Below are 57,671 nucleotides of genomic sequence, written 5' to 3'. Positions count from 1 at the left end.
GACGGATTACGGCACGTCCATTATCAAGGCGGAACCGATGCCGTAGCTCTCTACCTGCGCTCGAATCCGGCAAGCAAGTTCTTTTCGGGCAAAGGACTGATACTGGGAGGAAGCCACAGCCCGAATTACAATGTAAAGGACAGCCTGGTAGGCGACCTTTCTGCCATCCTGATACAAAACATCAACCCGCTGGTGAACCTTATCCGCGTGCCCAGCAAGGAAATTGCCCTGCTAAGCGAATTTGAAGAAAAGGTGGAACGCATTGCCGAAACTACCATCCATGAAAACGTGACGAACCTTTCGGGAGTACCCTCGTGGATGCTTGCCGTCATCAAGCGCATTCTGGAGAAAACCGGTGCCAAACATCTCAACGAAGTCTGGCCCAACCTGGAAGTATTCTTCCACGGAGGAGTATGCTTCACACCTTACCGTGAACAATATAAACAGCTCATCCCGTCCGACAAGATGCACTACATGGAGACCTACAACGCCAGCGAAGGTTTCTTTGGCTTGCAAAACGACCTGTCCGACCCTGCAATGCTTCTGATGATAGACTACGATGTATTTTACGAATTCATCCCACTGGAAGAAATAGACAATCCGCATCCCACCATCGTACCCTTGACTGGCATAGAAACGGGACGTAACTATGCCATCGTCATCAGTACTTCGTGCGGCTTATGGCGGTATATCTTGGGTGACACGGTAAAGTTTACCCAAAAAGACCCGTATAAATTCATCATTTCCGGACGTACCAAGCATTTCATCAATGCTTTCGGCGAGGAACTGATGGTGGACAATGCCGAAAAAGGACTCGCCAAGGCATGTGACGCTACAGGTGCACAAGTCCTGGAGTACTCGGCAGCTCCGGTCTTTATGGACGCCAATGCCCAATGCCGCCACCAATGGCTGATTGAGTTCAGCGTGATGCCCGACTCGCTGGATAAGTTCCGTCACGTTCTCGACCGCTCTTTGCAGGAAATCAATTCCGACTATGAAGCCAAACGGCATAAAGACATCACTTTACAGGAACTGGAAATCATCGTGGCACGCCCCAACTTGTTCCACGACTGGTTAAAGCAAAAAGGAAAGCTGGGAGGACAACACAAGGTGCCCCGCCTGAGCAACAACCGCGACTATATAGAAGAAATGTTGAAACTTAATTCGTAAACTTATTGCATGAAGCCCATACCCAAATACCTTGCCCTGTTACTGATTATCATCGGATTTTACGCCTGTGCCAGCACGGGGTCGCCCGATGGAGGTCCTTACGATGAAGAGCCTCCCAAGTTTGTACGTGCCACACCGGCTCCGAATGCCATCAATAACACCCGTAAGAATGTATCCATCGAATTCGATGAATTCATCAATTTGGAAAATGCTTCGGAAAAAGTCATCATCTCTCCCCCACAGCGCGAACAACCCGAAGTAAAAACCAGCGGGAAACGGGTCGTGGTGAAGTTTATCGACTCACTGGTGGCAAATACTACGTATACCATCGACTTCGGAGATGCCATTGTAGACAATAATGAAGGCAATCCGTTGGGACTATTCTCGTATGCCTTTTCTACCGGTCCCGAAATAGATACCATGGCGGTATCGGGCACCGTGCTCAATGCCGAAAACCTGGAACCTATAAAAGGTATACAGGTCGGATTACATAAGAATTTGAACGACACCGCTTTCACCAAGCTCCCGTTCGACCGCATATCGCGCACCGACAGCCGCGGACAATTCACCATCCGGGGAATCGCACCGGGCAAATACCGCATTTATGCCTTGCAGGACGGAAACCAGAACTATATGTACGACTCAAAGACCGAAACCGTGGCATGGTCCGACTCACTCATTATCCCAAGTATGGCACCAGCTTTACGTCACGACACAGTATGGAACGAAATCGATACTACACACATCGATACCATATACGAAGTACATTATACCCGCTTTATGCCCGATGACATCATGATGCGTGCCTTTAAGCAGGAAAGTTCATTACAATACCTTGCCAAGAGCGAACGTCCAGACACCAAGAAATTCGCTCTTTATTTCAGTGCGAAAGCCGACACCCTGCCCACATTGAGAGGACTGGACTTCGACGAGAAACAGCTCATCGTGGAAGCAAACCAACGGAACGACAGCATCACCTATTGGGTGAAAGACACTACATTATGCGAGCGCGACACCCTGACCATCGAACTGAAGTATCTGGAAACTGATACATTAGGAAAACTGGTACCCACTACCGACACCCTGCGTATGATAAATAAGATTCCGCGTGAACGCCGTCTGGCAATGAAAAAAGAAGCTGACGAAAAAGCAGAAAAAGAACGCAAGAAGAAAGAAAAGAAAGGTGATACCATCGTAGTGGAAACTCCATTCCTCACCATGAACGTAGACGCGCCTTCTGAACTGGATATCAACCGTAACATCGTCTTGAGTTTTGAAGAGCCGGTGGAAAACATCGACACAGCAGCCATCCACATGCAGACGATGGTAGACTCGGTATGGCAAGACACACCTTTCATTTTTATGGCCGACACCATCGCTCCGAGGCGTTATGAAATACTTGCCAATTGGCAACCCGGACAAGAATACCAGCTTACCATAGATTCACTTGGCTTCAAAGGTATCTACGGACTTTATACCAACAAAGTGGAAAATAAGCTGAAAGTAAAGACCACCGATGCATACGGCACGCTCTACCTCAATATTGTGGGAGCCGGACCGCATGCCATCGTACAACTATTAAACAACAGCGATGCAGTAATACGCCAGCAACCTGTTTCCGAAAAAAACACGTGCGACTTTTACTTCCTGCAACCCGGAACGAAATATTACATCCGCTTGTTTAATGATACAAACAACAATGGCAAATGGGATACAGGAAACTACGACGAGAAACTGCAACCTGAAGAGGTATTCTATTTCCCGAAAACCTGGGAAATGAAAGCAAATTTCGAGTTTGAAGAAACCTGGAACATTCACGCTATTCCGCTAGACAAACAAAAACCAAACGAAATAAAGAAGCAAAAACCCGACGAAGCAAAAAAAATTAAAGACCGAAACAAAGAAAGAGCCAAAAACCTAGGACGAACATGATAAAGAAAATCTTACTCTGCCTGTGCTTGCTGACAGGAAGCCTGGCGATAAAAGCCCAATGCGGTGCCGTAAACAATGCCATCCAGCCGGGTGAAACATTGCATTATGAACTGAAGTTCAACTGGAAATTCATCTGGTTCAACGTGGGCTGGGCAAAAATGAGCGTCAACGAAGCCACCTACAACGGACGATCCTGCTTGCGTACCGACTTAAACTCTTATACGAATAAAAGATTCGACCGGTGGTTCAAGATGCGTGATACGCTGACCTGTATCACCAGCCAACAGTTGGAACCGCTCTATTTCCGTAAAGGAGCCGAAGAAGGAAAGCGATACACCGTAGACGAAGTGAAATTCAGTTATAAGAATGGAAAGTGCATCGTTGACCAACAACGCACCCTACGAGGCGTCACTACCCCCAAGCACGATGAAATGGATGTCTGTGTCTACGACATGTTGAGCATCCTGCTGCAGGCACGTTCGTACGACCCTACCGACTACAAAGTAGGCATGAAAATCCTCTTCTCAATGGCTACCGGAAAAGCAGTGGAAAAGCAGACCCTTATTTACCGGGGCAAGGAAAACTTCACATCAGAAAACGGCACGACTTACCGTTGCCTGGTATTCTCATTGGTAGAATATGTCGACAATAAGGAAAAAGAAGTCATTACTTTCTTCGTCACCGATGACCTGAATCACCTGCCCGTACGGCTTGACATGTACCTCAACTTCGGTTCAGCTAAGGCATTCCTTACCAATATCAAAGGCAACCGTCATCCGTTGACTTCGATTGTCAAGAAATAAAGCATTCAGTTTCGCATGTTGCGAAACACTTTAATAAGACACATTTTCGTATAACCGGTATCAGACCGTTCTTTAATCAAAAGAGGGAATAGAATTCCTTTCGTTTGATAAAAGACGGTCTTTTTTGTGTCTTATATGTTGACGGCATTCCATTTATATAAAGTTTTTTATCAAAAAATCCGGAAATGATTTCAAAAAGTCCTACTTGACCGTTTAACTTCTTTATATATAACCAATTAGACTATTGTTCATTTTCTCCTTTAAAATGTTCCGTTATGTGATATTTTTTCATACTTTTGCACCGCGTTAAATTTTATTTAAAGAAATATGGCAAACAGAGGTTTAAAAATTAACACGCTTCGAGGATTGTTCGTACTATCCTTATTAGGCATTACCGCATGTGTCGACGATGCTTACGATTTGAGTAAAGACGTAGACATGACCATTACGGTAGGTGGAGAGAACTTAAGCATTCCGGGTAGCAACACTGATTCTATTACCTTGGCCAAGATTTTTGATCTTGACCCGGAAAGCGATGTAAAAGCTGATGCGAATGGCGATTACGCATTGACTATGAATGGAGAAGGTTCACAATCAACGGTTAACGTAGAGAGTGTAATTATCGAAGGTGACCAGATTAACACGGAAGCTTCTACTACGGAATTGAATTTTCAATATGTACCCAATCAGAATGCAGACGCAACTGTAGATGACTACACATCTTTTAATATTAATAAGACAGATGTGACCACAGATGTTGTTGAGCTTTATCATTCAGACGTAACATCTACAGCATCTTTGGATTTGACATTTAGCGGAAGCGTACGTCAGCTGAATCTGGCACAGGGATTCAAGGTAACATTCCCTTCTTATATGACCATTCATTGCAGTGATTCCCATTTCCAGATTGTAGATAACACGTTGACTTTTGCCGACGATGTGGCTATCCCCAATAACGGCCGGTTATCAATTCCTCTTTCTGTTTCTGCAATCGATTTCGAAACGATGGGTAAAGGAGAAGGTCTGGTAGAGCGCGGACATCTGGTCATCAACGGAGAAATTCCGGTAGAAGGACGTGCCTATCTGCGTTCCGAAGACTTCCTTTCTCATCAGGATGTACAATTGAACTTGTATACGGAATTGAATATTGATGACATTGAACTGACGGAAGTGACCGCAATGGTCGACCCGCAGATTGATATAACCATCAATCCGGTACAGGTAAACAATCTGCCGGAATTCTTGCAGGACGACGAGGTACACATTGACATGACTGATCCGAAGATTTATCTGTATGTTACCAACGAATCTCCGGTGGCTGTCAATTTCACGGCTGACATGAAACCTTATAAAGACGGACAGCAGCTGAACACTGTCTTGTTGGGTGACAAAGAAGGAGGGACAGAGCCTATTGTCATTCCGGCAAATCAGACAGATTATGTCATCTGCCTGCACCGTTTATCGGATAATAGCGGAATAGACGCAGACGAAATCATTACCGTCCCCAATCTGAATGACTTGATTGAAACGATTCCCGACGAAATACGGGTAGAAAATATCAATGCCAAAGCCGAACAGGAACGTGTCACCATGCAATTGGGCAGAGATTATGCCGTCGAAACGAATTATGATGTCGTAGCTTCCTTGCAGTTTAACAACGGAACCGAAATCGTATATAGCGATCAGATGGATGGATGGAACAGCGATATGCAAGATCTGGACGCACGTCATGCAGAAATCTCATTGGATGCAACCAATACGATTCCTCTGAATATGGAAATGACAGCGAATGCCATCGACCGCAATGGCAATGTCATGGATGAGATTACAGCTACGGTAGAAGGTACCATCAATGCCGGCACATCGGCTGCTCCTTCTGTCAGCACGTTGACGATTCGTCTGGAGTCGAATGCAGACGGAGCCTTGAAAGAAATGGATGGAATCGCTTACCGTGTAAAGGCAACCGTTCCCACCGAAATGGCAGGAACTGTACTCAACGAAAAGCAGACTTTGCTGCTCGACAATGTAGTTGTTACCGTCAAAGGCGGAGTTACCGTAGACTTAAATTAAACCAAACAGGCATTTATATTCATAAGATTGAGCATTATGAGAAAACTATATAAACTTTTCACCGTAGCAGTACTCGCCGGTTCGTGTCTGACTGCTTCGGCACAGGCTTTGCGCTCCGGATACTTCCTCGAAGGATACAGTTTCCGTCACCAGCTTAACCCGGCATTTTCCGGAGAACGTAATTACATCAGCATCCCTGCTTTAGGTAATATCAATATCGGGACACAGGGAAATATCGGTGTAGGCACATTCTTATTCCCACAAAACGACCAACTGACTACGTTCATGCATTCTAGCATCAGTGGAGAGGAATTTCTAAGTGGGCTGAAAGACAATAACCGCATCAATGCCAACATCAACCTGACACTGTTGTCGGCCGGATTCCATGCATGGGGAGGATTCAATACGGTCGATATTAACCTGCGTTCGAATACCAGCATGAATCTTCCGTATGATTTGTTTGCCTTCATGAAAATGGGTATGACCGGAAACGAAACACACTACCACATGGAAAATTTAGGCATTGAATCAAACAATTATGTCGAACTGGCATTTGGCCACTCTCGCAAAATTAACGATAAATTGAATGTGGGCGGTAAATTAAAATTCCTGTTAGGCGGAGCAAACCTCAGCATGAAAATGACCGAGATGGATGTCACAATGGCACAAGACAAATGGATGGTAAGAGCCAACGGTGAAATGAACGCCTCACTGAAAGGACTGATGATGCCTACCAAAGAAGAAAGCGGCAGAAAGCTAGACAATCCGAGCCAACGTGACCTGATTGACTGGGATAACATCGATGTGGACAGCCCGGGATTAGGTGGATTCGGTATGGCTATCGATTTAGGTGCCACTTATAAGATTATGGATGACCTGACACTTTCGGCAGCCTTGCTGGATTTCGGCTTCATTTCATGGAATAATACAATCAAAGCTGCTACAAGCAACAGTGCATGGGAGTTTGACGGATTCAAAAACATTGCGGTCGATTCCGAACTGGGAGACGATGACCCCAATTCTTTGAACAGCCAATTGGATGCCATTGGCAAAGACCTGGAAGATTATGCCAGCTTCCACCGCACAGAAAATGGCGTGAAACGTACAGCCATGCTGGGAGCTACATTAAATATTGGTGCAGAATATGCATTTCCGCTTTACAATAAGCTGCATTTCGGCTTCTTGTCTTCTACCCGTATCAAAGGCAAATACAGTTGGTCGGAAGGCCGCATTTCTGCCAACGTTGCTCCTATCAAATGGTTTGATGCCGGTGTCAACTATGCGATTTCTTCATTCGGCTCTTCATTCGGATGGTTGCTGAACTTTCATCCACGTGGATTCAACTTCTTCATTGGTATGGACCACCTGATGGGTAAAGTCACCCCGCAGTTCATCCCTGTCAAGAGCGGAAATATGAACGTCAGCTTAGGCTTTAACGTAACTTTTGGAAATCGGAAATGACCTGAAAGGAAATGAACAAATTCTGATTAATGAATACCTGCAATTTACAGGAATAAAAAAGAGGGGGTGCATGGACATTCCCTCTTTTTCGTTATATGGTTTCTTTATTTAAACAGCATCAAAATGTGCATTTTGTTGATGCTATCATAGAGAACCCAGACCACACAAGAATACACAGAGAAACACAGAAGAATAGGTCAATAAACAATATGCTAATGTGAAAATAGGTTCATCCGCTGTAAGATTATTAATCTTCAGGCTGCAAGATTATTAATCTTACAAGCGGAAGATTAATAATCTTACACCAGACGAAGTTATCTGCGCTAATCTGCGTTTCAGCCAATCAAATTGCTTTAATCTGTGGTGGAAACCTTACTTGTTCAACCTCCAGGTAAACCCGTCTTTTGTATCTTTTACCTCGAAACCTAATGCAGCAAGGCTATCGCGAATCTTATCACTTGTTGCCCAGTCTTTGTTGGCTTTGGCTTTCATGCGTTCTTCCAGCAACATGTCTACCACCTTGCTGAAGGCTTCCTCGCGGGCGGCATTGTTCTCACCTTCTGCCTTCAATCCCAGAATATCGAACGCGAACAGGTGGAATACGCTCTTCAGTTCCTCCAAGTCGGCGGCACTGATGGTCGCTTTCTTATCAAGTACGGTGTTGATCATGCGGATGCCGTCGAAGAGGTGCGAGATGACAATCGGTGTGTTCAGGTCATCGTTCATCGCTTCGTAGCATTTCTCACGCAAGCCGGCAGGCTCGATGCCTGAAGTAGAAGCGGACGGCGTGATGCGCTCGAGGTTCTTGATGCCTTCCAGCAGGCGTTCCAAGCCCTTCTCAGCTGCTTGCAGGGCTTCGTTGCTGAAGTCCACCGTGCTGCGGTAATGCGCTTGCAGGATGAAGAAACGGATGGTCATCGGCGAATACGCTTGGGCAAGGAGCTTGTTCGAGCCGGTAAAGAACTCTTCGAGCGTAATGAAATTACCCAACGATTTGCCCATCTTCTGCCCGTTGATGGTAATCATGTTGTTGTGCATCCAATAGCGTACCATGGGATGTCCTTCGGAAGCCACGGCTTGCGCGATTTCGCATTCGTGGTGCGGGAAGATAAGGTCCATGCCTCCTCCGTGTATATCGAATGTCTCGCCCAGATACTTGCGTCCCATCGCGGTACATTCGCAGTGCCAGCCGGGGAAACCGTCGCTCCATGGCGAAGGCCAGCGCATGATGTGTTCGGGCTGGGCACATTTCCACAGGGCGAAATCGGCCGGGTTATGCTTTTCCTGCTGCCCGTCCAGTTCGCGGGTGGTATTGATGACATCATCCAGGTTGCGTCCCGAAAGCACGCCATAATGGTGGTCTTTGTTGTATTTTGCCACATCGAAGTACACCGAACCTTGGCTTTCGTAGGCATATCCGTTTTTCAGGATTTCCTCTACCAGCTTGATTTGCTCGATGATGTGTCCCGAAGCGTGCGGCTCGATGCTGGGTGGAAGCACATTGAGGGCTTCCATCGCCTTGTGGTAGCGGAGCAGGTAATACTGCACCACCTCCATCGGCTCCAGCTGTTCCAGCCGTGCTTTCTTGGCAATTTTGTCTTCTCCTTCATCGGCATCGTGCTCCAGATGGCCCACATCGGTAATGTTGCGCACATAACGCACTTTATAGCCCAGATGTTGCAGGTAACGGAACAGGATATCAAAGGTAATGGCAGGACGTGCGTGTCCCAAATGAGGGTCTCCATAAACAGTAGGACCGCATACATACATTCCCACATGAGGAGCGTGTAAAGGAACAAACGATTCCTTCCGGCGGTTCAACGTATTGTAAATAACCAGTTTATTTTCCATATTTCTAGCTTTATTAAGGCCACAAAAATAACGAAAAAGAAAATAGATACCAAAGAAAAAAACAGGATTCGTTCAAAGACATTTTTTACACATGCTGCCGCACCAGCTTCTCAATCACCTCCGGATAATAGCGGTACTCCAACTGATGCACACGTGCAGCCAAACGTTCGGGCGTATCATCAGGCAACACTTCGCATCGTGCCTGAAAGATATAATCCCCCTCGTCATAACGTTCGTTGACATATTGTATCGTTATGCCGCTTTCCTTTTCTCCTGCCGCCAACACTGCTTCATGTACATGCATGCCATACATGCCTTTCCCACCGAACTTAGGCAACAACGATGGATGGATGTTTACAATACGGCAGGGCCAAACCCGCAAAATATCTTCTGGAATACGCAACAAAAAGCCGGCAAGTACAATAAAATCAACTTCATACCCGCGTAGCACTTCCAGCGCCTCTCCCGAAGCAAATCCGGCAGAAGTCACCACCCGGCACGGCACTCCCAACCGTTCGGCACGTTTGATAACTCCAGCAGTAGTACGTGATGCAATGACAATTTCTACGCTTACTTCCTCTTTCTCTTCAAAATAACGGATGATCCGCTCGGCATTCGTTCCTTCACCCGATGCCAAAATTGCTATTTTCTTCATATTTTTACCTGTTTTCGTGCACAGAATATATAAAAATGTGCAAAGAGAATGCATTTATTTGCCCGAATATTTGTATAGAACGAGAAATATTTATTCCTTTGCACCGAAAATTAAACAAAATTATTCTATTTATAAACTTAAAACAAGAAAATTATGTCTGAAATCGCATCAAAAGTACAGAAAATCATCGTTGATAAACTGGGTGTAGAAGAATCAGAAGTTACTCCGACCGCTAGCTTTACTAACGATTTGGGTGCAGACTCTTTGGATACTGTAGAACTGATCATGGAATTCGAAAAAGAATTCGGTATTTCTATTCCTGACGACCAGGCAGAAAAAATCCAGACTGTAGGAGACGCTATCTCTTATATCGAAGCTAACGCAAAATAAGTAATTCTGTTTATGGAATTAAAAAGAGTAGTAGTAACAGGTCTTGGTGCAATTACTCCGGTAGGAAATACGGTTCCAGACTTTTGGAACAACCTGCTGAACGGAGTAAGCGGAGCAGGACCTATTACTCATTTTGATGCATCCAAATTCAAGACTCAGTTCGCTTGTGAGGTAAAAAACTTCAATGCCACTGATTTCATCGACCGCAAAGAAGCCCGTAAAATGGACTTATATACCCAGTATGCGGTAGTAGCAGCCAAAGAAGCAGTGACCGATGCGGGTCTTGATGTGGAAAAAGAAGACTTGAACAAAATCGGAGTCATCCTGGGCGTAGGTATCGGAGGTATACATACGTTCGAAGAAGAAGTAGCCGGATACGAAAAGACCAAAGATACCATCGGTCCTAAATTCAATCCGTTCTTTATTCCTAAAATGATTGCCGACATCGCTTCCGGACAGATTTCCATCATGTACGGATTCCACGGACCGAACTTTACCACGACTTCTGCATGCGCTTCTTCTTCGAATGCCATCGCAGATGCGTTCAATTATATCCGCTTGGGCAAAGCCAACATCATCGTGACCGGTGGTGCCGAAGCTGCTATCTTCCCTGCTGGTGTAGGAGGTTTCAATGCCATGCATGCCCTTTCTACCCGCAACGATGACCCGCAACGTGCCTCACGTCCGTTCAGCGGAAGCCGTGACGGTTTTGTCATGGGTGAAGGTGCAGGATGCCTGATTCTGGAAGAGCTGGAACATGCCAAAGCACGCGGAGCCAAGATTTATGCGGAACTTGCCGGCGTAGGCGCTTCGGCAGATGCTTATCACCTGACAGCTTCCCATCCTGAAGGATTAGGAGCCAAACTGGTGATGATGAACGCATTGGAAGATGCCGGTATGAAACCGGAAGATATCGACTATATCAATGTACACGGGACTTCTACCCCTGTAGGCGATGTTTCTGAAGTGAAAGCCATCAAAGACGTGTTCGGAGAACATGCCTACAAACTGAACATCAGTTCTACCAAATCCATGACCGGACACCTGCTGGGCGCAACCGGAGGAGTAGAAGCCATCGCCTGCGTACTGTCTGTTAAGAATGACATTGTACCCCCGACCATCAACCACGAAGAAGGAGATAACGATGAAAACATCGACTATACCCTGAACTTTACTTTCAACAAGGCACAGGAACGTACTGTCCGTGCAGCCTTGAGCAATACATTTGGTTTCGGTGGACACAATGCATGTGTAATCATTAAAAAATACACTGAATAAACTGTGTTTGGCAATATAACAGATAAGATAAGACTCCTCTTCCGCAAGGACAAGGAGCCTTATCTTTGTTTTTACCGAATGACCGGATTCTATCCGCGGAACATTGACATCTACAAACAAGCATTGCTGCATAAATCGTCTTCCATCAAAAACGAGAAAGGACGTGTGCTGAACAACGAACGACTGGAGTTCTTGGGTGATGCCATTCTGGATGCCGTGGTAGCTGATATTGTATACAAAAAGTTTGAAGGTAAGCGCGAAGGATTTCTGACCAATACACGTTCGAAAATCGTACAACGGGAAACACTCAACCATGTGGCGGTACAAATCGGACTGGATAAACTGGTAAAGTTCACCACCCGCCAATCTTCTCACAACAGTTATATGTGTGGCAATGCTTTCGAAGCTCTGATTGGTGCACTATATCTGGACCGGGGCTATCGCGCCTGTAAGAAGTTTATGGAAGAACGCATCATCAACCAATATTTGAATCTGGACAAAATTTCACGCAAAGAAGTCAATTTCAAGTCTAAGCTTATTGAGTGGAGCCAGAAAAACAAGTTCGAAGTAACCTTCAAACTGGTCAATCAGTCGGTAGACGAAGAACAAAACCCCGTGTTCAACACACAAATATTGGTAGAAGGTATTCCTGCCGGAAACGGGAAAGGATATTCCAAAAAAGAATCACAGCAAGAAGCTGCCCACGAGACCCTGCAGAAAATAAAGAATGACCCTCAATTCATAGATGCGATTTTTGCATCAAAAGCCGAAAGAGAGAAAGACACAGAACCGGTATATACAGAAGATTCTCCCAGCGTAATGGAGACCAACGAGGATCAAACCATTGATGTCCGGGAAGAACTCATAACAGAACGCTATGATGATACGGAACGCATCATAGCAGAAGCGGAAGAAGCCGCATTCAAAGAAGAAATTCAAGAAAAGACATCAGCCGATTCCGAAGAGGAACGCATATAGATTCATCGGCCTACGGATATATCATCATCACTTCATGAAGATATATCCGTAAGCCGATGAAAGCTATATCAATCCAACCTCTACAACGGCTTATACTCTACAAAAGCCTCCATCGCCTCGTAGCAGGCAAGCCCCAATTTATCGTAAAGCGAAGCGGTGCCACGGTTGCGGTCCTCGCTGCGTTGCCAGAAGAGGCGCTCGTCATTGCCCAAGAACGGTGCACTCTCCATCTGAGACTGGTGCTTCAGGATGGAATTCCGTTTCGCACGCAACTCTTCGGGACTGAACGGCACAGCCATCTCGATGTTCTCGATTTCCCATTCCGCCCATGCCCCGCGGTACATCCAGATGCGGCAATCCTTCAACCATGCGGCACCGGCATTCTTTTCCTCGTCAATAGCTGCCAGTACGGCATCGGTGCAGACACGGTGCGTGCCATGGGGGTCGGCAAGGTCGCCGGCTACATAAATCTGGTGAGGCTGCACCTCCTGCAACAGCTTCTGGACGATTTGCACATCCGTCTCGCTAATGGGGTTCTTCTCGATGCGCCCCGTCTCGTAGAAAGGAAGGTCGAGGAAATGCACATGGTCCAGCGGGATGCGGTTATACGTGCATGCCGTGCGTGCCTCTCCCCTACGTATCAACCCCTTTATGGTCAGGATGTCACGCGTGTCGATGTCGCCTTCCTTCTTCTGAAGCAGGAACTGCTTGATGTCGGCATACATCTTGCGGATGGTCTCGTTCTGATTCTCATCAAAAAGCTGGTTGAAACCGTTGATGAAGTGCATGAAGCGTACCACCTCCTCATCGCCTACGGCAATATTGCCCGAAGTCTCGTATGCCACATGCACGTCGTGACCCTGCTGCACCAGACGGCGGATGGTACCGCCCATGGATATCACATCGTCATCGGGATGCGGAGAGAAGACGACCACACGCTTGGGGAACGGCTTGGCACGCTCCGGACGGTAGGTGTCATCCGCATTGGGCTTGCCGCCGGGCCAGCCGGTGATGGTATGCTGAAGGTCGTTGAATATCTTGATGTTCACATTGTAGGCTGAGCCGTAAAGCACCAGCAGCTCGCTCAAGCCGTTCTCGTTGTAATCCTTGTTGGTCAGCTTCAGAATCGGTTTTCCGGTCAAAAGGCAAAGCCACACGATGGCACTCCGGATCAGCTTGTCCGTCCATTCGCAGCTGGTCACCAGCCACGGGCGCTGGATACGGGTCAGGTGGGAAGCAGCGGGCAAGTCGATGCAGACGGTCGCATTCTGGTGCATCTGGAGGTAAGAAGCGGGAAGCGTATCCGAAATCTTATCCTCTACCGCCTGCTTGATAATATCGGTCTTGTCATCACCCCAGGCAAGCAGATACACACGGCGGGCTTCCATAATCGTATTGATGCCCATCGTAATGGAACAAGGAGGCAGGTTGTCCACGCCCAGATTATGCGCCGCTTCCGAACGGGAAGTACTGTCCACAAATATCAGGCGCGTAATGGAAGCCGCCGTAGAGCCGGGCTCGTTCATGGCGACATTCCCTTCCCTGCCGATGCCCATCAGGACGATGTCCAGTCCGCCGTAGGTCTTGATGCGCTGTTCATACAGCAGGCAATGGTCTATGACCGCATCCTGCGGAATCGTGCCGTCCGGAGTAAACACGTTCTGCCGGTCGATGTCCACCTGGTTCAGGAAAAGCTCATTCAGCTGGCCGATGCTGCTGCTCCCCTGCTCTGATAAAGGATAGTATTCATACAGATTAAATATCACCGCATTACGGAAGCTGACGCCTTCTTCCTTATGGCGGCGCACCAGTTCGGCGTAAAGCGGACGGAGCGAAGCCCCCGTGCCCAAAGCCAATGTACAGAACTTGCCGTCATGCTGGCGTTCCTGTATCTTGCGGATAACCTCATCGGCAATGCACTTCACGCCTTCGTCTACTGTTTCATAGATGTTGGTAGGGATTTTTTCAAAACGGGTCAGCACGGAGCGGTCAATCGTATTCTCCGGCTTGTAATATCGGGTAGACACCCTGTTAAGGGATATCTGCGAACTCAAATTGGTTCTCATGGCTATAATTTATAATTAATAATTAACAATTAACAATGGATTACAGGTTGTTGCGCTCGATGTCCTTGAAATAGCGGTATGTGCCCACTTTCAGTTCGTCCGTAGCCGCCTCATCGCATACGATGATGCCGTGGCGGTGCATCTGCAAGGCACTGATGGTCCACATCTGCGTTACGCTTCCTTCAACGGCATGATGCAAGGCACGCGCCTTATTGTGCCCGTTGCAAAGGATCAGTACCTCTTTGGCGTCCATTACCGTGCCCACCCCTACGGTCAGCGCAGTCTTGGGGACCTTGTCCACATCGTTATCGAAGAAACGCGAATTTGCCACAATCGTATCGGTGGTCAGCGTCTTCACACGGGTACGCGAAGTCAGGGAAGAACCCGGCTCGTTGAACGCGATGTGGCCGTCAGGACCGATGCCGCCCACAAACAGGTCGATGCCCCCATACGAAGCAATCTGCTTTTCATAATTCCCGCACTCAACCTCCAAGTCGGAAGCGTTCCCGTTCAGGATATGGATGTTTTCCTTCGGAATGTCAATATGGTTGAAAAAGTTGTTGAACATAAACGAATGGTAGCTTTCCGGATGCGATTCGGGAAGACCCACGTATTCATCCATATTGAAAGTCACCACATTGCGGAAAGACACCTTTCCCTCTCGGTTCAGTTCAATCAGCGCCTTATACATGCCCAATGGGGAAGAGCCCGTAGGCAAGCCCAATACAAAAGGACGTTCGGAAGATGGCTGGAACTGATTGATTCTTTGGGCTACATAATTAGCTGCCCATTCGGAAAGAGCCTGATAATCTGATTCAATAATTACTCTCATCGTATTTCTTTTATTAAGGATAATTCACAACTATATGTTCATTTCTTTTCGGCTAATGCTTCCGATGCAGCCAAACCGTTTCCTTCCTTGATGTCCAGATAACGCTTCATCGCTTCCAGGTAATAATAATCGGCATAGTTAAGAGGCGTATCAATTTCCGAGCCGTGCGGCAAAGAACCGGTAGAATGCATCAGGACGAAACCTTTGTTAGTGCCTTTTTGCGCCAGATAGTCTTTGCCCGACAAGCTTTCCAATTGTTTCTGCGCATAATCGAAATACCTTTCTCCATCGGGCACCATCGTACTCAGTTCTAAAAATGCCGAAGCGATGACCGCACCTGCCGAAGCATCACGCGGCGTATCTTTCTCTACTGGCGCATCGAAATCCCAATACGGAATCAAATCACTGGTGTTCACCCGTTTCATAATCATATCTGCTACCTTGACCGCCTGATTCAAGAACACGGTATCTTTGGTTTCCCGATAACAGGACGTATATCCGTATACCGCCCAACCTTGTCCACGTGCCCATGCCGATTCGTCGTTCTTGCCCTGATGAGTCATCCGGTATTGCACGGTACCGTCGTCGTTATAGCTTACCAAGTGATACGATGTATAGTCGGGACGGAAATGATGCTTCATCGTGGTAAGCGCATGTTGGACTGCTACCTCTTTATATTTAGGGTTGCCGGTCAACCGGCTCGCACTGAACAGCAAATCCAAGTTCATCATATTATCAATAATGACCGGGAAATTCCAATACCCGAAATCCCACGAACGGATACAACCTATCTGGGGGTCGAAACGGGCACACAGGTTATCGGCGGTCTTTACTAATACATTCTTGATGGTATCGTTCGGAGCCAGCCGCAACGCATTCCCGTAACTGCAATTAATCATGAAACCGACATCGTGGGTATCTTTTGCATCCGATATCGGATACAGCATGTTCGTGTACTGAATGGCATACTTCTTCAGTTCTTCATCACCGGTCAATTCATACGTGTACCACAAGCTTCCGGGGAAGAATCCGCTTGTCCAGTCTCTTATCGAACATAAACGAAGTTTCCCCAACTTATCGGCTGGCGGAGGCGCCAACAAGGAATCTTGAAACGTAGCCGGATCGCGTTGCAATTGACGGACCAGAAAATCCATCGAATAACCCGTCCAAAGCGAACGGGGCATAAGAGTGGAATCACCCAAATCAGAAGCCGTCTGTTTCAACTGGCAGGATGCTACATCCAGGGCATGAGTCACCCATTCATCCGATTGCACCGAAGGTTTCTCACTACAGGCACATACTCCGATAACCAGAGCCATACCCAACACAGGAATAGAAATTGTCTTCATACTATTACAATAAAGTCAGCTGTTACTATTAAATTCTTATCACCGCAAAAGTAAAACGATGCAGCCAACTTCGGTTTCTCTTATGTGGAAAGGAGTTTCAATCCCGTCAAAACAATTTCATTCCTGTAGAAAAAACTTTCATTTTTGTTGAACAGCCCCACCCTTGGCATATTCAGAAGGCATACAACCTATGTATTTCTTAAAACTGGTAGAGAAATACGAAGGGGTGCTGAAACCTACCATCGTGCTTATCTCCGCCACGTTGTACCTTCCTTCTTTCAATAATTTGCACGCTTGGTTAAAGCGTATTTTCCGGATAAATTCTGTTGTAGACTCTCCCGTTATGCCCTTCATCTTGAGGTGGAGCGAAGAACGGCTCATGCCCATTTCCAGCGCAAAGTCATCGGCAGAGAAATCAGGCTTTTCCAGATTCTTTTCTACCACCGAGACCGCCTTCGACAGGAATTCCTCATCCAGCCGGTTCAAGGCAATCTTTTCAGGTTCTATCTCCAATGATTTTGAATAATGCTCGATGGCACGATAATGGGTACGAAGAATGTTTTTGATTTTCATTACTACCACCGAGAGAGAAAAAGGCTTGGCTATGTAATCGTCTGCCCCTACTTGCAGGCCGTCCAACTGATCTTTTACCTCTGCCTTGGCAGAAAGGATAATGACGGGAATGTGACAAGTCTTCAGGTTCTGTTTTACATATTTGCACAACTGTATACCGTCCATAACGGGCATCATCACATCCGTTAGGATCAGACTGATTTCTTCGGTTTTCAGCAGCTCTACCGCCTCTTCTCCGTTTTCCACTTCCTTAACGATAAAGAAGCGTTCCAATCCGCGACTCATATAGTGCCGGATTTCATCGTTGTCTTCCACCACCAGTATGGTTTCTTTCCGGTCTGTATCCACATCGGATTCTGCCGGTTCCAGTGCCTCTTCCGTATCTACGATATACATATCCCGCGCATTGGTAGAATAGACCGGCTCCTCCTGTTGTGTTCCTCCGGACAGTTCCTCTTCGGCATAGGCTTCCCGCGATAAAGGCAAGTAAACGGAAAAACAACTACCTTTGCCCACCGCACTGTCCACTTCTATCCGCCCGTGATGCAACTCTACCAGTTTCTGCACCAGCGAAAGCCCGATGCCGCTTCCGATGTGCTCGCTTTCCACTTGATAGAAGCGTTCGAATATCTTCGCCTGCTTATTGACGGGAATCCCTACCCCCGTATCCTGTACCTGCAAGAGCAAGTCATCGCCAGACGTTTTCAGATTGACAGAAATACTTTGTCCGTCGTTCGTATATTTGAAAGCATTAGACAGAAGATTGTTCAATATCAGTTCGATATAACTGGCATCACACCATACCTGCCGACCACCCAGTTCCGAACGCAAGTTATAATCAATGTGCTTCTTACGTGCCAGCGGTTCATAGTAACGGAAATTCTTTTCCACAATCTGACCGACATTGATGCATTTGACACGCAATTCGAATACCCCTTTCTCTGCTCTCCGATAATCCATCAACTGGTTGACCAAATGCAACAACCGGTCGGTATTGCGTTTCATGTATTCCAGCTGGCTACGTACCCATTTATCTGTCACCTTGTCCAGCAAGTCCTGCAAGGGAGCCACTATCAGCGTAAGCGGTGTACGTAATTCGTGAGAAATATTGATGAAAAAGCGTGTTTTCACCTCCTGCAATTCTTTCTGGCGCACCTTATCTGCCCGTTCCCAGTAAAAACGGATGACTAGAGTTATGACACCTATTATCATCAATGCGAACAACGCAATCGCCCACCATGTCTGATACCATGCCGGAAGTACCTTTATCTCCAGGCTGGTCACCTCGTCACACCACTTGCCGTCGTTATTGGCTACCTTTACCAGGAAATTATACGTACCGTGAGGCAAATTAGCATACGTCGCCCACCGCTGGTTATCGTCTACAACAAACCAGCGCTTGTCATATCCGTCCAATTTATAGGCAAACGTATTGTGCTTGCCGGCTATGTAGTTCGACACGACAAAGCTCAATGCGAAAGAAGACTGCTTATGATTTAAGGTTATCCGGTCCGTCAGGCTAATATGCTTCTGCAAGATGCCGGTCTGGTCATTGGGATGAACCGGATCGCCGAACAATCTCAGCTCGGATATGACCGCTCGCGGAGCGTATGGATTGTCCTGAAGACGTTCGGGGTGGAAAGCCGTAATGCCGTTGATGCCTCCGAAATACATCTCGCCCGATGAAGCCAGACAACAGGCATAGGGAGTAAACTGATTGCTCTGCAGGCCATCCACATCCGTAAAGTTCCTGAACTTCCGGCTTTCCGGATCGAAACAGGAAAGCCCGTTATCCGTACTAATCCACAACCGGTGTTTCTCATCCTCCAACACACCATATACGATGGCATCGGGCATACCGTCTGCCACCGAATAATGCACGACACTATCTCTTCCAGCTGAAAAGCCATACAAACCGTTACGGGTCGCAATCCATATATCACCGTCCGAAGCCTCGAATACACCGTAAACCGTAGCCGATTCAAAAGCAGATTCGCCGCTCACCATTCTGACCGAAGAGAGCGAATCTCCTTTACCGGAACATACCGCCAATCCGTCTTCTCCGCCTACCCACAAACGGTTCTCCCGGTCAAGCAGTAAAGTACGGATACGTTTCACACCCAATGAAACATTCCCCTTGATGTCCGAAAACGTTTTCGTCGCCTTATCGAAATGCACCAGTCCTTCTAACGTGCCAATCCATAAATGACGGCCGTCGGCACACGGCTGAATGGCAAATACATTCATATTGGTTAGCCTAGTAGTTTCCGGCATCAGGCTTTCAATCCTGCCCGTACGGCGGTCGAGAATGTTCAACCCTCCCGTATGGGTGCCGATATACACCTTACCGGCCTGTTCGTCTACATAGATGGCTTTCACATCGTTCGAGCCAAGCCCTTGTTCCTTGGTATAATAAGTATATTCCCCGGAACGGATATCGTAATAATTCACACCCCCGTTATTCGTCCCTATCCACAGATTGCCCGCACGGTCTTCGGTGATGCAACCGATGACATTATCATTCAACGAATTTCCTTCGGGCGAGAAACGGATATGGCGGAAACGCTCGCGAAGCGGATGATAGTAATTCAATCCGCCAAAGTAAGTGCCCAACCACATGCCTCCCTGCGAGTCCATAAAGATGCTTCGGATAGAGCTTTGCGAAAGGCTCCGGTTCTGGCGGCGGTTGCTGGTATATACCTGAAACCTTCCGGTTTCCTCATCGTAAATATCCAGCGAAGTAAATGTCCCCACCCATAACCGGTTCCGGGCGTCAAGAGCCAACGAACGCACGAAGTTAGAACTTAATCCGTCCGGTCCTCCTGCCGTATAATGACGCAATTCACGTGTAGTCCTATCCATGCGGTAAAGCCCGTCGCCTTCGGTTCCTATCCAAAGGTGATTGCCGTGTTGCAATAAAGTCAAGATTTCCTTTCTTCCCAAAGGCAAAGCATGAAGATGCTCCAATGTCCGCGATGCGAATGAATACATCCACAATCCGTCTTTGGCTCCTATGTACAAAGAATCTTTGCTACGGTATATCGCCGTGGCTTCCAGACGGAACAAATCAGCGGGCAATCCGGACTGCACAAAAGATGTATCCGCTACATGAAACACATACAATCCGGCGGACGTATTGACCAACAAACGGCTATCGTCCACATCGGCGATTTGCATCACCCGGACATCTTCTTCTTTCTGAGGACAACGGTAATTGCGGAAAGCATCCCTGTCCGCATCGTAATACGAAAGCCAGTTATTCGTACCTACCCATACACCTCCCTTATCATCGGCTTTGACGGCATACACCATGTTATCGCCAATGCTTCCGGCATTCCCGGTCTCGTGACGATAGACGGTAAAATCGTATCCGTCGAAACGGTTTACTCCATTAAACGTGGCAAACCACATATTGCCTTGTACGTCTTGGGTAATGCTAAGCACGGTGCTTTGCGACAAACCGTCTTCCAGTCCGATATGGGCAAACGACACCTGCCCCCGCACCCCGGTGCAAGCCCAAACGAGGCATACGATCCCTGCGATTAGATTCCGAATAGGCTGTAATTTCATTTTGTGTTTCTATTTTTCCCAAAAGTAAGAAAAAATATGAAAAACCGTACACTTTCTTTACTTTTTTATTGCAAACGCACATGCATATAGATGCGCAAGCCCGCGAAAGTATATGCGTGGGGCTGCGCATATAGCTACGCATCAAGCGTTACAATTGTTACAATTACAGTTAATCGAAATTGTTTTTCATGTAAGCGCAACGGACGGAACGAGTGATACATTAAAAATTATATAGTATATATATTATAATATAATATATATACTATATAATTTTATAACTTCTGTTTCTTCCATTGGGAAGTCAATTCAAATTAACTGTAATTGTAACAATTGTAACGCATAAGCAACTAGAGCTATCAATAAGCAAGCGTGCGCTTCTGCCCGTCTACCGAAACCTCAATGCGAGACTCCCCTGCGAAGCGTGCCTTTATCTTCGGTTCCCCTTCGGGTAAGCGGTAGGGACAGATGACGGTGATGTAGCGCAAGGGTTCCGATGCCTTCGGGGTGTTCAGCGATACGGAAGTACGCTCGGTACGCTGGCGGTAAGCGGTGGAATACCAGCCTTCTTCCTCCTTCAGCACGGTATGGCGGGGTGCGAAGCACTGGAGCTTGACCTGCACATCGCCCTCGAAAGCAGACGAAAGCGTCAGGTGTTCGGGGTCGATATTCACCTTTCCGTCACACAGGTGCCAGTTCAGATTGACGGTACCCGTAGCATCGCCCAGTGCCTCGTCTACTATCACGAAGTACGAACCTTCGATGAAGAAGAACGTGCGCCGGTGAGTCAATCCCTTATAACTCTCGTGCTCGGTGACCAAGGATTGCACCTCGCCTTCGGGTTGCCAGCTTTTCGTGTGCGATACGCGGTCTTCCAGGTTCTTCCCGTCCAGCGTCAGGGTATTGTGCGAAGCGGTGCGGCGGAACCAGTTGCGCAGGCGGGTCACTTCCTCATTGCCTTCGTACACATACGAACCTGAGTCGGGGAACAAGTTCTTGCCTTGCACCCAAAGCTCGAACGTGCCGTTATCGGGCTGGCTATGCCATTCTCCCGCCGGTCCGGCTTTGATGACCATCACCGTGGCATCCTTCCCCCACCCGTTCCGGAAGGCGAAGAAGCCCGAATCGAGGAAGCCTTTCGAGAGGTTGGCAGGCGGAAGCCCTTCCTTTCCTTCGGTGGCAAAATACCGGATTTGGGCATTGTCGGGGAAGAGTTTCGCCCAAGCCTTGTATCGGGCAATATCCCCTTTCCGGCTGCCCCGCTTGGCATCGCTGAAGCAAGGATTCGTATAATCGGGGAAGCAGAGGTTCATGTAGAACACAATCATCGACTCAATGGTGTTCGTGTAGCTCTGCGGGAACTCCGACCGGAAACCGTTCACGTCCGCCATACGCAATGCCTTGCAGAAGATGTCGATGCACGCCGGGTGGTAATGCAAGTCCAGTTCGTATTGCCCTCCGTCAGGATAAACCTGCTTCTTGATTTCACGGTTCAGGATATCGATGCCGCTCTTGCGCCATCCTGCAGCTTCCTTAAATTCGGGAAAGAAAGCCCCTGCATAGAGCACCCGTTGCGCCTCGAAAAGCAGGTGGTTGCCCTCTGCCGAATAGTTGCGCATCACGTGCAGGGCATGGCGGTGGTAATTGCTTAGGAACTGGGTGAGGAAAGCCGGTGTAAACGAAGGCGAAGGCAGGAAGAGCAGGAACTGGTTAATCTGGTCCTGCAAGCGGTGGCTCGCCTCCAGCGGACGCCAGGCGAAACGCACATTCTCCGCCTCGCCTTCGGCATCGTCCTGCAACTCATAAAGTGCCTTTGGTATCTCCACCAAAGGATTCTTCTTTATCCAGTCGGCATATTGAAGCACCCACTCGCGGGCATACTTCTCGTCTCCCGTCAGGCGGTAAGCCTTTCCCATGGGTGTAAACCATTTGTGGCGGTGCAATTGCCAGCGCAATTCATTGTCCTGCACAGGCCAATAGCGCCAGTCGATGTCTTTCCCGTAATTGAACGGAGGCTGGTATCCGTCGTGCACGTAGAAAGTATGTTCCAGCGCATCGTCCGCCCAGCCACGTTCGCGCTCGCTGAGCGAAAGATGTTCCAAGTCCAGGTCGGGCGTAGACACACCCGTCCGCGAGCGGTAATACGCCAACAATTCTTCGGCGGCACGGAGCGTATCGCCCGCATCGCAAGCCGTCTTTACTTTCTCCAGACCGGGATAGTCCAGGTTCAACAACTCGAAAGCACTCCGGTCGAGCACTTGTGCCCGCATCAGGTTTGCCCATAGACAAAGGCAAATCAGGCAAAAAGTCTTCATGGTTTTGATTGTATTCATTTCTTTTATGTATGTGGTTAGGTATAGCAATTCTAAAGAAACGCGGATTATCGCAGATTCTTTTAATTTACGATTTGACAATTTACTATCTACTATTTGAGCTTTAAATCGTACTTCGTAAATCGAAAAATAGTAAATTTAATTTACGATTTGACAATTTACTATCTACTATTTGAGCTTTAAATCGTACTTCGTAAATCGAAAAAAAGTAAATCAAAAGAATCCGCGTGAATCTGCGTTTCAAACATTGTTGTTGTAATAAACCAACAGAAGCCTCATCAAAAAAAGACAAGGCTTCCGCCGAACAGTAAAACTTATATGAAACCTACTAAAATAAAGAATTAAGAATGAAGAATGAAGAATCACGTTGACCGTATGGCATTCTTCATTCTTAATTCTTCATTCTTCATTTATATCAGTATCCCGGATTATTCTTTCCTTCGTAATTCGGGTTGCTTTGTATCTCTACCAACGGGATGGGGAGCAATTCGTTCTTGCCGTCCACGAAGTTCTGGTATGCCGGATAAGCGGCATTCGTACCCCGGTTGACCGAGCTTTGCGAACCGAACAGGCGGAGTGCATCTCCCAACACACCCCAGCGGATGAGGTCGAACTTGCGCTCTCCTTCGAAAGCCAGCTCGAAGCCACGTTCCCAATAGAGTGCCGTACGGAAACGTCCCTGTGCCGAACCATCATCGATGAAGGTCAGGTCGTGTGTCGCCTTACGGGTTGCCATCAGTTCTTCATAATTGGCATCGGTATATTCCGTAGCCCCTGCACGGGCACGCACGCGGTTCAGCAAGTTCCACGCCTCGGTGGTATTCCCTGTTTCATTGTAAGCTTCCGCCGCCATCAGCACCACATCGGCATAGCGCAACACGCAATAATTCACATCACCGTAATTCATGTTCTTGTTCCATGTTTCGGTAGGCATCCATTCGCGGCGCCATTTGCCCGGATACCACGAACCGGCATTACGTTCCTGCTTCACGTGTTTCATGCTGTCCGTATTCCAAATGAAACGATACGTACAGATGCTTACATCGCGGCGCACATCGGTTTCCTCGAAGAAGTCACGCCATTCGGGCACCACAATAAAGAACCCGTTGGCACGTCCCATGTAGTTCGCCATCTCCGAAGTAGGCACTCCCTGCACTTCAGCTACCGAAGGACCATTGTAAATGCCCCACGCTCCACCGTTGCGTGCTCCCTGCTGGTGGAAGAAAGCTATTTCGAAGATACTTTCCTGCGAGTTCAGCACATCTTGCGAAAAATTACGGAACAATTGTTCATAACCTCCGCTATAAAAATCATGATACCCGTTAGCCTGAATGGCTTCCCATTCGCTAATCACGGCATTGAAGTATTCGGCACGCTTGGTATCGTCCGGCCGGGTCATCTGCCCGTCCATTTGCAGGCTATAGCCGGCACGTTGCAGGTAGACACGCATCAGCATGGCTCGCGCCGCTCCCTGTGTTGCCCGTTCGGGGCTGGAGCTTGCATCTGCCCATGGCAGGTGTTCCTTGGCAAAGTTCAAGTCTTCGATAATCTGGTCGTAAATCTCTTCGCGGCTTACCCGTGCGCCGAAAGCGTCCTCATAATTGGACGTATAAGTAGTCTTGAACGGCACATCGCCCCAATACTTTATCAGGTCGAAAGCCAGGAAAGCACGCAAGAAACGGGCTTCGGCATCCAGCTCCTGCAGGTTCTCGCTCTCGGCATACCCGGGCATATTCACAATACCGTCTATCGCCATATTGGCACGGTCGATGCCCTGGTATTTCAATTGCCAAAGCCATTCTACCCATTCATTAGTGGAAGTGACCCGATAGTGCACCATATCGTGTATCGTATTGTCGGAATGGGTACGGGAGGTGTAATACATATCATCGGATGCCTGCCCCGCCATCTCGTACCATCCATAGTGGCGATAGTCAGATATGGAACTGTAAATGCCCATCACCGCCATATCGGCGTTGGCTTCCGACTCGAAGAACGAATCCTTATCGTAGCTGGAATCGGGAGTCTCTGTCAGTGTGTCCTCGCAAGAGGAAAAGACGGCCAGCGAAAGAGCCGCCATTGCCATATAGAATATATGCTTTTTCATTTTACGTCAAGATTTGAAATTAAAGTGTACAAAGAAGAAACGCAGATTTCCGTAGATTAACACAAATTGAAATGATTATTAAAATTATACTCTGCGGAAATCCGCGTTAATCTGTGTTTCTAAACTGACACATATTTGTTGTTACTTAAATCAGAATGCCACGTTCACACCGAAGATAAACGAACGGCTGCGCGGATAAGCGCCGAAATCCACACCCGGAGTCAACGGGCTGCGCATGTTCGACACTTCGGGATCGAATCCGCTATACGGTGTCCATGTCGCCAAGTTATATCCCGTAGCATACAGACGCAGCTTGCTCAGTCCGAGTTTCGTAATCAGCTTCTTGGGGAAACTATATCCTAATGTAATGTTGGTCAGCTTCAGGAACGAAGCATCCTCTACGCCCCATGAGTGAATGTACTTGTCCCCCTCTTCGTTGTCGCGGAACGAAGCCACCGTCTTCCCTGCATTCATCGCCGTAAGCTCATCGGGGTCAGTCACCACCTCGCCTTGCGCATTGATAGTCATCCAGCGTTCCGAACTGTTCATAATGTTCAGGGCATTGTTGTTCTGCCGTCCCACCTTGCTGTTTATCAGCTTGGTAGCATTCAGCACATCGTTGCCATAGCTATAAGTAAGGAAGATGCTCAGGTCGAAACCTTTGTAGGTAAAGTTATTGTTCAAACCGCCATAGAAGGTCGGAGTGGCATTACCGATAACGGTCTTGTCGTTCTCGTCGATGACGCCATTATGGTCCAAATCCTTAAACTTCCAGTGTCCGGGTTGCACACCAATCTGATTGGCGGAAGAAGCGACCCCTTCCTTCAATGTATAAGTCTGTGTAGCGGCATCGTAATCGAAATCGCTCACCTGATACAAGCCTTCGGTCACGTATCCATAGAATTGTCCCAACGGCTCGCCCACGGCAATGCGGTGCGTGCTCTGGTTATAACCGAACTGTGCTTCGTACAGCTGCACCTGTTCGCCGGTCAGTTCCAACACCTTATTCTTATAGTGCGAGAAAGTCAGCGTAGTGGTCCAGTTGAAGTCTTTCTTCGCGATGTTGACCGTATTAATTGTCAGGTCCACACCCACGTTCTTCGTTTCGCCGGCATTCACCATCATCGTGGTATAACCCGAAGAATAAGGCAACTGCGCGCTCAGCAACAGGTCGCTGCTCCGGTTGATGTAGAACTCAGGCGAAATGGTGATGCGTTGGTCCAGGAAACCGAGGTCGATGCCTAAGTTAAAGGTCTTGTTGGCTTCCCATTTCAAGTCTTCATTCGGAATCTGTGTAGAGGCATACCCCGGCACCAACTGTCCTCCCATCGCCGTATTGAGCGAAGAGAGCAACGCCAGGCTATTGTAGCTTCCGATGCGGTTGTTTCCGGCAAGACCGTAACCGATGCGGAACTTCAAATCGGAAAAGACATTCAGTTTCTTGATAAACTCTTCTTCGCCCAAACGCCATGCAGCCGATACGGCAGGGAAATAGCCCCACTTGTTGCCCTTGCTGAACTTGGAAGAACCGTCGGCACGCATCGTCGCGCTGAACAGGTATTTGTCTTTGAAGTCGTAGTTGACACGGGCAAAGAAAGAAATCAGGTTATCGTCATCGTTCACATAACTGTCCGAATTAGTCGGTGTTCCCAAGCCCATATCGTCCAATTGGAACTCGTCGGTAGGCAAATTGCCCACTTCGGTCAACACATAACGCTCCCAGCGGTGTACGTATTCTTGTCCTGCCTGCACCATCAGGTGGTGTTTCTTTTGGAAACGCTTGTCGAAAGTAAACACGTTCGAGGTGGAGAAACTCCCGTCTTCCGTATTGCGGATGCTCCCGTAAATGCCGTTACGCAATCCCATAATCGACTCATCGCCATAGAACAGTTCACGGCGTTGGGTGCGATAACGCATACCGGTGGTGTTGCGGAAACTAAATCCTTTGAAGAAGGTATAGGTAAAGCCTCCGTTTGCCTGCAAGGTACGTATCTCGCGGTCGTCCTTTTCTTCGGCTGCATTGACCAACGGGTTTTGCACCACATTGCCTTGCTCGTCTACCAGCAACGGGTCCCGTCCTGCCAGCAGTTCCTCATCGCTTCCCTGAATGCCGATAGTCGGACGGTATTGCAGGATTTGAGCCATCTTGTTGAAACGCGCGTCGGTCGAGCTTCCATTCTCGGTCGTACCGTTTCCGGCTACACCTGCACCCCAGATGTTACGCTGGTCGAACTGGAAACGGGCATTGACACGCAACTTGTCGTTCACCTTTCCGTCTACATTCAAGGATAAGTTGTGGCGTTCGCTTCCGCTATACACCATGGCGCCTTCGTCTTTATTATAGCTGTATGCCATGCCGTACTTGATGCGGTCGCTTCCGCCGTTCACGCCTACACGATAGTTTTGCGTAACGGTAGTGCTGCCCATGGTCAGGTCTTGCCAGTCCAGTCCGCGGTTGGCATAATTCTCATGTATTTCCAAGAAGCTTCCATACAAGTTCTGCCATGCCGGCATCTGTGTAGCGGGGTCGGTAGCCCACCCTATCGTACGCTCGTAGTCGGCAAGCACGAACTCTTCGGTGCTGAGCAGTTCCAGCTGCTTGGCAAGCTTGCGCACACCCACGTAAGCGTCAAAAGTCACGGTAGCTTTCCCTCCGTCGTCCTTTCCGCTCTTGGTGGTAATCAATACAACGCCGTTTGCGCCCCGTGCTCCGTAGATGGCGGTAGCGGAAGCGTCCTTCAAGACATCGATGCTTTCAATGTCGGCAGGGTCAAGGCTCGACATACCGTCTTCGGTAGGAAATCCGTCGATAACGTAAAGAGGCTCGTTGCTCTGCGTGATGGAGATACCGCCACGCACACGGATAGATGCCTCGGCACCCGGCTGGCCATCGGTCTGTATTACCTGCACACCCGCCATACGTCCGGCTATTGCCTGTGCCATATCTGATACAGGTGTCTTGGTAAGCTCTTCACTCTTCACCGAAGCAACCGAACCGGTCAGGTCCTTGCGTTTCATCGTGGCATAACCTACTACGACTACTTCTTCCAACAACTGATTGTCGGGCTGCAAAGTGACATTGATTTGCTTTTGTCCCTTGACGGGAACTTCTACCGTTTGCATACCGATGTAAGAAAATACCAATACATCTTTTAATGCATCATTAACTTGGATGGAATAGTTACCACTCATGTCGGTAATGGTGCCACCTTTCGCATTCTTGATTGTAACGCTTCCTCCAATCACTTCCAGACCTTCATTGTCGATTACCTTACCAGTCACGGTAAAGCCTTGCGCCCATCCCACCGCTATGCCGACAAAGAAAAAGAAGAAGGCAAACAAGACGCCCTTCATAGTTTTCGGTTTTTTCATAATACGATTTGTTTTAAATTTATGACTAAGTTTTATTATTTTTCATCTGTCGGCAAAGATAACGGGAGAAAACGAACTCTACGTTTTCTCCCGTTAAAAACAATTGCAAATACCAACAATAATATTTCAATTCTGTGCAAAGCGCTTTCGAATTTGTTTAAAAACCCTTCCGGGTGGCTATCGGAGCACGGTCAGTCATTTCCATAACCTGATATTCGCCATCGGTTTCATCATAAAGCAATGACGAACTTGCTTCTTGCCGAAGATAAGGCACACCATCGATTACAGGAGACTCTTCGCCATAACTGAACACTACCGGTTCTGTATGATGACGCACCACAAGCCGGGGACTGTCCGAAGCATTCAGGCAGGCTTCTACCGTCCAGTCACCCCACGTAAACGTATCTCCGTCCCTGCGGATGATATAAGGACTTTCGCCTGCTTCGCATACTTGGATAAGGGTAAGGTAGCGTGTTGCCGGTTGGTTGTCCGTACAAGCCGTCAGATGCCACTGGTTGGGGTATTCCGCTCCGCCGGTTGCAGGAGGCACCGCAAACTGATCGGTCTGGGTGATATCCATCTCGCTTGAGCCAAACAATTGGGTTACGGCATAAAAACCGTCCGCTTCATCAGCAGTGCTCAACACCTGTTCTGCTTCGTTGATGTCGAACCGGACCGGACTATGCAACAACCAGTCCCAACGAACCGGCTCGGATGCCTCCAGTTCATCATAAATAAGCACCGTACGCGGATGCAACATCAGGACGTGCCGGCGGTATCGGGTAAGAGGAGTTTCACCGAATCCGTTATCGGGTGTCTGCGTAATGCCTGCCTGGGCAAAATAGTTTACCCACATCGGGTCGTCGCTGATGCCGCAATAGGCATGCGAGGCATCACCGAGCGCATAACTGATGTGATTTCCTCCCAACGCACGGACGATGCTTCCGTATCCCTTGGTGGAATAAGGCTGCCCGATACCGTTCACCAGAATCGTATTGTGGGCACGGGTGTGGCGGTACGACATCAGGTTGTGCGCATCGGCAAATGCCTGGTAATATCCTGTACTCCGATAGACATCCTTCCCACCGAACAGGAGGTTAAACGCATTCTGGCTTGCCGTGGTATGGCTTCCCGAACCGAAGGTGCTGGAACGGAACGACAAGGCAAGGTCATTCCCGGCATCTCCCAAATGGCTATGCATCGACACTTCTCCGGCATCGCTGTACCACACCATTTTGGCAGCATCTTCGGGCAAGGCAGACTCGTAAGTCCGATTGGAACACATGCGGTACAAACGCAATTCGTAATCCTGCCGAACCAGCGACTGGCATTCACCGGCATACCACCCGGCATACGCATCGCCCGTCTCGCGTGCCAGATAATCGGCAAATGCAGCCGTAAGCCGGTTGGGCTGGTCGCCATTCTCACTGTTGTCTCCAAAACCGGTACTCTTCGAATCGGGCGGATTGGTGTAGGCAAGAGCCCGTCCTGCATTGCGGTACCACGGATGTTGCAGGAAGTCGAACCGCGCCACGTAAGAGAACAAGGCAGGCATGTAGGCAAGTGTCTTCACATTGGCAGGGAAATAGCCCGTCCCGTTATGCCAGATGCCATCGCGGTTGAAGCCCGAAGCCGGAGCACGTGCTGTCCAAAGCTCGTAATAATACTTCAATATCGGAAGCGCCTCATCGGCATATTCCGCCTTGTCATACAGCAGGAAAGCCGCCTGTGTCAGGATACGCATGTTCTGTTGCCAGAAATGATTGTCGAAGATATGGTTTTCTTCCACACCGCATTGCTCCTGATACGAATGACGCAGGGCACGCATCATCAGCTCCTCCGCACCCGAACGCTGCGTGGCGGTCAGGCGTCCGTAGAGCAAATCGTAAACCGCGGCATGAGCCAAAGTCAAGGCAGAGGTCGTAAAGTTATCGGTAAAGAGTTGTGTATCCGTAGGAGGCAGGGCAAGCATCGCATCCAGTAGCTCTACCAGCTTATCGGCATACCGCTCGTCCTGAAGCAGATAGTAAGCGTGATACAGCCACGTGGCATGCTGGCGCAAGGTCTCGGCATCGGCATAAAGGTCCATGGTGCCGTAGTCCGCCTCCAGTGCTATCGAGGCGCGCGCCGTCAATTGGCGGTATTCGGGATGAGATGTCACGTTCTGCCTTGCCTCATGGATATACGGATTGAGGAAACAATACAGGCGGGGATGCACACGGGGGGCATTCTCCAGGAAGTCCTCGAAAGGCGGAGTAATAAATACCGGCGTCTCTGACTTTACCTCGAACGCATACGTCTCACTCCATGCGCCGGGACTGGCACCCTCGGCATCGGTACTCCGGAAACGCCAGTACCACGTGCCGGCATCCAGTGCCCGGTGGAGGTTATACATACATCCGTCTTGCGGCTCGCTGATTTCGGCATCCGCAAAATCTTCTGTGCGCGAAAGGGCATACTGGAGCCGCTCGCCCGTCTTCATGGCTTGCGGAACAAGGAAAGGAGCAGGATTGACTATCAGTTCGTTCGATGTCTTGGGATAAGGCTGGGTGCGCACTTTGTCCTGATACGCATCCGGATAGGTCGTTTCAGGTTGCGGCACAGAAGGTTCCGGCTCTACTGCCTCATCGGAACAGGCAGGGCATCCCAGCCAACATACCGCCAAGGCAAGCATCGGCACATAGCACCGGAAAGGCAAGAAGTTTTTTTTCATTGCATGATGTTTATAGAATGTTGAAATTACTGTTCGTAATGATATGAGAGTGTACATTTTTGTTGATGCCATCATTGAATACCGGCTACACAGAATGCACAAATCTATACGTGCATGGTATACATAAATATTTGTAAAGTGGACAACACAATAATATACGTATAACTGCGTTTCCGGTAAGATTAATAATCTTCACGCTGTAAGATTAGAGTTTATGTAATTTAGATTTGTTATATATCGCGCATACGCGTACCTTTGCAACATGAATTACCACGACCATAAAGACAACAGCAAAAGTTTCCGTGCCTTGACGGGAGTTAGCCATGAACAGTTTTGTGCGCTTCTCCCTTATTTCGAGGCTGCGCATGAGGACTATTTGTCCGAGTATGAAATGACCGGGGAACGCCGTAGCGGAAAACGCCGCAGTCCTTCCATCTACAAGAACAGCCCCCTTCCCAGCATATCCGACCGCCTGTTCTTCATTTTGGTTTATTTGAAAAACAACCCGTTGCAGGAATATCATGCGGCCTGTTTCGGAATGAACCAGAAGCACTGCAACATATTCATCCATTGCCTGACTAAAATCCTTCGTCTGTCCCTTAAAGCGAAAGGTCTTGTCCCCGCAGAAACCGACAAGGAGCTTGCCGAACGGCTGGCGGAACTTTCCAAAGAGGGAGACAAGCCGGTACTTCTTCATGACGGGACGGAACGGGAGATTCCCCGTCCGGCAGACCGGGACATGCAAAAGGAGCGTTACAGCGGCAAGAAAAAACGGCACACGGTCAAGAACGCCGTCATTGTAACGATGGCTTGTCTGGTCATATTTGTCAGTCAGACCGTTTCGGGCAAGACCCACGACAAGAAGATGGCTGACACAATGTATTCTTTTCCTGTGCCTTGCACCTTGTATCAAGATACGGGATACCAAGGCTATGAGCCTGAGGGGGTGGAAATCATACAACCGGTCAAGAAGCCCAAAGGGAAAGAGCTTTCCAGGCAGGACAAGGAATACAACAAGAAAGTTTCCGCCATCAGGGTGCGTATAGAACATGTCATAGGAAGCGCGAAAGTCATGCGCATCGTCAAAGACGAGTGCAGGCTCAGGGCAAACAACTTTGTAGAAAACATCTTTTCCACATGTATGGCACTGCATAATCTCAGAATTAAAATCAACCCTTGGAACTATCATAACTAATTTACATAAACTCTATTAATAATCTTCAAGCTGTAAGATTAATAATCTTCAAGCCGTAAGATTAATAATCTTACAAAACGGGCAGTTCATTTACCGGATTGTAGCAGCCGGTTTTCCGGGCTGAGTTGTTCCTTTGCTCTGCGTTTTGGTATCTCCCGCATATAGCAAGATGCACCTATGTTCATCGGCATACGAACATAGGTGCATCAGTTATCGGATACAGGTTCTTCGGACCATGAATCCTGCTTACGAGCCAAGCCCGAAAGTTCATGCAAAGAGAATGTGTTCCCGAAACGTCCCGTATCGGTCACGCCGATTCGTTTCCATTCATTATTAACCGTTCATTTACCCCTCGGCATAACTTCACCGGTAAGTATCGAGACACAACCTCTAACGCACTAACTAACGAACCATAACACTATTCCAACTCTGTTTACAGTATGAGTCCGATGATACCATGAACAATTCCTTGATTATTCGAAGATGGTGACTACAGGGAATACCACAGCGGAAGCACCTGTTCCAATGGTTTCAGGACTACCTGATGTTCCATCTGTAATATTATAAATAATACCCTGAAGTCCTTCTGCGGTTACCGTAGAAGATGCGCAATAGTAATTACCCGTATAAGCAGCTTTCAGCGCAGCAATCAAGTCTGCATTTGTTGTAGCCAAAGCTGCCTGCAGCTGTGCAAGGGAAGGAATATACCATTCGCTCAAGTTTTCTGATGCTGTAGCTTCTACCAGACTGTTATTAAAGAATGAGTTGAACATCTGATAAGCTGTAGCATCACTTGCCGTTCCTAGAGCCGTTTCAATAGCAGTACTGAAAGCCAATCCAGCATATGCATTAGCAGCATCATCTGTTACTGCCAGACCCAAATCTGTATAAGTATCTACTCTGTTACGATTCGTAGCCTTATTTAATGACATGGCGTATGCCTCTACAGTCTTACCTTCTGCATAAGTAGAGTTATCATTTTGACCTCCTAATGCGAATACCACAGCGATAGCTTCTTCAGCAGTTGCTACTTTTTCACCATTGGCGTTAATATAGTCGCCTACTGCAAGCGGAGCATTCGGGTCAACGGGTTCAGCAGGTTGGTTTTCAAATTCATCACCGAAACTTACCGTTACGTCCATTTCACCGCCCGGTTGTCCCCCCGGAGTAAAGCCCATATCCACAATCATGTTTGCATCCAACGTCAAAGACTCAATTGTTGCTGTATAATCATCTACACCATCACCGCTTACTGTTAGAGTCATAGATGTTGCAAACTCTGTCTGATCTACCGGAGCAAAAACAAAGAGGGATGCCCATTCGCCGGCTTCCGCATCATCCATTGCACGTGCATCCAAACGAATTTCTTGTACAGTCGTTGTATTCGTTGTTCCAGTGAAAATGTCATAACCTCCAGGAATATTGAATCTACCTACAGCAATCGTAGTATATCCCTCGAATTCAGCAGGATCTTCAGCGCCTAAGTCAATACGGGTCAACGGACGAGTCAGTGTCGTACTTGTACTTGATGAAGGATCCAACACACCACAGAAAGCATCGGCTGCATCTGTAAAATGACGGTCGCGATTCGATTGATAAGTAATAGCAGGCAATGCTGTAGTATTGTAAACCCAATCGGGAGCCGTTTCTATCGTTTCTTCAGCACCTACTTGTACATAGTCTGCCCAAAATACGCATTGGTATGCTTCTTCCGGAGCAGTAAAAGAGAACGTTACATTGTCACCTGTAACTTCCTGAACATACTTCTGGTCTGCGATAGCCGCACCTTCGCCATCTACCAACTGCATGATACAACGGCGGGTAAATCCGTCTACTTCCGGCATGGCACGCGAAATGGGATTATTTTGTGGAATGTTTACCGATACGGTAACCGGACCGCTTACCAAACCATTAGCTTCGGTCGATACAATCTCTTCTTGGCTACATGATGCGAAAGACATCGCAAACATCGCCATCATCGAATACAAAAAACTCTTTTTCATGTGGTTAAGGTTTTAAATGATTATTACTATGTTTTTTAGGTTAATTAGTTCTTACTTTATCTTTGCGAATATATCTGTTTATCAATCCATGGGTACAATGATGTCTATTTCCCCATCATATTCTGAATCGATGCCGATTCCTCCACCTGGTTCATCCGGGTCGGGATCTTCGCCTCCCCCTTGCTCATAAGTGGTAAGAAAAGCTCCTGTCAGTACAGTATTCTTTCCCCGTTCGCAAGGTACATTCACTACCGAATTGGCAATGGTGACATTATCTGCATCAACGATTTCTATTTCCATCGGAACGGTATCGATTTCTTCCTCGTTGGATACAAATACATAATCGAACCCTACACGAAGTTCGTCAGTACCTTCCTCGGGCAATTCGAACGAAGTGTTATATTGCATGTACATCAGCGAGTGCTTAGGCACATTATCAAGGGCGTTATAGCCTACCGGCAAATAACCGCTATATTTGATACGCGCGGTAAACGTTTCGCCATTGACTTCACCATCGGCTATGCGCTGCAAGAACTTATCCACATCGGTGGCAATCAGTTCGTAACGTGCCACGGGACGTTGGAGCGTTACATCCTGCTCGACCACCGCTCCCCACTGGTCAGCGTAAGCGGTAAGGTCGAGGGATGTAGTGCCCACAAACACATCTTTATATTCAGTATTGCCCGTATGAGAAGCACGGTTCGGGATTACAGGTACCAGACTTTGGGTGTTGTAGTGCAAATCTTCTTCGGGAGTCTCGGCACTTACATAGTCTTTCCATACCACCAACTGGTACGAACGGGCATGCAGTTTCATGCTGACCGGCAAAGAAAGATGCGTGCGGTCGGTAATGTTCTCTACAAACACCTGTCTTGCCACAGGCTGGCGGTTGAAGTATGCCTCTACAATGAAACGGTGCAGGTAATCAGTATTGGCAGAAACCCGTGCACTGCTATTCTCTTCATTTCCCTGCTCGGGCAAGTTCAAGTCGAGCGTCAGGTTTACTTCCACATTCACTTCTGTCGGGTCTACACCCAGCTCGCCCTCGGCGGTCAGTTCGGGTTCCTCGTGCAAGGTGCAAGCAGCCATCAGCAAGGGTAATGCCAACAAGCCTGACCAAAACTTTCGTATATGTCTGTTTCTTTTCATGGAATGTTCGTTTTAAGTTCGTTTTAAAAACGGTAAACTAATGATGCACCTACCTTTGTCGGTCCCCAATAATGGCGGATGCGGGTGTCTATCTGCGCTCCGTTGTCTATATTATAATAGGTATCATACTTCATATTGGCATATCCGAAGCCTACGGTAAACTCTGCTCCCCAATGCTCGGACAAGGGAAGCTTATACCCGTAGCTCAATCCGGCTCCTACCAAGGGGCGTCCGGTATCCTGATAACGGCGGTCATCCCATTTCAGGTTATACCATCCCACATGGGCATGCAAGCCGAAGAAATGGCCTTTGCCGGTTTCCTGCCCCATCCACCAACGCAGTTCGGGCTGGATAGCGGCTATGCGCAACGCCTTGTCGGGTTTCGCATCCCACAAGCTCCACATCACCGGGATATCTACCGTCATGCGGGAATGCACCTGCACTTCGTAGTCCAAATTCAATACACCGATGGCATCGTAAGCAATGTTGGTCTTCAGCGCCATATAACGTCTGTCTGAAACAGATACGGTTTTCTTGTCTTTCTTGCGCTTTTCCGAAGCACGGGCTTTGCCTTGCTCTTTGGCTGGCTTCTCTTTTGTTTGTGCCACATTCTTTTTCGCCTGTGCTACATTCTTTTTCGCCGAAGGATTGTATACCGCAGTTTCTTCGGGTAAAGCCGAAGTCTGTATGCGGGGCTTCTCTACCGCTTGCGCCATTGCCCCTAAGGGCAACGCCGCTACGGCAAGAGTAAAGCAGGTATGTAAAAATCGTATTTTTAATCTCATGGCTGTAAATAAGTTTTTTAAGTTCTTAAGTTTGTGGGTTCTTGAGTTTTTAAGTTTGTGAGTCTTTGAGTTCTACAAACTAAAAAACTTAAAAACTCAAAAACTAAAAAACTAAAATTATATTTCCAAGTCGGGCACTACGTCACGCATGGTGGTCACATACCCGTTCTCGTTCACCACGGTTTCTTCTCCTTTATACGTAATGCTTACATCGTCTTTCGTGCTGCGGATGAAGAACGAAGGCGCTCCGCTTGCCGAGACATTCACGCTGATGAGCCAGCCTCCTGCCTTAATGCGTCCGTCGGAAAGGATTTCGGGGTCTTTTGCCGGATACTTCAAGGCATGCGTATTGATAATCGTGGCAAAGCGATATACCTTTGCTTTTTCTGATTTCGCCGTAAAGTGCCAATGGTTCGGGTATTTCTTAAACTTTCCCTTATCGTCTGCACGGAGCCAGTTGACCGGCGGAACAAAGAACTGGCTTGTCGTATCGGTCTGCAAGGTTCCGGTAGAGAAGATGTAAGCATCCGATGCGCCACCCCGTCCCGACAAGCCTTGCACATGCACAAAGCGCGGATTGGAAGTATCTACCGTCATCGGCTGTGCCGTAGTATGCAACATAAAGGTATAATCAGCCGGTTTTGAAGCTTCCAGTTCGTCATAGATAAAGATAAATCCGGTCTTTCCCAAATTGACGATATGCCGGCGGAACTTGGTGAGGGGCACATCGTCCCAACCGTTTTCAGGCGTGTATTCCACATCCGAAACCTTGCCACGCTCTAACCACAGCGGAGAAATCACTTTTCCGTAAGCGTTAGAAGCATCGCCCAACACATAACCTATTTTGTCACTACAATAGTAACGGGGAATCCAACCGTATCCTTCGGTACCAATGCGTTGCCCCATACCGTTTACCAAAATGGTGTTGTGAGCGCGGGTCGCACGGTGGCACAACATGCTGTGTACGTCGGTAAACTCGATGTGATGGCCACTGCTATAGAAAATAGGCTTTCCTCCGTAGAACGTATTGAACGCATTCTGATTCGCCAGCGCATGGGAAGTGCTTCCATACGGGCTGCTCCGGAAGCTCCACATCGCATTGCCTCCTACACGGTCCCAATTGGTCTGGTACGAAGCCAAACCTGTTTCGGGGAACACTCTTCCGAAAGGCAAGGCAGTCAATCCCGGACCTTCGGGCAACGGCTTGTCGCATTGCAGACGGAACCAAGCCAAATCGCCGGGCTTGTTCAGCAACGCTTTCTTCATGTATTCAGGCTCAACCTTCAACGTGCGGCGCACAAAGTCGGCGGCAAACGAGTTGTTGGTCAGCTTAGCCAGTGCATCCAGGTAACTGATACGGATGCTGTTGGGGCGTCCTACATTCTGATGAGAGCTGCCGTTTCCTCCCGATTTGGAGAACGGAGGCTGCTGGTAAATGGTATACATGATGTTGTTGGTATACCAAGGATCGCTGAAGAAATCATATCCCGTCAGATTGCTATAATAATAAGGCACTTCTATCAGCGTACGGGTATTGACCGTAAAATATGAATCGCCGTTGTGCCAGCCGCCGTCTTCGTTCAGCCCGGGGAAACGTGCCCGCCATACATTGTAGCAATAATCCGTCCATGTAGCGGCTTCAGGCAAATCGCCATACGTGGCAAATGCAGCCATTGTCAGGATGCGCAGGGTCATCTGCCAGATGTGGTTTTCGGCGATATGGTTTTCCAGATAGTTATTGAAATGCTTATACATGGCTCCGCCTTTCTCCCGGATGGCATCCAGCAAGGTTTTCTTCTGCGCGTCGGTCAGCAACTCGTAAAACGAGTCATACGCCATGGAGCAAAGCGAAAGCAATGCCGAAGCGTTGAAGTCTCCTTTCACATTCTTATCCTTATCCCAGTCGGTCATCTCCAAGACACGTTTAAGAGCCTCATCGGCATACTTCCGGTCTTTCGTCAACAGGTAAGCACGAATCAGCGCCTCGGTATTCCCTTCCTCGGCATCAATGATGCGGCGGCTCTCACGGGTAAGGTACGAATTGATTTGCATCTGGTTCGTGAGGTTCTTCACCTGACTGGTATTGATATCCTTCACCGTTTTCATCGGGGTCTGCATCACCTTATCGGCACGCTCCAGATACCATTGGTATTCTGCTTTCGGCTTTGCCTGTGCGATAAACGCATCCCAGCCTGCCTTCTGCACCCATATACGAGGATGGGTTGCAGGCACCTTGGCGATGGCTTCCTTATAAGAAGGCGGACAGAACTTCTTCGGGTTATCCCCCACCGTAAGTTCCTGCGTACTTTGCCATTCTACCTGCTCGGCTTCATTTACATAGCCGTATTGCCAATACCATTTCCCGGGCGCAAGGTCTTTATCAGGATTATAGAAAGGCCAGCGGGTTTCCACCTGCTTGACATCTTTCTTAAACTCTTTGTCACGGGCATAACGAAGCTGATAGTGTAATGTCGTTTTGTCCACCTTACGTACAGATTTCGCGTCCATGCCGTCCAGTATATCCGCATTGATATTGGCATCGGCACGAAGCGGCCATTGGAAAGAGACATAACGGTCGTCCACCACCGCCTTATCTTTCGGATAAGGAGTGGCACGCATTTCATGCATCAAGGTGGTTTCGGTCAGCCTGATGTTCGTCTGGGCAGACGCCCCTACGAAGAATGCGCTCCATAGTAATGCTAAATAAAAGGTCTTCTTCATCGGTGTTTTTGTTTTTTTCGTTGTTGCAAAAATAACCAATACTTCGCTGATAGGCTTACACAAATGTTTTGTTTTCATTCAAAATCCAGCAAAGAATGTTCGATATTGTCTAATACATTTTTAAATTTGTGCAAAATGTCTGTTCTTTTAATCCTTTGGAATATATTTCTCTTTGAAATGAGTGGCTGCAGACGGATGGCAACGCATCCATTCGTCAAGCAAGGCACGATGCTCACGAACAATGGTTGAATACTTTTCTTCTACTGCCAGATTACGCATTTCTCCCCGGTCGGTACGCATATCGTAAAGCTGCTCGCGGTTCTTTCCGGTATCATACAAGACGTATTTATAATAAGGTGTACGCACCATCCAGCCCAATGTGCCTGCAGTCTCTCCGAAGAAGGTTTCGGTCACCACGTACGGGCGGTGCGCCTTTGCCGTATCTCCCTCCTCTGCCACCTCACGGAAGCTGACTCCCTGACGTCCCGAAGGCACTTCCACTTCCGCCCAGTCGCATACGCTCGGCATCAGGTCTTCTCCATTATTGATGAACTGGGGCAATACCTTTCCCGCATTCTTCCCGCTGGGAAGGCAAACGATAAAAGGCACGTTCACCACCTCTTCATACAGGGCGGTTTTCTGGTTCCATTGGTGTGCGCCGCATCCGTCTCCGTGGTCGCTGGTAAAGATAACCACGGTATTCTCCCACAAGCCCTGCTTGTCCACCTCATCCAGAATCTTCCCGATTTCCTTGTCCACCGCTTCAATCAGGCGGTAATACGCATTGCGGTACCGACGCCAGTCGTCCGGCGTGAAAGTCACGGTCGGATAAAGCCGATGGTTCTGCCTGCGCTCGAAAGCCAGGGCGTCGGCATCATACGGATTGACCGCAAAATTGGCAGGCAAGCCGGGACAATCTTCAAGCGCCGGCTCTTCGAACGAAGCATAGGGCGGATTCTGATGACGCGCATACTCGCAAATGTTATGCGGATTATCGAAAGAGGCGACCAGGAAGAAAGGCTGTTCGGAATTGCGACGCAAGAAGGCAACACATGCCTCGGCAAGACCGAAATCATTATGCCCGTGCAGGTTCTCGAAACCGAAAGCCTCCTTCGCCGGCAAGGAATTGGTATGCGCGTGCCATTTCCCGGCATATGCGCATTCGTATCCGCTTTCTTCCAATAACGTGCCCAATGTCCGTGTGCGAATAGAGTCGGGCATGGGTGTCCCGTTCTCGGTCAGTCCCACCTGACCGGGCGTGTATCCCGTAAACATGGACGAACGCGAGGGACCGCTCAAGGGCATGCTGCAATAAGCGTTCGAGAAACGCACGCCCCTCTGGGCAAGCCGGTCCATATTGGGGGTATGCACCTCTTCATTTCCGGCACAGCTCATTGCCGTAGCAGTCTGCTGGTCGGTCATAATATAAAGGATATTGGGTCGCTCCTGTGCCATCAGTGCAGCAGGGGCAAAGAGGGAATAGATAATAAATGGTTTCATAGCGATTATCGTTTTTGACAAAAGTAACCGTTCTCCCTCAAAAACGACTTCAACAACCTGCAACGTTCTTTCAAATCCGTGCACCGGCTTTCACTTTTATGCAAAATACTTTCGAATCTGTACAATTCTGCCAAAGATGGTACTTCCGGAAGATTTTTATAAGTAACTCGCCTATATCATGGCACACAGACGCTATTTTAATGTGCCAATGAATAATAAGGGCAATGTGCTAATTTATTCTCACATTAGCACATTGTTTATTTGTCTCTGTGTATTCTTGCATAGTCTGTGTCCAATGATAGCATCAACAAATCTTGATTTAAACGAGATACCTCTTCCTCAGATACTTCACCCACTCCTGGTGCTTGCATGACTTGAATACCTTTTCTATCCTATCAAACAGCCATTCGTAAGTCAAATCAATGAAAGTATCTTTGCCTACATCGGTAAGCAATGATTTATATTCGGGTATGGCATACTCGCGGAAATGCTTGTTGCCTTGTGGGTAAAGATGGATATGGTGAAAATACTGAATATCTCCTTTGCACAGCATACCCCTATATGTGATTACGCCAAATTTGTCGCAAATGATTAGCTTTTATGAAAGAAACAATGTCTAATTCCCCGAACCATTATGCTGTTGTTATTATTCAGATATCACATCACTTGAACCAAACGGAGGTAAAAGGCGATGATACAGACCAGATCGATAACCAACGCTATGACCGACCACTTGATGAACAGTTTCTTTTTCTTCACCACACCATACACAATACCGATAATTGCCGAGACCAGTATGCCGGCAGCTATCCCGAAGATGCCTTGTACCGCAAGCCCCACCAGTATCAACAGAGCCATGGTTATCAAAATGTTGTTTCTCATATTTGTTTAAGGAGTTAAGGAGTTAAGAAGTTAAGAAGTTAAGGAGTTAAGAAATCAGATGCATTACTATTGACTTTTAACTCCTTTAACCTTTTTTTAATCAGATACTTGCTTTAATGGCTTTGATAACCGCCGAAGTAAACCCATCGTGCTCCAGCGAGTTAACGCCCTTAATGGTGATACCACCCGGTGTGGTAACCTTCTCTATCTCCAGTGCCGGATGCGTGTCTTCGTTTTCCAACAAAAGACGTGCCGCCCCTTCTACGGTCTGCGCCACCATCTTCATGGCGTCTTTCGGACGGATGCCTGCTTCCACACCTGCCTGCATGGCTGCCTGCACATACTTCAGCACGTAAGCAATGCCGCATGACGTAAGCGAAGTGGCCGCCGCAAGCTGTTTTTCTTCTATCAACATGGCAAGCCCCATTTCATTGAACAAGTCCAACATTGTCAGTGTCTGTTGTTCGGATGCATTCCGGCAGGCTATCAGTGTCATACTTGCCCGCAAAGAGATAGCAGTGTTCGGAATAATACGAAACATTGGCATTTCGGGGTCTACAAAGTGGGCAAGGTCTTCGAAAGTCATCCCTGCCGCTACCGATACCAATACCTGAGGCTGGCGCAAACGCAAAGGCTTCAATACTTCTTCTACCTTCCAAGGCTTGACCGCTACAATCACCACATCGGCATCTGCCGCTTCGTGATTGTCTGTACTGACCTGTATTGCCGGAAATTCGACTTTCAGCTTTTCCAATTTGGGCATACTTGGATTGGTCACCGTGATGTCCTGTACCCGCACGTAATGTCCTTGTGCCAGCCCACGGGCAATGGCTCCGCCCATATTGCCGGCTCCGATAATTGCTACTTTCATGTCTGTTATTCTTTTTAGAAACGCAGATTTTCGCAGATGTTTTTATTCAATAGTCAGTGAAATAAAATTTCAATCTGCGTTAATCTGTGAAAAATCTGCGTTTCCCCACATTATTAAATCTATTTACAATGGTTTCGAAAGTTCCTCCAACGACTTTCCTTCATATTCGCAAATGGTCTGCTTGAACGAATCAGGAAGTTCTACCGGTTCTTTGGTTGCCACGTCATAACCTACCATTACCGTACGGCACTGGCATTTCAGTACACCACTCGCCTTGTTGACGGCACGCTGCAACAAAGTAAAACTTTTATGTCCCAAATGAATGACTGTAGTTTCGATATACAACTCATCCGAGAAAAATACCGGAGCCAGGAAATCGGCATTGATGTTAGCCACTACGATACCTAGTGTGTTCCACTCCTTATCACCGAACACATCGCGCATATACGATGTCTTTGCCAAATCGTAAATGGAAAAATACGACGAATTGTTCATGTGACCATACTGGTCGACATCACTAAAACGAATCTGCACCGGCATCACATGCCTGTATGTAAGTTTTGTTGCCATATCATTTAAACTTTGTTCACCTCAAATATATATCTTTTTTTCCGTAAAACGCAACAAGTGCAGCATTTATTTCTTATTTTTGCGCACAATGCAATGAAATCAACTAATAGACATAAATAATGGAACAGAAATTAAGCAAAGAAACCCTCTGCGTACAGGCAGGATGGACTCCCAAGAACGGCGAGCCCCGTGTAGTGCCCATCTATCAGAGCACAACCTTCAAATATGACGATAGCGACCAGATGGCACGCTTGTTCGACCTGAAAGATACCGGATATTTCTATACCCGCCTGCAAAACCCCACCAACGATGCCGTAGCTTCCAAGATTGCTGCACTGGAAGGCGGTGTAGGTGCCATCCTTACTTCATCGGGGCAGGCGGCAAACTTCTATGCCGTGTTCAACATCTGTGAAGCAGGCGACCATATCGTCTGCTCGTCTACCATCTATGGCGGTACGTTCAACCTCTTCGGTGTCACCCTAAAGAAACTGGGTATCGAATGTACCTTCATCGATGCCGATGCGCCCGAAGAAGAAATCGACAAGGCTTTCCAACCCAATACCCGCTGTATGTTCGGTGAAACCATCTCGAACCCCAGCATCAATGTGCTCGATATTGAGAAATTTGCCCGCATCGCCCATAAGCATGGCGTACCACTTATCGTAGACAACACCTTTGCTACCCCCATCAATTGCCGTCCCTTCGAGTGGGGAGCCGACATCGTGACCCATTCCACCACCAAGTATATGGACGGACACGCCACTTGCGTAGGCGGTGTCGTAGTAGATAGCGGAAACTTTGACTGGATGGCACATGCCGACAAGTTCCCCGGACTGACTACTCCCGATGAGTCTTATCACGGACTGACCTATGCCAAGGCATTCGGCAAGATGGCATACATCACCAAACTTACGGCACAACTGATGCGCGACCTAGGCTCCATCCCTTCACCAATGAACGCTTTCCTGCTTAATTTGGGACTGGAAACCTTGCACTTGCGTGTACCCCGCCATTGCGCCAATGCCCAGAAGGTAGCCGAATGGTTGGAAGCCAACCCGAAAGTGAAATGGGTAAACTATTGCGGCTTGAAGAGCAACAAGTATTACGAACTGGCACAAAAATACCTGCCCAACGGTTCATGCGGTGTCATTGCTTTCGGTCTGAAAGGCACACGCGAAGATGCCGTGAAGTTCATGGATAGCCTGAAGCTGGCATGTATCGTGACCCACGTGGCAGATGCCCGTACCTGTGTCTTGCATCCGGCAAGCCATACCCACCGCCAATTGAGTGATGAGCAATTGATAGAAGCCGGCGTAGCTCCCGACTTGATTCGTCTCTCGGTAGGCATTGAAAACGTAGACGACATCATCGCCGACCTCGAACAAGCATTGCAAAGTATTTAAATGAAGAATGAAGAATTTGTTGATAGCTTGTCACGCCGGATTTGCAATCCGAAACCGTTTGCTAATGATGCGGATTACAAATCCGCAAATAGGATTACGCCGGATTACAAATCCGGCGTGACAAAGATTCTTCATTCTTAATTCTTCATTCTTCATTCAAAAGATTCTTCATTCAAAAAAATTCTTCATTCACCCCATGGCTCCAAACACCTGGTACACTCAACGCATAGACGAAACTTTACGACAACTTTCCCAAACCAAGACACAGATTAACCGCATCAGCCTGCTGCGCGTCCTGCTCTTTGTGGCAGGCTTTGCAGGACTGATTTTGTTTTATCGTTCCGGCACGTGGGCGGTAGTGCTCACCGTGTGCTGCACCTTCCTGCCTTTTTTTATCTTGGTCAAGGTACACAACCGGCTTTATTTCCGCAAGGAACAGTTAGAAACCCAACTCAAGCTGAATCAAGATGAACTGAAAGGACTGGAAGGCGACTATTCGGTTTTCGACGAAGGGCGCGAGTTCATCGATGCCGGACATCCTTACTCGTACGACCTCGACCTCTTCGGACGCAAATCGCTCTTTCAGGCCCTCGGACGTACCTGCACGCATATCGGGAAACAAACTCTTGCCACATGGATGCAACATCACCTGACAGAGAAAATCGCTATCGAAACCCGTCAGGAAAGCATCCGCGACATGAGCCGGCGGATGGAGTTCCGTGAAGCATTCCGTGTGACCGGTTCCATCAACCGCGGCGCGGATTCCGATGAAGAAGAGATAAGCCGCTGGAGCTGGACTCCTTCTGTCCTGCAACACCTGTGGTGGGTGAAACTCTGCCTTTGGGCTGTACCCGGCATCAATATCCTGCTGCTTGCGCTCGGATTGCTGCATATCCTTTCACTCAGCTGGTTCGGAATGATGTTTACCGTCTTCGTCATCCTCAGCTTCGGACTTATCCAGCGGGTAACCCTGATACAGGAAAGCTACGGAAAGAAGCTGAAAACCCTGAACCGCTATGCCAGACTGATAACCCTTGCCAAAGGAGAAACGTGGCAAGCCCCTGCCCTGCGTGAACTGACCGATAAGCTGGACATCGACGGACATTCTCCCGCCGAAGCCCTGACGCAACTCTCGAAGGAACTGGACCGCCTCGACCTGCGCAACAACCAGCTCCTGTATGTCATCTTAGAGGGAAGCATGTTCTTCCAGCTCCGGCAAATCGTGCGCATCGAACGCTGGAAGGCACGCTATGGGAAATACCTCATGGGCTGGCTGGAAGCCGTAGGCGAACTGGACGCACTCTGCTCGCTCGGCACCTTTGCCTATAATCATCCGGCATACACCTATCCGACAATTACCAATCAGCCGTTCTGTTTCCTTGCCCGCAACATGGGACATCCGCTCATGCCCGAAGCCCAATGCGTGAAAAATGATGCCACCATCCCCTCACGCCCTTATTTCCTGATTATTACCGGAGCCAATATGGCAGGCAAGAGCACCTACCTGCGCACCATAGGTGTCAACTACCTGCTGGCATGCATGGGCTGCCCCGTGTGTTGCGAAAGCCTGACGCTTTATCCTGCACAACTCATCACCAGCCTGCGCACCACCGACTCACTCTCGGACAACGAATCTTATTTCTTTGCCGAACTGAAACGCCTGAAACGCATCATCGACCTGCTGGACGAAGGACAGGAACTTTTTATCATCCTCGACGAAATACTGAAAGGGACGAACTCAGCCGACAAGCAGAAAGGCTCGCTCGACCTTATCCGCCAGTTCATGCGCCTGAAAGCCGATGGCATCATCGCCACCCACGACCTGCTATTGGGCACACTTGCCGACCAATTCCCCGAATATATCCGCAACTATTGCTTCGAAGCAGACATCAAGGATAACGAGCTGACCTTCTCCTACTGCCTGCGCGAGGGCGTGGCACAGAACATGAACGCCTGCTTCCTGATGCGGAAAATGGGGATTACCATCAGCTGATGGAAATGTCGGAGAAAGACACGGAGACATGCACTTGCTTGTGAAAACCCTTAGAAGCTGTTTTGAATTTATCGTGCGATGATTTGGGATGAGTTTTTGAGGCATTTTCGCTTCTGTGATGAGGAAGATAGCGGGCTATCTGACGAAGAACAGGAGCGAAAAGGACCAAAAAATCGCCCAAAGCACACACGAAAACAGATACATCAAGCCAAGAAAAACTTTTTGGAGAAATTCAAAACAGCTTCTTATATTGCATTGCATTCTCCCACGCAACAGGAAAGCTTTCCGCACGCAATAAATGTTTCAGCTAGTTTTATTGCATTGAAACTAAAGTTTCATTGCAATAAAACTAAAGTTTCAATTATATAAAATCACCGATGAACTTATATTAGTGAATAAAGGCACCGGCATACATACAGCTTATCATTCTTTTTTCCAAGTGTATTCGTACTGGCAATAATCGTATTCCGGTTCTTCAGCGATGCCATATTTACGGAATACCATGCGCACGTAGTCTTGTGCCTGAGGCGTGAAAGCCCTTTCGTGCCGCTTCAGCCGATAAAACAAATTTTTCCCGAAACTGCACAACAAGTCATTCTTTATCGCCATCGCCTTCTCGTGCATCAGTTTGTCGAACATCTTGCTCCAGCCGTAAGCGTACTTCACCGGCGTATCATCAAGAAACTCAGTGCACTTCTTTCCCGTCTGCTTCCATTGGGGGTTGAGCATGCAGACGTAACGCACGTCTTCCGGAATGAATTTCGTCACCTGATAACGCAAGCACTTGTCCGCGCGCTTGCAATTCCCGTTCAGGCAATGCCCGAACCTCTTCGGCACGATGCTGTAATCTAATTCTTTTATCATGATAAAGAAAAACTTTTTGTAGAAATTCAAAACACATTCTTACACAAAGGAACAATTTTATTAGGAAACAAGCAAGCCGAAAACAAAAATATTCACCACAGAGGCCACAGAGTACCACAAAGGAAAAATTTAAAAGACTCTGTGTACCTGTGGTGAGAAAATGCACAAAGCTATACCGCAACAGTATAAGCAGAACAGATTTGCATATCCGGAAAATTATTGATAACTTGTCGCCATATTTCAAATACCAGTAAAAACAAGATTGAAACATGATGAAGAAACAGGCATTTTTATTACTCCTTGCCTTGGATACCTCTCCGGCATGGGCGCAACAAGCCACCGTATCAGGTCCTGATAACCAACTCAAGGTAGACATTACGGTAGAAGCAGGTACCCCGTTTTATTCTGTAACCTACAAAGGCAAGACCATGCTGGAAAAATCACCGCTGGGTTTCGTATCCAATGTAGGCGACTTCAGTCAAGGGATGACTTACATAAGCCAGAAAAACCGCACCCTCGAAGAAACTTACCGGATGGACCGCACCAAACAATCGGAAGTAAACTACCGTGCCAATGAACTGACCGTCACCCTGCAGAATGCAGAGCAGAAACCGATAGACGTGACTTTCCGGGTGAGCGACAACGATGTAGCTTTCCGCTACGAAATACCCCGTTACGGCGATACGGGCAGTATCGTCATCGAACGCGAAACAACAGGGTTCGATTTTCCTTCGTATACCACCACCTTCCTTACGCCACAAAGCGACCCGATGATAGGTTGGAAACGCACCAAACCCAGCTACGAAGAAGAATACACACCTGATGCCCCACTGACCACCCGCTCGCAATATGGCCACGGATTTACCTTCCCCGGCCTGTTCCGCATCGGTGAAGACGGATGGGCATTGGTCAGCGAGACCGGAGTAGATGACAGATATTGTGCCTCACACCTGAGCGATGCCACTACAGAAGGTTTGTTTACCATCGCCTTCCCTATGCCGGAAGAGAATAACGGAAACGGAACAACAACGGCAGGACTGGCACTTCCGGGTACAACACCCTGGCGTACGATTACGGTAGGCGACGGACTGAAACCAATCGTGGAAACTACTGTGCCTTGGGACGTAGTAAAACCCCGTTTCACTTCCGGACATACTTATAAATATGGCAAAGGGACCTGGAGCTGGATTGTATGGCAAGACGCCAGCATCAATTACGATGACCAAGTGCGCTACATCGACCTGGCTTCGGCTATGGGATTCAACTATGCCCTGATAGACAACTGGTGGGACACAAACATCGGACGTGAAGGGATAGAAAAACTGGTAAAGTACGCACGTTCGAAAAACGTAGAACTGTTCTTATGGTATAGTTCAAGTGGCTATTGGAACGACATCGTGCAGGGACCTACCAACCGGATGGACAGCCCCATTGAGCGCAAACAGGAAATGAAATGGATGCAGAAAATCGGAGTGAAAGGCATCAAGGTAGACTTCTTCGGAGGCGACAAGCAGGAGACCATGCGCCTGTACGAATCCATTCTGAGCGATGCCGACGACTACGGCCTGATGGTTATCTTCCACGGCTGTACCCTCCCGCGCGGTTGGGAACGCATGTATCCCAACTATGTGGGAAGCGAAGCAGTACTGGCTTCGGAAAACTTGATATTCAATCAACACTTCGATGATATGGAAGCTTTCAATGCCTGCCTGCACCCGTTTATCCGCAATACCGTAGGCTGTATGGAATTTGGCGGCACCTTCCTGAACAAGCGTTACAACCGCACGAATGATGGAGGAACCACCCGCAAAACTACCGATATATTCCAGCTTGCCACGGCGGTTCTCTTCCAAAACCCGATTCAGAACTTTGCCATCACGCCAAACAACCTGACCGATGCTCCCCAACTGGCTCTCGACTTCCTGAAAGAAGTGCCCACTACCTGGGACGAAACAGTATTCCTTGACGGTTATCCGGGCAAATATGTCGTACTGGCACGCCGCCACGGAGACCGTTGGTACATAGCCGGTATCAATGCCGGAAAAGAACCGTTGAAGCTAACCTTAAATCTTCCAATGTGCCAGAAAGGCGATAAAGTATCGTTCTACTCAGATGCAAAAGACCGTACGCCCCAACTGGAACAACAAGAGATAAAGAAACCAGCCGAAGTAAAAGTAACCATCCAACCCGAAGGTGGCGTGATATGGGTGAAATAAAAAAATAACACACCAACACGAAGACACAAAGGATATTTCATCCATGTGTCTTCGTGTCTATTGTATCAATTCATCCGGGTATATTCTTCAATGTCACGGATAGCTTCTTTTGCCTTGCGACGAACGCTGACAAGATGCGACACACCTAAAATGGCTCCCAAAATGAAACCTGCCGTACCGCCATAACAGATAATTTCTCCTCCGACTTTCGGGTAACTCTCCACCATAAACCAGGCAATCCAGCAAAGGGCAAACGGTATGCCGAAATAAAGCCACCTTACTCCCAAACGATTCATGCGCACCAGTGCCTTGCTGACATCCAATAAGTTTGCAGCTGCTATTTCCTGCGCACTGATTCCCCGATGATTATAACGCTGAAAATACCAGGCAACCAGCAAGAAACAAGAAGTAAACACACAAAAAATCCACGAGTAACCCATCAGAATGAAATATACGTTGCAATAGACAAGGGCAAACCCAATCAACACATAAACGGTTTTCTTCTTCCGGTCAATATAAGAAACCTTGTCTTGCGTAGATTGCCTGATAAGTTTTTCGCTGACAATGGTTTCTTTCTCCAACTTAGCTTTCAGCAATTGTATTTGCTGCCGCATATCTTCCAGTTCGAAACTCTCTGAACGATTTTCCATAATGATGCATGTTTTTAATGGTTCGACATTTTTTTCAACTCTTCTTTGATACGATACAGGCGCACGGATACATTCTTAGCCGAAATCCCGACAATCTCGCCTATTTCTTCGTAACTGATATTCTCCAGCCACAACAAAACAATGGCACGGTCGAATGGCTTGAGCCGATGGATGCGGTCATACAACCGTCGGATTTGCCGGGCATCTTCATCTTTATCCTCAAACAAATTGATGTCCATGACAAGCGGAAGAGCAGCCCGTTTCTTCTTTTTCCTTTCGTAAGAAATGCATGTGTTAAAACTGACCTTCCATATCCACGTATCCATACTGCTGAGGTGTCTGAACGAACTGTACCCTTTCCATAGGTTGATGAGCACTTCCTGAAACAGGTCACTGACCTCATCGGAATCTTTCGAAAACATAAAACATACCGTATAAATGGTATTTTTATGCTCTTTCACCATTTGCGCAAATGTTGTATCCAATGTTTCCATATCCTTTAAAAGTTGTTTTTTAACCATTAGACGCAGCAACCAACGGGAAAACTACACAAAAATAGACATTTTTTCTACAAAATATGCTGGTGAATTAAGATAATTACTAGAGAGGAAAAGCACAAAAGTACTGGAAAAAAGAAAATGCTATGCTACTAATGACGAATTTACAATTTGTCATCATATCTTCGTTTGTCGGATACGGTTCAGACACAAAGCAAAAGACTTTCACTTCATCGATTTCAGATTTATGCCTTGTTTCTTTCTACCACCGTACCCGATTCATTTAATAAGAAGCACTTGCCCGGAGACCAGCCTGTTCCAAGAGAGTCACGATGCGATCGAGTTCTTCGTGAGTAGCTTTCTGAAGAAAACTATCGGGCGTTTCTCTATCTATTGTATAAATCATCACCTGACGGGGAGCTATTGCCTTTACTACTTCCAGCCACGGGAGAACGAAAACATCCGAAGTATTGTCTACATCTTCGCCTTCATCAGTCTTTCCTTTCAGAAACATGGTCTGGATAATCAGATTGCCTTGGAAAGCCTTCATTCCTTCAATGATGCGATTTACATCGTATGAACCTGCCGGACGGTCTACCTTATTAATATAAGCAGTATCTACCGTATCCAGCTTCAGAATGTTATTGTCTACCCGGCACAACGCTTCGAACACTTCAGGACGATGTATTTGGGTAGAATTGCTCAACACACTTATTCTGGCATTAGGGAAATAACGGTTACGCAAGGTAATGGTATCTTCGATGATTTCCTTAAAATGCGGATGAAGCGTAGGTTCACCATTACCGGCAAAAGTCAAGACATCAGGAGCAGGACCATTTGCCTGCATATTTATCAGACGGCGTTCCAAAGCATTGTACACTTCTTCGCGTGTAGGAAGTTTCGCATGAGGACGATGGTCTTTATTGTATCCGCACTCGCAATAAATGCAATCGAACGTACAACATTTCCCGTCAGCGGGCAAAAGATTAATGCCTAGCGATACACCCAGCCGACGGCTATGAATGGGTCCGAAAATGGGAGAAGGATAAATGATGGTAGACATAAGCTTTCACATGTTTCTATTCGCATGCAAATATACAATAAGTAACGCAGATTGATGCAGATGAATGCGAATAAAATGAAGATAACTTCATAGACAGCTTCAGAGGCAGCTTCAGATAACTGCTACCGCTCGCACAGATAACTGAAACGGCAAAGTAATATATCTTCAGCTTATCACCATTTCAAACGCACCTGCACCTGTAAGTCCGCCTTATCACTTCCTTGTATTTCTTCAGTACCCGAACTGATACGGTTCCGGTCTTGATAGTGTGTCCATCCCCATTTGGCTTGAATCATCAGACGGTTCTTCCACGTATATTTCAAGTTGATTGCCATACGGGTACCTTTGCCATAAAACGAATTCATCGAAAAAGCATAGAGCAATCCGGGTTCGTAAACATAGATTCGGGAATTATAATCTTGCGTATGAAACCAAGTACCTGTCAATGATACCTGAACAGGAATTGGAGGAATACTTCCTTTCACCGTACCGCTCACATATCCCCCTTTCGATTTTTCCCGTCCGTTATACGAAGTCATCACTCCCTCTCCTACTCCTTTCAACGAAAGATATGCACTTGGCGCATACGAACATTGGTAATGCAAACGTTGCCTTACGTAAGGCAATACAAACTTTGTTTCATCAGGAGAAGTATAGTTTTTAGCCTTGTTCTTATAAGTATACTTTATTAACATCGAGAGTGAATTTGATGGTGAATAACTTAATTGGCATAATCCGTCGAATCCCGATGTATGGTCACGGTCCACCTGATACTTTCGATAGAAAAAATGAAAGAAATCACCGTAACACAAAAACTTGAACTGTCCTAAAAAACTGGTTTCCAATCCTAAATAAGCTCCTGTCTCGTTTTGAAGTTTCGAGTTTTCTCCGAAAGCATTCCCATAAAGCGACTGATAACGCTTGTCATAATACCGGTGAATAAGTAAAATATTAGTATGAACAGCCGGTTGATAACAGAGTGCATGAAGCGTAGCAACTTTTCCATGCTTATCTACAGCAGTCTCTCCTGAAAATGTAAACCGGTTCAGAAAGAATTTATAATAAACACCTGCATTATAAAAATACATTCCACGTGGATAATACAAATTATAATCACGTGCATCAGGATTCAACATCTTGTTAAAACGATTATACACAGCAGTTAATCCAAATTCTGTGTATTTCCCATTATAAGTTAAATTACATCCAGTCAAGTGATTGGATACCGTATGTTTCTTCTCCATATCTTTTTTCAACCGATGATATCCATCAGTTTTCAACGACCTTATAAACCCGTTTTCAACACGTGCATCCTGCTTCCTGAACGAATAAAAAGCAGATACATTCCAGCGTCTGCCCAGTTGATAAGTGGCAGCTATCCCTTGCAGGTACTCCCCTTCTCCCACTGAAGTATATTTGGTAAATCCTTGTCCGAAACGGTTCTGGTTTATCATTCCTTTTCCTAAAGTAAAACTTCCTATGTTCAACACCAGTCCATACCCGAAATTAGCCTTAAAATTACCAATGGCCAATGTCTTGAGACGTTTAAAATTGGAAAGAAATACATATCCCGAATAGGAATCATATCCTTTCCGGTTGTATTGCACGAAAAAAGGTTCTCCTGCATCCTTCTCTGCGGTCAGTCCGATATATATCTGATTACGATACTGAAAACGATAACGTATATTATGGTAAAACGGATCGCCATAATACCGTTTGTTAGGACTTTCAGCCAAGGTTTCTTCATCGTAACCGGCATACCCTGCCTTAGTGTTGAAAGGAATGTCCAAGCGTGTTAATAACTCTTGTTTATTGTATTTCCACAAGTTTTTCCATTTAAGTCTATCTTTTTCATTATCAGATGGTCCGATGTAGATAAAGTCGGTTAAAAACTTTCGTGTCTGCCAGTCCATTCCCTCTATTCCCAACAGTTCATTTTTGGTAAGCATTGGTCCGTATTTGTAGATATAATACAAGATATTCTCTATCATCCGGTCGGATAAAAATGGTAATTGCTCCAATTCTTCCTTAGTAATGGTATTGATATTAAAAGGATGTTCAGCTATTTCGCTCAACTCTTCATATTTTTCCTGCCAGCCCGCCAGTTCTTCAGGAGCTGCTATGTCTTCATTCCATTCCAGCCAGTCCGATTGTGCCAACAAGGGTGTTAATACACAAACAATTGATAGACAAAACATAAATAATCGTTTCAACATGGTATTCACAAGTTTTCAACAGAGATAAATACGTTAATTTTTCGTATAAGCTCTGTTCGGGTTTAACTACAAGTCATTATTATTTCTATTTTTGCGCATTATGAAAAAAACTCTCTACATAGCACTGGTTCTGTTTTTGGTTTTCGCGATGAGAACCAAAGCACAAACACATTCGGGTACTGCCTCAATGTACAAAGTACCTGTGTGTGTGTACAACGGAGATACTATACCTCATATAACGCTGAGAACCATCTATGTTTACCCCGAACTGCATTTTAAAAACAAACGCCAAAGAAAATATTACAACAAACTGGTAAGGGATGTAAAAAAAACCCTGCCATTGGCAAAAGAAGTAAACCGTGCCGTAATCGAAACTTATGAATACCTGATGACGCTTCCCGATGAAAAAGCTCGCGAACGCCATATCAAAAAAGTAGAAAAAGGACTGAAAGAGCAATACACTCCACGTATGAAGAAACTAACATTCTCGCAAGGGAAACTGTTGATAAAGCTGGTGAACCGTGAGTGTAACCAGTCATCCTATCAACTGGTAAAAGCATTTATGGGACCTTTCAAAGCAGGATTTTACCAAACTTTCGCTGCACTCTTCGGTGCCAGCCTGAAAAAAGAGTATCATCCCGAAGATGAAGACAAACTGACTGAACGGGTTGTGGTACTGGTGGAAAACGGACAATTATAAAGTTTATAGAAACACAGATCATCCAAACCACGTATCTGTGTTTCAGCGTTCAAACTGCATGTCACTTCGCCAACTCCTTAGCAAATTCCCATAAAATAATCCCTGCTGTAACTGACACGTTCAAAGAGTGTTTGGTGCCGAATTGGGGGATTTCGATGCATCCATCACACATATCCACAACCTCTTGCTTTACTCCTTTTACTTCATTTCCCAACACTACAGCATACCTTTTATCTGTTTCCAAAACCAGTTTGTCTAACATCGTACTTCCCTCGCATTGTTCAATAGCAAATACAGTATATCCCATCGTATGCAATTCATTTACAGCATCCTCGGTATTTTTAAAATATTTCCAGTCAACTGTATATTCGGCTCCAAGTGCTGTTTTATGCATTTCCGGATGTGGCGGAGTAGCCGTAATGCCACATAGATAAATACTGTTTACCAAAAAAGCATCCGATGTACGGAATACCGCACCTATATTGTGTAAACTTCTCACCTCGTCTAACACGACGACAAGAGGAAGTTTTCGGGATTCCTTAAATTCGTCTACCGTCAGACGGTGCATTTCGGTTACTTTCAATTTTCTTAATGTTCCCATAATTGCTGAATTATGATGCAAAGATAAAAAGTATATTCATAACCCAGTTGAAAACGGTTGAAAACCTGTAAAAAAAGAATGCATAGAAAATAAAAACTTTATCTTGGTTTATTCGGATAAATCTTTATAGACAGATGAAATCGAACTTTCAAAAAAAGAAAAAGAAAAGTTTCATCACAGGTTTAAACAGATTTTTTAATAGAAAATACCAAGACCATTAAGAGAAAGTTTTTAACTTTGCCACATATCAACTGTAAGTGAATAGCAGACATAAATAATGCATAATCAGATTATAAGCCTGTTGATGAACACTTGATAGCAATACAACATGAACTTATAACTTAAAAAACAAGATTTTTGCCTGATTTTTACGAACATTATCAACGGGATATTATAACAATCATAGATTTTCTTAAAAAAGAAAAGATTTAAAAATATGAATATGAAAAAAGAAGAATGGTTGAAAAAGGGATATGCTGATGAAGCTATCGACAAAGGTATGGACTTGAAAGCCGAAATCAGACGTTTGTGTAAAGAAAAGAATGCCGTTATTTTAGGGCATTTCTATCAAGCTGATGAAATACAAGAAATAGCCGATTTTATAGGAGACAGTCTGGCATTGGCACAATGGGCTGCTAAAACCGATGCGGATATAATCGTAATGTGTGGAGTACACTTTATGGGTGAAACAGCGAAAATCCTTTGTCCGGACAAGAAGGTGTTGATTCCTGATTTGAATGCAGGATGCTCGTTGGCGGATAGTTGTCCGGCAGACGAATTTGCCCGGTTCGTCAATCAGCATCCCGAACATGTGGTTATTTCATACGTAAATACCAGTGCCGCGGTGAAAGCATTGACCGATGTGGTGGTAACTTCTACAAACGCCAAGCAAATCGTTGAAAGTTTTCCTCAAGACCAACCGATAATTTTTGGTCCTGACAAGAATTTGGGGAACTATATAAATTCTGTAACCGGAAGAGATATGTTGCTGTGGGATGGTGCATGTCATGTGCATGAAAAGTTTTCCGTTGAAAAGATTTTAGAACTGAAAAAGCAGTATCCTGATGCTGCAATACTGGTGCATCCCGAATGTAAAGGACCAGTTGTGAAATTAGCAGATAAAGTAGCTTCTACTGCCGGACTATTGAAATATGCTGTAGAGAGTGATAAGAAAAACTTTATTGTAGCTACAGAAAGTGGCATTCTTTATGAAATGCGTAAAAAATGTCCGGATAAAAATTTTATACCTGCTCCACCAGAAGATAGTACATGTGCTTGTAACGAATGTAATTTTATGCGATTGAACACACTTTCTAAACTGTATAATACGTTGAAATATGAGTGGCCGGAAGTGAAGGTTGATGGAAAGATAGCTGAAAAAGCCATTAAACCCATACAAAAGATGTTGGACATATCTGCTAGATTGGGTTTGTAAAAAAGATTTGTTAAAAACTTTAGGGTATGCTGGCAAATTTCTTAAAACGTATTATAAAACATCTATTTGTTATGAAAAAGCTTGCATATTCCGTAGAAGTTCGTACCTTTGTACTGTGTTTTTCATAGTATTAGATTTAAGGTTAACAAAGGTTGGAGTACAGCGGTACTCCTTTTTTTATGTCCGTACGTTTGGTCCGGCTTCTTTTTGATAGTCCCACTATTCTTGTGGATTTCCCAGATTCAAGCATGCCTTTTGATGAACATAAGTGGGTTGCCCGTTTCACATAAGTACCCCTGCCGTTTCACATAAGTGGTCCTGCCTTACCACTTATGTCCGTCAGGATGTGTGGGGATGTTTTTTTTGTCCTGTGTGCCCCTCGCGCGCGTATAATTATATTAATGAGTACCCGTTTCAGCCATTTTTCATCAGTTTTAAGAATATTCGTCCTGTAATATGTTGTATGGCAGCATTTTGCGTTTATATGTGTAAAAAAGTTCAGAAAAAAGTTTCCATATTGCTTGCAGTTCCGGTAAAAAGGCGTACCTTTGCAACCGCTTTCCGAAAGGGACGCCGCCTGAAAGGGTGACGGTCGGCGGGGCGGCGAAAAAATATTCCGAAAAATTTGGAGGAATGGAAAAAACGCCTTAACTTTGCAGACGCTTTCCCTCAAAAACGGGAGCAAGATCTTTGATATGATTTGGATACAGGAAACGCAGTACGAAAAGTGAATGACGTGAAGGTTAGAAAGATGTAACCGGACCTGGACAGGAAAAAAAGCGCCTTGCCTTTCTTTTTTTGGGGAGGCAGGCGATGAAAAGATATTTTACAATGAAGAGTTTGATCCTGGCTCAGGA

Annotated in this window: 40 protein-coding genes (1 of these 40 running past the window's edge); 15 read left to right on the top strand and 25 right to left on the bottom strand. The window is 46.9% G+C overall.

The window, feature by feature from the left end; all coding sequences use genetic code 11:
* From B5G04_RS03885 to B5G04_RS03865, 5 genes are all read left to right on the top strand, one after another.
* Nucleotides 1-1,170 carry the 3' portion of a GH3 auxin-responsive promoter family protein gene (locus B5G04_RS03885; RefSeq protein ID WP_087395888.1) on the top strand. 336 nt of this gene lie to the left of the window's left edge, so the window shows 1,170 of its 1,506 coding nt (coding positions 337-1,506); the start codon falls outside the window, past its left edge; the stop codon is at nt 1,168-1,170.
* A gap of 9 nt (nt 1,171-1,179) precedes the next feature.
* Complete coding sequence (locus B5G04_RS03880) at nt 1,180-3,102, top strand: Ig-like domain-containing protein (protein WP_087395886.1); 1,923 nt, start codon at nt 1,180-1,182, stop codon at nt 3,100-3,102.
* Complete coding sequence (locus B5G04_RS03875; RefSeq protein WP_087395884.1) at nt 3,099-3,905, top strand: DUF3108 domain-containing protein; 807 nt, start codon at nt 3,099-3,101, stop codon at nt 3,903-3,905. Before B5G04_RS03880 ends, B5G04_RS03875 begins: the two co-directional genes overlap by 4 nt.
* 327 nt (nt 3,906-4,232) lie before the next feature.
* Nucleotides 4,233-5,975, top strand: coding sequence for a hypothetical protein (locus tag B5G04_RS03870; RefSeq protein ID WP_143270424.1), 1,743 nt, complete (start codon nt 4,233-4,235; stop codon nt 5,973-5,975).
* Nucleotides 5,976-6,011: 36 nt separating this feature from the next.
* A complete protein-coding gene (locus B5G04_RS03865; RefSeq protein ID WP_239414029.1) occupies nt 6,012-7,436 on the top strand; it encodes a DUF5723 family protein in 1,425 nt (474 codons plus the stop codon).
* A gap of 372 nt (nt 7,437-7,808) precedes the next feature.
* Here B5G04_RS03865 and cysS read toward each other — a convergent pair whose 3' ends face one another.
* On the bottom strand, nt 7,809-9,287 hold the full coding sequence (gene cysS, locus B5G04_RS03860; protein ID WP_022040327.1) for a cysteine--tRNA ligase: 1,479 nt from the start codon (nt 9,285-9,287) through the stop codon (nt 7,809-7,811).
* 85 nt (nt 9,288-9,372) lie between these two features.
* Nucleotides 9,373-9,942, bottom strand: coding sequence for a phosphoribosylglycinamide formyltransferase (gene purN / locus B5G04_RS03855; protein WP_022040328.1), 570 nt, complete (start codon nt 9,940-9,942; stop codon nt 9,373-9,375).
* A gap of 153 nt (nt 9,943-10,095) precedes the next feature.
* On the opposite strand from purN, the gene B5G04_RS03850 reads away from it, so the two are divergent.
* Genes B5G04_RS03850 through rnc form a run of 3 tightly spaced genes read left to right on the top strand, consistent with a single transcriptional unit; the run spans nt 10,096 to nt 12,588 of the window.
* Entirely contained in the window at nt 10,096-10,332 is a 237-nt protein-coding gene (locus B5G04_RS03850; RefSeq protein WP_022040329.1) for an acyl carrier protein, read from the top strand.
* A gap of 12 nt (nt 10,333-10,344) precedes the next feature.
* Nucleotides 10,345-11,610 carry a beta-ketoacyl-ACP synthase II gene (gene fabF / locus B5G04_RS03845; protein ID WP_022040330.1) on the top strand — a complete coding sequence of 422 codons (1,266 nt, stop codon included), beginning with the start codon at nt 10,345-10,347 and terminating at the stop codon, nt 11,608-11,610.
* A 3-nt stretch (nt 11,611-11,613) separates the two neighbouring features.
* A complete protein-coding gene (rnc, locus tag B5G04_RS03840; RefSeq protein ID WP_022040331.1) occupies nt 11,614-12,588 on the top strand; it encodes a ribonuclease III in 975 nt (324 codons plus the stop codon).
* Between the two features lie 80 nt (nt 12,589-12,668).
* On the opposite strand, the gene B5G04_RS03835 is transcribed toward rnc, so the two are convergent.
* The 8 genes from B5G04_RS03835 to B5G04_RS03800 form a co-directional block, all read right to left on the bottom strand.
* Entirely contained in the window at nt 12,669-14,654 is a 1,986-nt protein-coding gene (locus B5G04_RS03835) for a glucosamine-6-phosphate deaminase (protein WP_087395881.1), read from the bottom strand.
* 40 nt (nt 14,655-14,694) lie between these two features.
* Nucleotides 14,695-15,486: a glucosamine-6-phosphate deaminase gene (nagB, locus tag B5G04_RS03830; RefSeq protein ID WP_087395879.1), complete on the bottom strand. Its 792-nt coding sequence runs from the start codon at nt 15,484-15,486 to the stop codon at nt 14,695-14,697.
* A gap of 38 nt (nt 15,487-15,524) precedes the next feature.
* Nucleotides 15,525-16,835 carry a DUF4995 domain-containing protein gene (locus B5G04_RS03825; RefSeq protein WP_022039263.1) on the bottom strand — a complete coding sequence of 437 codons (1,311 nt, stop codon included), beginning with the start codon at nt 16,833-16,835 and terminating at the stop codon, nt 15,525-15,527.
* Nucleotides 16,836-16,973: 138 nt separating this feature from the next.
* Nucleotides 16,974-20,978: a hybrid sensor histidine kinase/response regulator transcription factor gene (locus B5G04_RS03820; RefSeq protein WP_087395877.1), complete on the bottom strand. Its 4,005-nt coding sequence runs from the start codon at nt 20,976-20,978 to the stop codon at nt 16,974-16,976.
* A gap of 356 nt (nt 20,979-21,334) precedes the next feature.
* Nucleotides 21,335-23,290: a heparin-sulfate lyase HepC gene (gene hepC, locus B5G04_RS03815; protein ID WP_087396306.1), complete on the bottom strand. Its 1,956-nt coding sequence runs from the start codon at nt 23,288-23,290 to the stop codon at nt 21,335-21,337.
* Nucleotides 23,291-23,723: 433 nt separating this feature from the next.
* Nucleotides 23,724-25,415: a RagB/SusD family nutrient uptake outer membrane protein gene (locus tag B5G04_RS03810; protein ID WP_087250775.1), complete on the bottom strand. Its 1,692-nt coding sequence runs from the start codon at nt 25,413-25,415 to the stop codon at nt 23,724-23,726.
* Nucleotides 25,416-25,565: 150 nt separating this feature from the next.
* Nucleotides 25,566-28,769: a TonB-dependent receptor gene (locus tag B5G04_RS03805; protein WP_087395874.1), complete on the bottom strand. Its 3,204-nt coding sequence runs from the start codon at nt 28,767-28,769 to the stop codon at nt 25,566-25,568.
* Nucleotides 28,770-28,944: 175 nt separating this feature from the next.
* Nucleotides 28,945-31,500 carry a DUF4962 domain-containing protein gene (locus B5G04_RS03800; protein WP_239414028.1) on the bottom strand — a complete coding sequence of 852 codons (2,556 nt, stop codon included), beginning with the start codon at nt 31,498-31,500 and terminating at the stop codon, nt 28,945-28,947.
* A gap of 262 nt (nt 31,501-31,762) precedes the next feature.
* On the opposite strand from B5G04_RS03800, the gene B5G04_RS03795 reads away from it, so the two are divergent.
* Nucleotides 31,763-32,695 (top strand): transposase family protein, encoded by a 933-nt coding sequence (locus tag B5G04_RS03795; protein ID WP_087395870.1) that lies wholly within the window; start codon nt 31,763-31,765, stop codon nt 32,693-32,695.
* A 473-nt stretch (nt 32,696-33,168) separates the two neighbouring features.
* Here B5G04_RS03795 and B5G04_RS03790 read toward each other — a convergent pair whose 3' ends face one another.
* The 9 genes from B5G04_RS03790 to B5G04_RS03750 form a co-directional block, all read right to left on the bottom strand.
* Nucleotides 33,169-34,698 carry a DUF6562 domain-containing protein gene (locus B5G04_RS03790; protein WP_143270423.1) on the bottom strand — a complete coding sequence of 510 codons (1,530 nt, stop codon included), beginning with the start codon at nt 34,696-34,698 and terminating at the stop codon, nt 33,169-33,171.
* A gap of 81 nt (nt 34,699-34,779) precedes the next feature.
* Nucleotides 34,780-35,847 (bottom strand): DUF6562 domain-containing protein, encoded by a 1,068-nt coding sequence (locus B5G04_RS03785; RefSeq protein ID WP_087395865.1) that lies wholly within the window; start codon nt 35,845-35,847, stop codon nt 34,780-34,782.
* A gap of 23 nt (nt 35,848-35,870) precedes the next feature.
* Entirely contained in the window at nt 35,871-36,563 is a 693-nt protein-coding gene (locus B5G04_RS03780) for a DUF3575 domain-containing protein (protein WP_239414035.1), read from the bottom strand.
* 186 nt (nt 36,564-36,749) lie between these two features.
* On the bottom strand, nt 36,750-39,353 hold the full coding sequence (locus tag B5G04_RS03775) for a DUF4962 domain-containing protein (RefSeq protein ID WP_087395861.1): 2,604 nt from the start codon (nt 39,351-39,353) through the stop codon (nt 36,750-36,752).
* Between the two features lie 147 nt (nt 39,354-39,500).
* Nucleotides 39,501-40,853, bottom strand: a complete 1,353-nt coding sequence (locus B5G04_RS03770; RefSeq protein WP_087250764.1) for a sulfatase-like hydrolase/transferase — start codon at nt 40,851-40,853, stop codon at nt 39,501-39,503.
* Between the two features lie 319 nt (nt 40,854-41,172).
* On the bottom strand, nt 41,173-41,406 hold the full coding sequence (locus B5G04_RS03765) for a hypothetical protein (protein WP_087209769.1): 234 nt from the start codon (nt 41,404-41,406) through the stop codon (nt 41,173-41,175).
* A 104-nt stretch (nt 41,407-41,510) separates the two neighbouring features.
* The gene (locus tag B5G04_RS03760; protein WP_022039276.1) at nt 41,511-41,735 is read right to left on the bottom strand and encodes a hypothetical protein; all 225 of its coding nucleotides are present in this window, start codon (nt 41,733-41,735) and stop codon (nt 41,511-41,513) included.
* Nucleotides 41,736-41,835: 100 nt separating this feature from the next.
* Nucleotides 41,836-42,615: a pyrroline-5-carboxylate reductase gene (gene proC / locus B5G04_RS03755; RefSeq protein ID WP_255376610.1), complete on the bottom strand. Its 780-nt coding sequence runs from the start codon at nt 42,613-42,615 to the stop codon at nt 41,836-41,838.
* 114 nt (nt 42,616-42,729) lie between these two features.
* A complete protein-coding gene (locus tag B5G04_RS03750; RefSeq protein ID WP_022039278.1) occupies nt 42,730-43,176 on the bottom strand; it encodes a thioesterase family protein in 447 nt (148 codons plus the stop codon).
* A 119-nt stretch (nt 43,177-43,295) separates the two neighbouring features.
* Between B5G04_RS03750 and B5G04_RS03745 the strand changes: the two genes are divergently transcribed.
* The 3 genes from B5G04_RS03745 to B5G04_RS19625 all read left to right on the top strand — a co-directional run bounded on the left by B5G04_RS03745 (nt 43,296) and on the right by B5G04_RS19625 (nt 46,941).
* Nucleotides 43,296-44,579 (top strand): O-acetylhomoserine aminocarboxypropyltransferase/cysteine synthase family protein, encoded by a 1,284-nt coding sequence (locus tag B5G04_RS03745; protein ID WP_087209762.1) that lies wholly within the window; start codon nt 43,296-43,298, stop codon nt 44,577-44,579.
* 196 nt (nt 44,580-44,775) lie between these two features.
* Complete coding sequence (locus B5G04_RS03740) at nt 44,776-46,572, top strand: hypothetical protein (protein ID WP_087250762.1); 1,797 nt, start codon at nt 44,776-44,778, stop codon at nt 46,570-46,572.
* Nucleotides 46,573-46,650: 78 nt separating this feature from the next.
* The gene (locus B5G04_RS19625; protein ID WP_158100032.1) at nt 46,651-46,941 is read left to right on the top strand and encodes a hypothetical protein; all 291 of its coding nucleotides are present in this window, start codon (nt 46,651-46,653) and stop codon (nt 46,939-46,941) included.
* A gap of 54 nt (nt 46,942-46,995) precedes the next feature.
* Here the strand turns inward: B5G04_RS19625 and B5G04_RS03730 are convergent, their stop codons facing one another.
* The gene (locus B5G04_RS03730; protein WP_022039281.1) at nt 46,996-47,436 is read right to left on the bottom strand and encodes a DUF6078 family protein; all 441 of its coding nucleotides are present in this window, start codon (nt 47,434-47,436) and stop codon (nt 46,996-46,998) included.
* A 272-nt stretch (nt 47,437-47,708) separates the two neighbouring features.
* On the opposite strand from B5G04_RS03730, the gene B5G04_RS03725 reads away from it, so the two are divergent.
* Nucleotides 47,709-49,652, top strand: a complete 1,944-nt coding sequence (locus B5G04_RS03725; RefSeq protein WP_087396302.1) for a glycoside hydrolase family 97 protein — start codon at nt 47,709-47,711, stop codon at nt 49,650-49,652.
* Between the two features lie 65 nt (nt 49,653-49,717).
* Here B5G04_RS03725 and B5G04_RS03720 read toward each other — a convergent pair whose 3' ends face one another.
* From B5G04_RS03720 to B5G04_RS03705, 4 genes are all read right to left on the bottom strand, one after another.
* Entirely contained in the window at nt 49,718-50,302 is a 585-nt protein-coding gene (locus tag B5G04_RS03720; protein WP_022039283.1) for a hypothetical protein, read from the bottom strand.
* A 14-nt stretch (nt 50,303-50,316) separates the two neighbouring features.
* Entirely contained in the window at nt 50,317-50,796 is a 480-nt protein-coding gene (locus tag B5G04_RS03715; RefSeq protein WP_087212754.1) for a sigma-70 family RNA polymerase sigma factor, read from the bottom strand.
* Between the two features lie 286 nt (nt 50,797-51,082).
* Nucleotides 51,083-51,862: a radical SAM protein gene (locus B5G04_RS03710; protein WP_087212751.1), complete on the bottom strand. Its 780-nt coding sequence runs from the start codon at nt 51,860-51,862 to the stop codon at nt 51,083-51,085.
* Nucleotides 51,863-52,035: 173 nt separating this feature from the next.
* Nucleotides 52,036-54,060 (bottom strand): helix-hairpin-helix domain-containing protein, encoded by a 2,025-nt coding sequence (locus B5G04_RS03705; RefSeq protein ID WP_239414027.1) that lies wholly within the window; start codon nt 54,058-54,060, stop codon nt 52,036-52,038.
* Between the two features lie 166 nt (nt 54,061-54,226).
* On the opposite strand from B5G04_RS03705, the gene B5G04_RS03700 reads away from it, so the two are divergent.
* Nucleotides 54,227-54,778 carry a DUF4294 domain-containing protein gene (locus tag B5G04_RS03700; RefSeq protein WP_225226404.1) on the top strand — a complete coding sequence of 184 codons (552 nt, stop codon included), beginning with the start codon at nt 54,227-54,229 and terminating at the stop codon, nt 54,776-54,778.
* A 61-nt stretch (nt 54,779-54,839) separates the two neighbouring features.
* On the opposite strand, the gene B5G04_RS03695 is transcribed toward B5G04_RS03700, so the two are convergent.
* A complete protein-coding gene (locus B5G04_RS03695; protein ID WP_022039080.1) occupies nt 54,840-55,379 on the bottom strand; it encodes an RNA methyltransferase in 540 nt (179 codons plus the stop codon).
* A 442-nt stretch (nt 55,380-55,821) separates the two neighbouring features.
* Here B5G04_RS03695 and nadA point away from each other — a divergent pair, with 442 nt between their 5' ends.
* Nucleotides 55,822-56,814, top strand: coding sequence for a quinolinate synthase NadA (gene nadA, locus B5G04_RS03690; RefSeq protein WP_087396300.1), 993 nt, complete (start codon nt 55,822-55,824; stop codon nt 56,812-56,814).
* Nucleotides 56,815-57,671: the final 857 nt, after the last annotated feature.

The sequence above is a fragment of the Bacteroides sp. An51A genome, from assembly GCF_002161565.1.
Classification (GTDB): Bacteria; Bacteroidota; Bacteroidia; order Bacteroidales; family Bacteroidaceae; genus Phocaeicola; species Phocaeicola intestinalis.
The sequence above is the reverse complement of the archived record's forward strand: the minus strand, read 5'-3'. Positions and strand labels throughout refer to the sequence as shown.

Coding starts and splice junctions, on each gene's coding strand:
- B5G04_RS03835 (WP_087395881.1), bottom strand. CDS start 14,654: ATGAGAACCAATTTGAGTTCGCAGATATCCCTTAACAGGGTGTCTACC.
- B5G04_RS03745 (WP_087209762.1), top strand. CDS start 43,296: ATGGAACAGAAATTAAGCAAAGAAACCCTCTGCGTACAGGCAGGATGG.
- B5G04_RS03795 (WP_087395870.1), top strand. CDS start 31,763: ATGAATTACCACGACCATAAAGACAACAGCAAAAGTTTCCGTGCCTTG.
- nadA (WP_087396300.1), top strand. CDS start 55,822: ATGAAAAAAGAAGAATGGTTGAAAAAGGGATATGCTGATGAAGCTATC.
- B5G04_RS03800 (WP_239414028.1), bottom strand. CDS start 31,500: ATGAAAAAAAACTTCTTGCCTTTCCGGTGCTATGTGCCGATGCTTGCC.
- B5G04_RS03810 (WP_087250775.1), bottom strand. CDS start 25,415: ATGAAAAAGCATATATTCTATATGGCAATGGCGGCTCTTTCGCTGGCC.
- B5G04_RS03715 (WP_087212754.1), bottom strand. CDS start 50,796: ATGGAAACATTGGATACAACATTTGCGCAAATGGTGAAAGAGCATAAA.
- B5G04_RS03775 (WP_087395861.1), bottom strand. CDS start 39,353: ATGAAGAAGACCTTTTATTTAGCATTACTATGGAGCGCATTCTTCGTA.
- B5G04_RS03790 (WP_143270423.1), bottom strand. CDS start 34,698: ATGAAAAAGAGTTTTTTGTATTCGATGATGGCGATGTTTGCGATGTCT.
- B5G04_RS03875 (WP_087395884.1), top strand. CDS start 3,099: ATGATAAAGAAAATCTTACTCTGCCTGTGCTTGCTGACAGGAAGCCTG.
- B5G04_RS03705 (WP_239414027.1), bottom strand. CDS start 54,060: ATGTTTTGTCTATCAATTGTTTGTGTATTAACACCCTTGTTGGCACAA.
- B5G04_RS03710 (WP_087212751.1), bottom strand. CDS start 51,862: ATGTCTACCATCATTTATCCTTCTCCCATTTTCGGACCCATTCATAGC.
- B5G04_RS03825 (WP_022039263.1), bottom strand. CDS start 16,835: ATGAAGACAATTTCTATTCCTGTGTTGGGTATGGCTCTGGTTATCGGA.
- B5G04_RS03865 (WP_239414029.1), top strand. CDS start 6,012: ATGAGAAAACTATATAAACTTTTCACCGTAGCAGTACTCGCCGGTTCG.
- B5G04_RS03725 (WP_087396302.1), top strand. CDS start 47,709: ATGAAGAAACAGGCATTTTTATTACTCCTTGCCTTGGATACCTCTCCG.
- B5G04_RS03805 (WP_087395874.1), bottom strand. CDS start 28,769: ATGAAGGGCGTCTTGTTTGCCTTCTTCTTTTTCTTTGTCGGCATAGCG.
- B5G04_RS03740 (WP_087250762.1), top strand. CDS start 44,776: ATGGCTCCAAACACCTGGTACACTCAACGCATAGACGAAACTTTACGA.
- B5G04_RS03695 (WP_022039080.1), bottom strand. CDS start 55,379: ATGGGAACATTAAGAAAATTGAAAGTAACCGAAATGCACCGTCTGACG.
- B5G04_RS03700 (WP_225226404.1), top strand. CDS start 54,227: ATGAGAACCAAAGCACAAACACATTCGGGTACTGCCTCAATGTACAAA.
- hepC (WP_087396306.1), bottom strand. CDS start 23,290: ATGAAGACTTTTTGCCTGATTTGCCTTTGTCTATGGGCAAACCTGATG.
- B5G04_RS03765 (WP_087209769.1), bottom strand. CDS start 41,406: ATGCTGTGCAAAGGAGATATTCAGTATTTTCACCATATCCATCTTTAC.
- fabF (WP_022040330.1), top strand. CDS start 10,345: ATGGAATTAAAAAGAGTAGTAGTAACAGGTCTTGGTGCAATTACTCCG.
- B5G04_RS03880 (WP_087395886.1), top strand. CDS start 1,180: ATGAAGCCCATACCCAAATACCTTGCCCTGTTACTGATTATCATCGGA.
- B5G04_RS03850 (WP_022040329.1), top strand. CDS start 10,096: ATGTCTGAAATCGCATCAAAAGTACAGAAAATCATCGTTGATAAACTG.
- B5G04_RS03780 (WP_239414035.1), bottom strand. CDS start 36,563: ATGGCGCAAGCGGTAGAGAAGCCCCGCATACAGACTTCGGCTTTACCC.
- purN (WP_022040328.1), bottom strand. CDS start 9,942: ATGAAGAAAATAGCAATTTTGGCATCGGGTGAAGGAACGAATGCCGAG.
- cysS (WP_022040327.1), bottom strand. CDS start 9,287: ATGGAAAATAAACTGGTTATTTACAATACGTTGAACCGCCGGAAGGAA.
- B5G04_RS03720 (WP_022039283.1), bottom strand. CDS start 50,302: ATGGAAAATCGTTCAGAGAGTTTCGAACTGGAAGATATGCGGCAGCAA.
- B5G04_RS03760 (WP_022039276.1), bottom strand. CDS start 41,735: ATGAGAAACAACATTTTGATAACCATGGCTCTGTTGATACTGGTGGGG.
- nagB (WP_087395879.1), bottom strand. CDS start 15,486: ATGAGAGTAATTATTGAATCAGATTATCAGGCTCTTTCCGAATGGGCA.
- B5G04_RS03730 (WP_022039281.1), bottom strand. CDS start 47,436: ATGATAAAAGAATTAGATTACAGCATCGTGCCGAAGAGGTTCGGGCAT.
- B5G04_RS03785 (WP_087395865.1), bottom strand. CDS start 35,847: ATGAAAAGAAACAGACATATACGAAAGTTTTGGTCAGGCTTGTTGGCA.
- B5G04_RS19625 (WP_158100032.1), top strand. CDS start 46,651: ATGATTTGGGATGAGTTTTTGAGGCATTTTCGCTTCTGTGATGAGGAA.
- B5G04_RS03770 (WP_087250764.1), bottom strand. CDS start 40,853: ATGAAACCATTTATTATCTATTCCCTCTTTGCCCCTGCTGCACTGATG.
- B5G04_RS03870 (WP_143270424.1), top strand. CDS start 4,233: ATGGCAAACAGAGGTTTAAAAATTAACACGCTTCGAGGATTGTTCGTA.
- B5G04_RS03750 (WP_022039278.1), bottom strand. CDS start 43,176: ATGGCAACAAAACTTACATACAGGCATGTGATGCCGGTGCAGATTCGT.
- B5G04_RS03820 (WP_087395877.1), bottom strand. CDS start 20,978: ATGAAATTACAGCCTATTCGGAATCTAATCGCAGGGATCGTATGCCTC.